The organism is Kitasatospora sp. NPDC051170 (genome assembly GCF_044455705.1).
Lineage (GTDB): Bacteria > Actinomycetota > Actinomycetes > Streptomycetales > Streptomycetaceae > Kitasatospora.
In genome coordinates this window covers 56,142-102,356 of the sequence record NZ_JBITFA010000023.1, presented here as the reverse complement: position 1 = coordinate 102,356, position 46,215 = coordinate 56,142, and the positions used below count along the sequence as shown (strand labels likewise).

Here is a 46,215-nt window from a genome sequence, read left to right as displayed (position 1 = left end):
AGCTTCCTGCGCCCCTGAGCCGTCCGGTCCTTGCGGATCTCGAAGTCCATCCCACCCCTTGAGCTGGGGTGTTGCAACGACTCCTAGAACCCAGGATCAGGTTCCGGGCCCTTCCTCGTATCCGGTTACGCCCCGCCGGTGTGGACGCTGAAGGCCGAGCGGCGGGCCGCCCTGGCCACGCCCGGGTCCGGGTGCACCCCGGAGACCGCCGTCAGCACCGAGGCCGCGCGCGGGTGCCCGGACTGGCGGGCGCGGGCGAACAGCCGGACGGGGTCGCCCGCCGAGGCGCCCTCGACGTGGCCGACCAGCAGCTCCGTCTCGCCGTGGTCCAGCACCGCCGCCGCCGTGTCCACCCAGAGCCAGGCCGCGTCCTCCGCGCCCAGCACGTCCGCCGGGGAGACGCCCTCGTCGGCGCGCTCCGCCAGCCACAGCAGGGCGTACGGGCGCAGCACCGGCTCGTCCACCGCCGCGCGCACCGCCTGCTCGGCCGGGCCGCCGGCCACCCGCAGGGCCTCGAAGGCCAGGCCCCGCACCAGCGCGTCGTCGCCCTGGGCGGCGTCCAGCAGCTCGGCCACCGCGCGGTCGGCGGGGCGGGCGGCCACCCAGGCGCGGAACTCGGCGCGGGCCGGGCCCGGCGAGTAGTCGGCGCAGGCGTTCAGCAGCTCGAAGGCGCTCTGCTCGATGTGCCCGGCCGCTGTCTGGGCGACCGTGCAGATCTCCTCCAGCTTGGCGCGCACGGCCCAGTGGCCCAGCGGGGACAGCTCGGCGGCCTCGTCCCGGCGCACCACGGCGCCGACGGCCGCCAGGCCGTCCAGCATCCAGTCCAGGACGGCGGCCACGTCCGAGGGCGCGGCCGGGGTGTCGATCTGCGGCTCGCGGCAGGTGCCGCGCACGGCCGAGACGGCGGAGGCGGCGTGCGGCACGGGCGAGAGGCCCGGTCCGGCGGCTCCGCCCACGCGGCGCTCGTCCAGGCCGCGGCGCAGCAGTTCCAGCAGCTCGCTGTCCGGGACGGGCCCGGCGACCAGGTGCAGGAAGGACAGCAGCTGCGGGGCCTGGTCCACGGCCTGGCCGGCCAGGACGGCGAAGACGCCGCGCAGGGCGGCGGGCGGCACGGGGGCCAGCAGCGTCCAGGCGTCGAACATCGCGGACCAGCCGCGCACCACGGCCTCGTCGTCGTGCTCCCAGGCGTGCAGGCGCCAGCCGGGGCCGGCGCCGGCGTCCCGGGCCTCCACCAGGCCGACCAGCAGCGCCTGACCCCACGCCTTGGCCGCCGCGCCGACCGTCATGGCCAGGGCGCGGCCCGCGGCGCGGGCGTCGTCGGGGAGCAGCTCGCCGCGCTTGTCGACCTCGTCCAGCTCGCCGGCCCAGCGGGCGACGCGGACGGCGTCCACGAGCATCCGGCGGGCCAGGGGCGCCAGCTCGGCCGGTGCGGGGAAGCCCTCGGGCACCGGAACCCGGCCTCGCCCGGGGGCCGGGGCGGGCCCTCGCCGACGGGGTACGGCGGCCCGGCCCGGCCTGCCGTCGGTGGGCCGCTGGGCCGTACCGGGGAGACGGGTCACCGTCGCACCGGTACCGATCGTCGGTTGGAGCGGGGCATCACGGTCGCGCGGGTTCCGAGACGTCACGTCGAGCAGTCTTCCCCTTGCACGGGCCTTCTGTCACATCCGGTTGTCCGTACGACCGACCACGCGCTTACAGCACCTCCGCAAGATCGGGCAACAGAGGCAAACCGCCTGGCCGGAAACGTGTGGCGGGGACATGCCGGGTTGTCGCGGTGGCCGTACGGACGGTCACTTCGAGTGACCGAAGGCGCTCTACAGGAGGGGGGTGAACCAGCGGCGGAGGAGCTCGGTGTAGTGCTCGGGGGCGGAGTTCCACAGGGCCGCGTGGTCGGCGCCGGGGAAGAGCTTGAGGCTCACCACGTCCCGGCGGACGGTGGCGAGGTGCTCGGCGGGGCCGAGGGGGGCGACGGTGTCGTCCGGGCTCTGGAGCAGCAGGGTGGGCACCCGCAGGTCGGTGCCCTCGGCGATGCGGGCGAAGTCGGCGAGGTCGACCCCCGTACGGCCTTCGGCGGCGAGCGCGCCGAGTTCGGCCGCGGTGCTCGAGAGGCCGGCCCGGCGGGCGTCGCGGCGGGCGGAGCCGGGGAGGTCGAGCACCGGGGAGTCCAGGACCAGGCCCCGGATGGCGTGGGGCCAGGCGGAGCGGGCGGCGGCCTGAAGGACCATGGTCGCGCCGACCGACCAGCCGTAGAGGATCACCTTGCCGGCGCCGTTGTCGAGGGCCAGGCGGATCGCGGCCTCGACGTCGCGCCACTCGGTCTCGCCGAAGTGGCTGAGCCCGTCCGGGGAGGCGGGGGCGCCCTCGTCGCCCCGGTAGGTGATCGCGAGGGCGGGCAGGCCCAGGTGGTCGAGGACGGGGAGCACGGGCAGCGCCTGGCCGCGGTCGGCGCCGGGGCCGTGGACGAGGATCACCCAGGTGCCGCGCTTGCCGCCGAGGTACCAGGCGGGCAGGGCGCCGAGTTCTCCCTCGGCGGCGGTCTCGGTGAAGGGCAGGCCCAGGGCCTCGGTCGGGTCGCCGAGCAGTACGCGCGGGGTGAAGCGGACCTCGGTGCCGGGGGCGAGGGTGCCGCGGTCGGCGCGGACCAGGCGGCGGGTGACGCCCTCCTCGTCGCCGTGGAGGACCTCCCCGACCACGGCGTGCCCGCCGTCCGCCCACTCCACGGCCCAGCGGCCGGGCATCAGGGTCTCGGGGCGCCGGGTGAAGGTGGCCCGGCCGGCGCCGAGGCTCTTGACGTGGACCGGGCCGGACTCCAGGACGACCGTCTCCGGGCGGACCATCCGCTCCGAGGCCCGGCGGCCGATCACCAGCACGGCGGCGGCCCCGGCACCCACGGCGGCGGCCGCCACGACGGCCGCGGTTCCCCAACGCATATCCACTCCCCGCTCTGCTGCTCCCGATGTGAGTCGAGCACCAGTTCACCCGGCCGCCGGTGGGGGCGGCCACCGGGCCGGGCCGATCGTGTGACCAAACCCTCCGTGACCTCGGTTGACTCCCCGTCGGAGGGCGTGGTGGGATTTCGGGGCCAATCGGAGGCATGGAGAGGAAGCCGGTGCGAATCCGGCGCGGTCCCGCCACTGTCACCGGGGAGCACGCCCGGAATTTCGCCACGGCGGGCCGTCAGAAGCCGCTGGAAGGCCCGGGCGCGCGTCCGACCCGGAAGCCAGGAGACTCTCGCCGCCGTTACGTCGAGCCAGGGCGCGGACCCTGAGTGAGGACACCCACGCGATGCAGGCTGCCCGAACCTTCAGGCCCTCTCCGGTCGTATGCGCCCGCTGACCCGCGCCGCCGCGTTCGCGCTGGGCGCCGTCGCGGGCTACGCCGCCGACTCCCGCTTCGCCGACCCCCGCCGGGGCCACCCCGTCGCGCTGTTCGGCAGCGCCGCGGGCCGCCTCGAGCGGCGGCTGTGGCGCGACGACCGGGCGGCGGGCGCCGCGTACACGGCACTGTGCGTGGGCACCGTCGCGGCGGGCGCGCTGGCCCTGGACCGTACGGTGGGCCGCCGGCCGCTGGGCCGGGCCGCGCTGGCCGCCGCCGCCACCTGGACGGTGCTCGGCGGCACCTCGCTGACCCGGGAGGCGCGCACCATCGGCCGCTCGCTCGCCGCCGGGGACCTCGCCGCCGCCCGGGAGCGGCTGCCGCACCTGTGCGGGCGGGACCCGAGCGCGCTCGACGGGCAGCAGATCGCCCGCGCGGTGGTCGAGTCCGTGGCCGAGAACACCGCCGACGCCGTCGTCAACGCGCTGACCTGGGGCGCCATCGCCGGGACGCCCGGACTGCTGGCCTTCCGCGCTGTCAACACCCTGGACGCCATGGTCGGCCACCGCTCCCCCCGCTACGCCCGCTTCGGCTGGGCCTCCGCCCGCCTCGACGACGTGGCGGGCTGGCCGGGCGCCCGGCTCACCGCGCTGCTGACGGTGGCCGCCGCGCCCGAGCCCCGTACGGCCTGGCGCGTCTGGCGGCGCGACGGCTCCTCGCACCCGAGCCCCAACGCGGGCCAGGCGGAGTCGGCCTTCGCGGGCGCCGTGGGCGTGCGCCTGGGCGGGACGCTGCAGTACGGCACCCGGGTGGAGCACCGGCCCGTCCTGGGCGAGGAGCTGCGGCCGGTGACGGTCGACGACATCGAACGGGCCTGCACGCTGTCGCGGCGGGTGGGCGCGCTGGCGCTGGGTACGTCCGTCGCGGGGCACCTGGCCCTGCGGCTGTGGAGGGGTAGGTAGATGAGCAACGCGCTGCTGGTCGCGGGGACGACCTCGGACGCCGGCAAGAGCGTGGTCACGGCCGGGATCTGCCGCTGGCTGGTCCGTCAGGGCGTGCGGGTCGCGCCGTTCAAGGCCCAGAACATGTCGCTGAACTCCTTCGTCACCCTGGACGGCGCCGAGATCGGCCGTGCCCAGGCGATGCAGGCGCAGGCCGCCCGCGTCGAGCCGGAGGCGGCGATGAACCCGGTGCTGCTCAAGCCCGGCGCGGACGGGCGCAGCCAGGTGGTGCTGCTCGGCAGGCCCGTCGCCGAGGTCGGCGCGCTGGACTACCGGGAGCGCAAGCCCGTCCTGCTGGAGCGCTCCCTGGAGTGCCTGGCGGACCTGCGGGCGCGCTTCGACGTGGTCGTCTGCGAGGGCGCAGGCTCGCCCGCCGAGATCAACCTGCGCGACCGGGACATCGCCAACATGGGCCTGGCCACGGCCGCCGCCCTGCCCGTCGTGGTCGTCGGGGACATCGACCGCGGCGGGGTGTTCGCCGCGATGTACGGGACGCTGGCGCTGCTGTCGGCCGAGGACCAGCGGCACGTGGCCGGCTGGTTCGTCAACAAGTTCCGGGGCGACGCCCGGCTGCTGGCGCCCGGGCTGGAGATGCTGCGCGAGCTGACCGGCCGTCCGGTGCTCGGCACGCTGCCGATGCTGCCCGGGCTGTGGCTGGACGCCGAGGACTCGCTGGACCTGTCGACGGTGGTGGACCGGAGCGCCTCCGACGGGCGCGGGCCGCTGGGTGCCGACGTGCTGCGGGTGGCCGTGGTGCGCTTCCCCCGGCTGTCCAACTTCACCGACCTGGACGCGCTCGCCCAGGAGCCGGGCGTGCTGGTGCGCTGGGCCACGCGGCCGGAGGAGCTGGCCGACGCGGACCTGGTCGTGCTGCCCGGCACCCGGGCCACCGTGGCGGACCTCGCCTGGCTGCGGGAGCGGGGGCTGGAGCCGGCGCTCAAGGCGCGGGCGGCGGCCGGGCTGCCGGTCCTCGGCGTCTGCGGCGGCTACCAGATGCTGGCGGGCTCGATCGTGGACGAGGTGGAGTCCGGGGCGGGCGCCGTGGACGGGCTCGGGCTGCTGCCGACGCGGGTGCGGTTCGGCGTGGAGAAGGTGCTCGCGCGGCCGGTGGGCTCCGCGTACGGGCAGCGGGTGGAGGGGTACGAGATCCACCACGGGGTGGTGTCGGTCGATGGTGGTTCGCCGTTCTTGGACGGCTGCCGGGTCGGCTCGGTGTGGGGCACCACCTGGCACGGGGCGCTGGAGAACGACGGGTTCCGCCGTGAACTCCTTCGGGAGGTCGCCGAGTTGGCGGGGCGTGCGTTCATCCCCGCGCCGGACACCTGTTTCGCGGCGGCCCGGGAATCGCGGCTCGACCGCCTCGGCGACCTGATCGAGGAGCACGCGGACACCGACGCGCTGTGGAAGCTGATCGAGGGCGGGGTGCCGGCGGCCGGATCGCTGCCGTTCCTGCCGCCGGGGGCGCCTTCGCCCGTGGCCATGGGAACGACAACGGCAACGACTGGGAGTGACGCATGAGTGACGTCCGCTATCCGTTCACCGCGATCGTCGGCATGGCCGACCTGCGGCTCGGCCTGCTGCTGAACGCGGTCTCCCCGGCCGTGGGCGGCGTGCTGGTGCGGGGCGAGAAGGGCACCGCCAAGTCCACCATGGTGCGGGCGCTGGCCGGGCTGCTGCCGTCCATCACCGTCGTGGACGACTGCCGCTTCGCCTGCGAGCCGGGGTCCGTCGACCCGCAGTGCCCGGACGGGCCGCACGACTCCTTCGATGTTCGCGAACGGCCGTCCCAGCTCGTCGAGTTGCCGGTCGGCGTGGCCGAGGACCGGATCGTCGGCTCGCTGGACCTCGAGCGGGCGCTGGCCGAGGGCGTCAAGGCGTACGAGCCCGGGCTGCTCGCCAAGGCGCACCGGGGCGTGCTCTACATCGACGAGGTCAACCTGCTCCAGGACCACGTCGTCGACCTGCTGCTGGACGCGGCCGCGATGGGCCGCTCGTACGTCGAGCGCGAGGGCGTGTCGGTGCGGCACGCGGCGCGGTTCCTGCTCGTCGGCACGATGAACCCGGAGGAGGGCGAGCTGCGGCCGCAGCTGCTCGACCGGTTCGGGCTCACCGTCGAGATCGCCGCCACCCGGGAGCCCTCGGAGCGCGCCGAGGTCGTGCGGCGGCGGCTCGCGTACGACGCGGACCCGGCCGGTTTCGCGGCGCGGTTCGCGGCGCAGGAGCGGGAGCTCGCCGAACACATCACCACCGCGCGGGAGTTGCTGCCGTCCGTCGAGCTGACGGATGTGGCGCTGCGTCAGATCACCGCCGTGTGCGCCGCGTTCGAGGTGGACGGGCTGCGCGCGGACATCGTGATGGCGCGCACCGCCGTCGCGCTGGCCGCCTGGGCGGGGCGTACGGAGGTGCTGGAGGAGGACGTCCGCAAGGCCGCGCAGCTGGCGCTGCCGCACCGGCGGCGGCGCAACCCGTTCGACGCGCCGGGGTTGGACGAGGAGCAGCTGGACCGGACGCTGGAGGAGCACGCCGCGGACGGGGACGACGAACCGGACCCGGAGCCCGAGGGCGACGGGCCCGGGGAAGGCCCCGACGGCGGCGGGCCGGAGGGCGGCGGGCCGGACGGGGGCGGGCCGGACGGGGGCGGCGGCGCCCCGGAGCCCGTCGAAGGCGGCGGACCGGAGGCGTCCGACTCCTCCCCGGAGGTCGACGTCCCCGCGATGCCCGCCCAACACCCCGCCCCCGCGCGGGAGTCGGCGCCCGTGGCGGCCAACGACCCGTACCGTACGCGGCTGTTCACCGTGAAGGGCACCGGCCACGGCGCCCAGGGCCGCCGCTCCCCCGCCGAGACCACCGGCGGGCACACCATCCGCGCCCGCCGCCCCCAGGGCACGCTCAGCCGGCTGCACCTGACCGCCACCCTCCAGGCCGCCGCGCCGCACCAGGTGGCGCGCGGGCGCGACGGGCGGGCGCTCGTCCTGCACAAGGACGACTTCCGCGAACAGGTGCGCCAGGGGCGGGAGTCCAACCTGGTGCTGTTCGTCGTGGACGCCTCCGGCTCGATGGCCGCGCGCCAGCGCATGAGCGCCGTCAAGGGTGCGGTGCTGTCCCTCCTGATGGACGCCTACCAGCGGCGCGACAAGATCGGCATGATCACCTTCCGGGGCGCCGGCGCCGAGCTGGCCCTGCCGCCCACCTCCTCCGTGGAGGTCGGCGCGGCCCGGCTGGAGTCCCTGCCCACCGGCGGGCGCACCCCGCTGGCCGCCGGGCTGCTGCGCGCCCACGACGTGCTGCGGGTCGAGCGGCTGCGCGACCCGAACCGGCGCCCGCTGCTCGTCCTCGTCACCGACGGCCGGGCCACCGGCGGGCGCGACGCGCTGGCCCAGTCCCGGCGCGCCGCCTCGCTGTTCGCGGCGCAGGGCACGGCCAGCGTGGTGCTGGACTGCGAGTCCGGGCCGGTGCGCCTGGGCCTCGCCCGCACCCTGGCCGGGGTGCTCGGCGGCACCGCCGTCAGCCTGGACGAGCTGCGCGCCGAGGGCGTGGCCTCGCTCGTCCGCGAGAACCGTTCCGTTTCCACCGTGCGAAAGGCGGCCTGAGCCGACATGCCCAAGGGTGTCCCCGAGAGCGTCCCCGACGACGGCCTGACGACCCGTCAGCGCCGTACGCAGCCGATCACCGCCGTGCACACCGGACCGGGCAAGGGCAAGTCCACCGCCGCGTTCGGCATGGCGCTGCGGGCCTGGAACCAGGGCTGGTCCGTCGGGGTGTTCCAGTTCGTGAAGTCCGCCAAGTGGAAGGTGGGCGAGGAGAACGCGCTGCGCGTGCTCGGCGCCTCCGGCGAGGGCGGCAGCGTCGACTGGCACAAGATGGGCTCCGGCTGGTCCTGGATCCAGCGCTCCGCCGAGCAGGAGATGACCAGCGAGGAGGCGGCCAAGGAGGGCTGGGAGCAGGTCAAGCGCGACCTCGCCGCCGAGACCTACCGCTTCTACGTGCTCGACGAGTTCACCTACCCCATGCACTGGGGGTGGATCGACCCGGAGGAGGTCGCGGCGGTCCTCAAGGACCGTCCGGGCAGCCAGCACGTCGTCATCACCGGCCGGTACGCGCCCGAGGCGCTGACCGAACTCGCCGACCTGGTCACCGAGATGACCAAGGTCAAGCACCCCATGGACGCGGGCCGCAAGGGCCAGCGCGGTATCGAGTGGTGACCCCGTCTTGAGCGACATCCCCCGCCTCGTCATCGCCGCACCCTCCTCGGGCGCGGGCAAGACCACCGTCGCCACCGGCCTGATCGCGGCGCTCGCCGCGCGCGGGCTGGCGGTGTCGCCGCACAAGGTCGGCCCCGACTACATCGACCCCGGCTACCACGCGCTCGCCGCCGGGCGGCCCGGGCGCAACCTGGACGCCTTCCTGTGCGGGCCCGAGCGGATCGCCCCGCTCTTCCTGCACGGCGCGGCGGGGGCGGACGTCGCGATCGTCGAGGGCGTGATGGGCCTCTTCGACGGGGCCTCCGGGCGCGGGGAGCTGGCGTCCACCGCGCACGTCGCCAAGCTGCTGCGGGCGCCGGTGGTGCTGGTCGTGGACGGCTCCTCGCAGTCCCGGTCGGTGGCGGCGCTGGTGCACGGCTTCGCCTCCTGGGACCCGGAGGTGCGCCTCGCCGGGGTGATCCTCAACCGGGTCGCCTCCGACCGGCACGAGCACCTGCTGCGGGAGGCGCTGGAGGAGGGCTCCGGAGTGCCCGTCCTCGGCGCGCTGCGCCGCTCGACGGCCGTCGCCACGCCCTCGCGGCACCTCGGGCTGATCCCGGCGGTGGAGCGCTCGGCGGAGGCGCTCAAGGCGGTCGCGGACATGGGGCAGATGGTCGCCTCCTCCGTCGATCTGGATGCGCTGCTCGAACTCGCGCGCACGGCACCCGCGTTGGACGCCTCACCTTGGGACGCCTCGGCGGAGGTCTCCGTCGTGGGCGGGCGTCCGCGCGTCGCCGTGGCGGGCGGGGCCGCGTTCTCCTTCTCGTACGCCGAGAACGCCGAACTGCTCGGCGCGGCGGGCGCGGAGGTCGTCCCCTTCGACCCGCTGCACGCCACCTCCCTGCCGCCGGACACCGCCGGCCTGGTCATCGGCGGCGGCTTCCCGGAGCTGTACGTACGGGAGTTGAGCGGGAACGCCCCGCTCCGGGGCTCCATCGCCGAGTTCGCCCGCCTCGGCGGCCCGATCGCCGCCGAATGCGCCGGGCTCCTCTACCTGGGGCAGGAGTTGGACGGCCTGCCGATGTGCGGAGTCCTGGGCACCGCCTCCCGCATGACCGAACGCCTCACCCTCGGCTACCGCGAGGCCGTCGCCCTCCACGACTCCCCGCTCGCCCCGGCCGGCACCCGGCTGCGCGGGCACGAGTTCCACCGCACCGTCTGCGAACCCGGCGAGGGCGAACACCCCGCCTGGGGCTGGCACTTGCCCACCGGCCCGCGCCGGGAAGGCTTCGCGGGCGGCAACGTCCACGCCTCCTACCTGCACCTGCACTGGGCGGGGGCGCCGTCCCTGGCCTCCTCCTTCGCGGCGGCGGCGGCGAAATTCTCGGCCGCCCTTCCGTAAGCGTCCTTGGGCGTGTCTGACACGCCCTAGGCTGCCCCGCATGGACGTGATCATCCTCAACGGGGGATCCAGCTCTGGCAAGTCGAGCATCGCGCGGTGCTTGCAGGAGTTGCTCCCCGACCCCTGGCTCCACCTCGGCGCGGACACCCTCGTCGCCGCCCTGCCACCCCGGCTGGTCGGCGGCGCCGAGGGCATCGCCGGGGTGGACGACGGGGACGGCAGCGTCTCGGTCGGCCCCGCCTTCGCCGCGCTCGACGCCGCCTGGACCCTCGGCGTCGCCGCCATGGCCCGCGCCGGCGCCCGGATCCTCGTCGACGAGGTCTTCCTCGGCACCACCGCCTCCCAGACCCGCTGGCGCGACGCTCTGGCGGGCCTCTCCGTCCTCTGGGTCGGCGTCCACTGCGACCCTTCCACCGCCGCCACCCGCGAAGCCGCCCGAGGCGATCGCGTCACCGGCATGGCCGCCGCCCAGGCCCACGCGGTCCACGAGGGCGTCACCTACGACCTCACCGTCGACACCTCCCATACCACCCCCCAGAACTGCGCCCGCACCGTCCTCGCCCACCTCTGACCACCACCCCCGGCGGACCGCAGACAACCCGAGTCAGGCGTCCGTGTCCTTCGGATGCCGTGGCGACACCTCGTGCTCCCACTGCGGCAGCTCTGCATCCCCGAAGACGCGCGTCGCCAGACGCCCACGAAGCCGATGCTTTCGATCCGGGTCGTCCGTGGACGGCGGAGGCGGCCGCTCAGTCGTGCAGCGGCTCGGTGTCGCCGTGGGCGATGAGCAACTTCTTGAGCAGGGCCTTGAGTTGGGCGCGCTCCTCGGCGTCGAGGGCGGAGAGGATGCGCTCCTCGTTGTCGACGTGGCCCTGCATCGCGCCGTCGATGAGGTCCTTGCCCGCCGGGGTGAGCCGGACGAGAACGGCCCGACGGTCGTTCGGGCAGGGGTTGCGCTCGACGAGGCCCTTCGCGGAGAGGCGGTCGACGCGGTTGGTGATGGCGCCGGAGGTGACCATCGCGGCCTTGAGCAGGGCGCGGGCATTGAGCTCGTACGGTTCGCCGGAGCGGCGCAGGGTGGCGAGGACGTCGAACTCGGAGGAGTCCAGGCCGCAGGTGGTGAAGTACGCGCGCAGGGCGTTGTCGACGCGGACGTTGAGGCGGCGCAGCCGGCCGATCACGGCGATGGCGTCGGTGTCGAGCTCGGGGCGGGCCCTGTTCCACTGCTCGACGATCTCGTCGATGGTGTCGCGCTGCTGCATGGTCCTCCGCCTTCCGTGGCTGCCGATGGCAGATATCTTAACATTCACATACTTGACGTTCGCCGACCTCCGGGCGTAGAAATATCTCAACGTTCAGATAATCAACGTTCAGGGGGACCTCATGGACCGCAAGCGCTTCGGCATCGCCGCCACCGCCGCCCTCGCCCCGGCGATGTGGGGCACCACCTACCTCGTCACCACCCAGCTGCTCCCCGAGGGCCGCCCGCTCCTGCTCGCCGCGCTGCGCGCCCTCCCCGCCGGGCTGCTCCTGCTGCTCCTCGGACGCAAGCTCCCCAAGGGCCGCTGGTGGGGGCGCGCCGCGATCCTCGGGATGCTCAACATCGGGATCTTCTTCCCGCTCACCTTCGTCGCCGCCTACCGCCTGCCCGGCGGCGTCGCCGCCACCATCGGGGCGATCCAGCCACTGCTCGTCGCCGGGTTCTCCATCGGCGTCCTCGGCGTACGGCCCGGACGACGGGCCGTGTTCGCCGGACTCGTCGGCGTCGGCGGGGTCGCCCTGCTCGTCCTCAACGGCCACGCCCGCCTCGACGCCCTCGGCATCGCCGCGATGGTCGGCGCGATCGCGCTGATGGCCATGGGCACCGTCCTGATCCGCCGCTGGGGCCGCCCCGAAGGCGCCACCCTCCTGGACCTGACCGCCTGGCAGCTCCTCGCCGGCTCCGTCGTCCTCGTCCCGCTCGCCGCCTTCGTCGAGGGCGCCCCGCCCGCGCTGAGCGCCGCCAACCTCTCCGGCTTCGCCTACCTCAGCCTCTTCAGCACCGCGATCGGCTACGTCCTCTGGTTCCGCGGCATCGAGCGCCTCGGCGCGGGCCCGGCCTCCTTCCTCGGCCTGATCAACCCCGTCATCGCCACCCTCGGCGGCCTCGTCGTCCTCCACCAGACCCTCACCCCCTGGCAGCTCCTGGGCCTCACCCTCGCCCTCGGCGCCCTCCTCCTCGGCCAGTCCCCCACCCGCCGGCCCACCCCGACCCCCACCACACCCCCCACCCCGGCAACCCCGACCCCCACCCCCACCCCACTCGCAGCCCGCTGACCCCCACCGCCCACCCGCACCCCGCCCCCGGCGGGGTGCGGGCGTTTGCACGCGAGGGCGCGGGCGGGGTCAGCCGGTGGCGCGGATGTAGATGTCGGCGGCGTCCGGGGGGTCGCCGGGGATGGGGGATACGTAGATGTGGCGGGCGGTGGGGGTGGTGGAAGGGGTGGGGGCGGAGGGGGCGGAGGGGGCGGGGAGTTCGGGGGCGGCGGGGAGTTCGGGGGCGGCGGTGGGGGAGTCGGTGCCGAGGGCGGCGGTGAGGTCGGGTGGGAGGGGGGAGGTGGGGCCGGGGGCGGGGAGGTCGTAGGTGTGGAGGAACTCGCCGATGCCGGGGACGCGGTAGTGGAGGTAGGCGATGGGGGCGCCGTCGGGGGTGCGGGTGTAGACGGCGCCGAGGGGGACGTAGTAGTGGCCGGCGCCGGGGTGCTGGGAGGGGTGGAGGCCGGCGAGGCGTTCGGCGCGTTCGCGGTCGGCCTGGGGGCCGGGGCCGGCGAGAGTGAGGGCGTTGACGCCGCGCACGACCAGGGCGGCGGCGACGGTGACGAACAGGACGAGCCCGACCGCGACGGTGCGCCGCAGGACGGGCCGTCCGTGGAGGGCCGGCCAGGAGTCGGTCACCGTGCGCTCGGGCGGTAGGGCTTCCGGGATGCCGTCCATGGCTGCTCGCTCCCCCGTTCGATCAGGACGTCACACCTGCTCGACGTAGGGGAGCGAGGCAGAGTTCCTCATCCCGGCCTCACCCCAGGAGCGCCGGGGCGACGGCCGCCGTGGTGACGCGCCGCGCGCTTCCGGTGCCGTCCGCGGGGACGGTCCACAGGTCGGCGCCGTAGTCGCCGGGCAGGGCGTACAGCAGGGTGCCGGAGGAGGTCCACAGGGCCTGGTCGTCGATGTTGCGCTGTTCGGCCGTGGCGGTCTCGACTCCCGTCTCGAGGTCGAGGACGTACAGCCGCCAGGGCGAGTCGGCGGAGGCCCCGGGGATGCGCTTCTTGTACGCGATGCGGGTGCCGTCCGGGGAGAGGGAGGGGCACTCGACGTTGTCGTGGAGGGTGGTGAGGGTGCGGGCGTTCAGGTCGCCGCGGACGAGGTGGGTCTGCCCGGCGCTGGCGACGGTGGCGTAGAAGGTGGTGTCGTCGGCGAAGGTGACGCCCCAGATGTTGATGTCGTGCGCCTGGTAGGGGGCGCCGTCCTTGACGACGGTGAAGTCCTCGAGGTTCTCGCGCAGGTTCCAGTCCCGGACGTCGACGATCGACGTGCGGGTGGAGAAGTTGGTGCCCGCGTACGAGTCTCCGCTGACGAAGACCGTCCAGGCGGCGAGGTGCCCGGACGGGGAGACCCGGGAGCGGGTCGGGATGCCGGCGGCGGGGAAGGTGCGCAGCTCGTGCAGGTGGTCGTCGAGGATGACGGTGCGGTAGGTGTCCTCGAGGGCGCCGTGGACGGCCTGGAGGCAGATGCCGGTGCCGGAGGCGGCGTGGAAGCGCAGGCACTGGACGCCGGAGGCGGTGCGCGGGCCGTCGGGCGTGCCGGCGGGGACGGTGGTGATCTCGTCGCGGTGCGGGCCCCAGGCCATGTTGCGGAAGAGCAGCTGCCCGCCCTTGCCGAGGCTCACCTCGCCGGGGTGGACGGCGGGCCCGCCGGGCTGGGCCTGGTCGCGTTCGGCGCTGCGGTCGGCGGCGTACAGGACGGCGCCGGTGCCGACGCCGCCGAGCAGCAGCACGGCGACCAGCAGGACGAGCACCCTGGTGCGGGTCTTGAGGTTCATTCGGTCTCCTCGTCGGCGGTCGGTCGCAGCACCAGGGCCGCGGCGGCCACGCACAGCGCCAGCGCACCCGCCGACCAGGCGAGCGCGCCCGTGCCGCCGGCCGCGCCCCACAGCGCGCCGAACAGCAGCGAGCAGGCGAACCGGGCGAGCGCCTGCCCGGTGCCGACGAGGGCGAGCCCGGCGCCGCGCTGTTCGGCGGGCACGGCGTCGGCGGCCGCGGCGGCGAGCACGCCGTCGGTGGCCGCGTAGAAGGAGCCGTGCAGGATCAGCACGCACAGCACCACCGGCAGCCCCTGCAGCGGCGAGAGCAGCAGCCCGTACGCGAGCAGCAGCAGCCCGTGCCCGGCGAGGAAGAGCAGGCGGCGCCCGATCCGGTCGGCGAGCAGGCCGAAGGGGACGGCGAGCAGCAGGAAGGCGGCGGCCGTGCCGAGCGGCAGCAGCGGGAACAGGGTGACGGAGAGGCCGAGGCGACGCTGGATCAGCAGGTAGAGGAAGGAGTCGCTGACGGTGGTGAGCCCGAGCAGCACGGCGCAGACGGTGAGCCGCCGCAGGCCCGGAAGGCGCAGCAGGGTGAGACTGTCGCGCAGCGAGGGCGCGGGAGTTGACGGATCGTCACCTGCCTGGCGGTTGGGCACGAACAGCAGCAGGATCAGCACGCCGAGCGCCGCGACGCACGCGCTGACGGTGAACACCGCGTCGTAGCCGTGCTGTTCGCCGCCGTCGGCGAGCAGCGGACCGCCGGCGAGGCGCAGGACGAGGAAGGCGCTGAGCGGGCCGAGCAGCGCGCCGACGGTGTCCATGGCGCGGTGCACGCCGAACGCCCGTCCGCGGTGGGCGGGTTCGGTGGCGAGGGAGATCATCGCGTCCCGGGGCGCGGTGCGCAGGCCCTTGCCGGTGCGGTCGACGGCGATGACGGCGCCGATCAGCGGCACGGTGTGGGCGAGCAGCAGCAGGGGCTTGCAGAGCGCGGACAGCCCGTACCCGACCGCGGCGACGGCCTTGTGGCGGGAGGCCCCGTCCCGGCCGCGGCGGTCCGCGAGGTGGCCGCCGGCGAGGCGGACGAGGGCGCTGAACCCGTTCTGGAGGCCGTCCAGCAGGCCGAAGCCGAGCGGGGACAGGCCGAGGCCCGTGAGGAGGTAGAGGGGGAGCACGGCGGTGACCATCTCGGAGGAGACGTCGGTCACCAGGCTGACGGCGCCGAGGGCGATCACCGCACCCGGCACGGCGCGAAGGGCGGCGCCCCGCCGCCCCGGCCCGTTGGACGGGTCGGGCGCGACGGGGGCCTTGGCGCTGCGGGAGTCCGCGACGTACACGGGCGTCAGTTCCAGATGCCGGTGATGTCGGTGGCGGTGGCGGAGTTGCCGGCGTGGGCGTTGACGCCGGCCAGGTCCTCCAGGGTGTGCAGCAGGTCGTAGTGGTTGTAGTGGGTGGAGGTGCTGCTGCCGGGGGCGACGTGGGCGCCGAAGACGAGGGTCGGGATGCGGTTGCCGGCCAGGCGGTTGTCCTCGTCGAAGGTCAGGACGAGGAGGCTGTTGTGGGTCTTGGCCCACTGCGCGTAGCCGTCGAGGTTGGCCTGCACCCAGGAGTCGCCGGTGCCGACGGAACAGTCGTGCATGTCGTTGCACAGGTCCGGGACGACGAAGGAGACCTTCGGCAGGGTGCTGTAGTCCGTCGGGAAGGCGTCCGTCCCGTACGCGGTGGAGGTGGGGACGTTGCCGAAGCCGAACCACGGGTTGTGCTTCTGCGCGTAGTCGCCCGAGCGGCAGTCGGTGGCGCCGACGCCGGGCAGGCCCTCGTTGTAGCTGGCCCAGCTCTGGCCGGAGTCGGCCAGCTCGGAGGCCAGGTTCGGGCCCTGGAGCGCGCCGACGTCCACGCAGCTGTCGTCGACGACGCCCTGGGAGCTGCCGGAGAACAGCATGTAGTAGTTCGGCTGGCTCGGGTGGGTGAGCGCGTAGGACTGGCTCAGGGTGCCACCGCCGGCCACCAGCGTGCCGTTGATGTACGGGGCGCTGGAGCTGCCGATGACCTGCTTGTACGCGTGGTTCTCCATCACGACGACCACGATGTGGTCCGGGGCCGGGAGCGCCGCGGCGGTGTCGGCGGCGGCGCTGCCGCCCGTGGCCCACAGGCCGAGGGAGCCGGCGACCAGGCCGAGGCCCGCGGCCAGGGCGGTGAGCGGGCGGAGCCTGCGGGGGGTTCCGGGGGTGCGGAGTCGTGCGAACGCCATGAGGTCCTCCGGTGTCGGGGGGCTGCCGGGACGGGTGGCTGCCGGGACGGGGCCGTGCTGGGCGCCCAGAAGAGTAGGAGGGGCGCGGTGGCGTGTACCGCACAAGACGGGTGAAGAACAGGCGAACAGCTCCCGCTCGTCGGCGCGTGGGTCACAGGGATCTCGATTGACCCCTTCCGTACGCGCGTGGTGGGATCGCACGGGCCTGGAGCGGAACGGGGTGGGTACGGATGATCGGGATAGTCTCCCTCGGCAGGACCGGTCGCGCGGTCGCCGAGGAGCTGCACATGGCTTGGCCGGAGGGCAGCGAGGTCCGGCACGCCTCGGTCGGCAACTGCTTCCAGGCTCCGGACGCGGTCGACTTCGTGGTGAGCCGGTACAAGCAGGCGATCGTCGTCGGGCCCGTCCCGTACACCGTCTCGACGCTGGTGAGCCACGCCGGCCTTCCACGCGACGTCGACCTGCTCTGCGTGGACCCGCAGGCCCGCTGGGTGGTACCGCTCGCCGGCGGGGAGCGCGCCGCCGCGCTGGCCCTGGAGGTCCAGGCCGTGGTCGGCGCCACGCCCGTGCTCGACGAACGGAAGCCGCGCCCCGCGGACCCGCTGGACGTCCTCGCCTCGCACGCCGTCCGCCTCCACCGGGCCGGCTCGGACGCCACCGTGCGCGCGGCGGCCGCCGGCGAGCCCGTACGGCTGGTCTCGGACGTGGCGTACCCGCTGCCCCCTCTGCCGCCGCACATCTCCCCGGACGCTCCCGCCGACGCCCCCGTGCTGCGCGTCACCGACCAGGAGGACCCGGACGGCAGCGACCTGCTGGTCGTCCCCCGCACCCTGGTCGTCGGCATCGGCGCGAGCGACGGGGCCGACGCGGCCGAGGCGATGCAGCTGCTGATGGCCGTGCTCAAGGAGACCGGCTACCTCCGCAACGCGATCGCCCGCATCGCCACCGTCGAGGGCAAGGGCGGGCACCCGGCGGTCGGTTGGGCCGCGCGCTGCCTCAACGTCCCGGTGGAGGAGCACCCGGCCGAGCTGCTGGCGGGAGTCGGCGTGCCCAACCCCTCCGAGGTGGTCGGTACGGCCGTGGGCACCCCGAGCGTGGCCGAGGCGGCGGCGCTGGCGAGCTCCGGCGGCGGCGAACTCCTCGTCCCCAAGCGGAAGTCGGCGAAGTCGACCATCGCCATCGCCCGGGCGGCGGTGCGCGGACGGCTGGCGACGATCGGCCTCGGGCCGGGCGAGCACGACCTGCTGGTGCCGCGCGCGCTGGCCGAACTGCGGCGCGCCTCCGCCGTGGTGGGGCGGCCGGAGGCCGTCGAGGCGGTGGCCTCCCTGCTGTGGCCGGGCACCAGGCGCATCGCCCTGCCGGAGCCCGGAAGCGTACGGAACACGCGCGGGGAGGTCCTGGACTGGCCGGGCGTGGCCACCGACCACGCCGGAACCGTCCTCGACCCCGCCGGGGCCGCCGCCACCCTCGCCACCCACGGGCACGCCGTCGCGCTGGTCGCCCTCGGCGACGGCTCCGGGCTGGCCGTACCGCCCGGGCCGTACGATCTCCACCACGTACCGGGCCTGCCTTCCGTCTGACCCAGGAGCACCACATGACCGCCCCCGAACCCGATCTGCGCCACCACGGCGACGCCGAGGTCCGCGCCGACGGGCTCGGCCTGGTCGACCTCGCCGTCAACGTGCGCACCGGCACCCCGCCGCAGTGGCTGCGCGAACGGCTCGCCGCCACCCTCGGCGACCTCGCCGCCTACCCCGACCAGCGGGACGCCCGCGCCGCGGTGGCCGCCCGGCACGGCAGGCCCGTGGAGGAGGTGCTGCTCACCTCGGGGGCGGCGGAAGCCTTCGTGCTGCTCGCGCGCGTACTGACGCCACGTCACATCGCCGTCGTGCACCCGCAGTTCACCGAGCCGGAGGCGGCCCTGCGCGACGCCGGGCACGAGGTCCACCGAGTGCTGCTCTCCCCCGCGGACGGCTTCCGGCTCGGCGCCGTCCCCGACGAGGCCGACCTGGTGGTGCTCGGCAACCCGACCAACCCCACCTCCGTCCTCCACCCCGCCGCCACCGTCGCCGCCCTCGCCCGCCCCGGCCGCACCCTGGTGGTCGACGAGGCGTTCATGGACACCGTCCCCGGCGAACGCGAGTCCCTCGCCTCCGCACGCGACCTGCCCGGCCGGGTCGTCGTCCTGCGCAGCCTCACCAAGACCTGGGGCCTGGCCGGCCTGCGGATCGGCTACGTCCTCGCCCCCGCACCCCTGATCGCCGAACTCGGCTCCGCCCAGCCCCTGTGGCCCGTCTCCACCCCCGCCCTCGCCGCCGCCGAGGCGTGCAGCACCCCGCAGGCCCTCGCCGAGGCCGAGGAGGCGGCGGCCGAACTCACCCTCCGCCGCGACTACCTGCTGAAGGGCCTCTCCGCCTTCCCCACCGTCCGGGTCCACGGCGAACCCGCCGCCTCCTTCGTCCTGATCCACCTCCCCGGCGCCTCCACCGTCCGCGAACGCCTCCGCACCCACGGCTTCGCCGTCCGCCGCGGCGACACCTTCCCCGGCCTCGGCGCCGACTGGCTCCGCATCGCCGTCCGCGACGAACCCACCACCGACCACTTCCTCGACACCCTCGCCACCGTGCTCAGTCGAGCAGCGTGACCTCGTCGCCCAGGGTGATGTGACCGGGGGTGAGGACGGTGGCGTAGACGCCCGCGCAGGGGAGGGCGGGCATGCCGGGGAGGGGGACGAGGCGGTTGTGGGTGGCGGGGGTGCGGAGGGCGTCGGGGTGGTGGGGGAGCGGGCCGTGGGGAAGGGTGGGGACGGCGCAGCGGGGGCTGGGGGCGACGATGCGCAGTCTCAGCGCCGGGCCGACGGCCAGCTCCCGGCCGACCCAGGCGTTCTCGACGTAGCCTTCGCCGGCGGTGTGGATCACCAGGTTGGGGCGGTAGCGCTCGGCCTCGGCGCCGGTGGCGTGGAGGGTGGAGGTGGTGATCAGGTGGAGGGGGGCGAAGTCGAAGAAGCCGCCGTCGGGGGCGGCGCGGCCCAACTCGGTGACGGTGTGGTCGACTTCGGCGTCGATGCCGTGGGCCAGCACCTCCTCGGGGACGGACCGTTCGACGGAGGCGCCGGGCGCGCGTTCGGCGATCAGGGCGACCTTGCGGCCGAGCGCCTCGGACAGGTCCGTCTCGTCGACGGCGCGCCCGTCGGGGCCGGTGATGCTGACGCCGCCGTCGACCGTGACGGCCGTGTAGCGGAGCAGGCCCGCCCACAGCCGGGGGTGCTTGGCGCTGGCGATCCGGCCGGTGGTGACGTCGAGCAGGGCCCGCGCGCGGTCGCCGGCCAGGCCCCGCCCGTCGACCGCCGACTCCCGTACGTCCTCCCCCAGCAGCGACTTCACCGGGTGGCGCCGGAGCCGCTCGACGGTACCGAGAACCGTGCCGGGAGCTGTGCCGAGAGCTGTGCCGGGCGCTGCGCCGAGAGCCGTCACTCCCCCTCCGCCCACTCGCGCAGCGCCTCGAAGTGCAGGTCGCCCAGGCCCGTACGGGGGTCGATCCACAGGGCCAGCGCCGGGCCGGGGTGGTTGGCCTCGATCCACTCGATGTCGAGCGGGCCGAGTTCGTCGTCGAGCCAGACGAACGGGCGCCCGTCCGCCCAGGCGACCAGCTCCCGGGTCTTCCAGTGCAGCCCGTCCGGGTCGTCACCGAAGAGGTTGGTGAAGACGATGTACGGGAGTTCGGGCAGCCCGATGCGCGGACCTATGTGCTCGTTGGCGTCCTCCATCCAGGTGGTCGCCCAGGCCAGTTCGTACGGCAGGGCGAGCAACTCCGGCCCGTGCGCGGGGTTCAGCCACACCCTCAGGGGCTTCACCCGGTCGCGCGGCGTCGGCGCGTTGCGCGTGACCCAGCCCTCGGGGAGCAGCCGATGGGTCTCGTACCCCTCGGGACGGCGCTCGTTCGGCGCGGCGTAGGGGTTGAGGGGTCCGTCCACGTCGATGAGGAGAAGCGGCTGACTCGGCTGACTCATGCCGTGAATTGTCCGGCGGGCATGGGGAATCCGCCAGCGTTTTATCCCATCACGGCCGGTTCCACATGCCCCGGGCGGCGAGCAGCGGGAGCACTCCCTCGCCGAACCAGTACGCCTCCTCCAAATGCGGCATCCCGCTGAGCACGAACTCGTCGATCCCCACCTCGTGGTACTCGAGGATCAGGTCGGCGACCTCCCGGTGGCTGCCCACCAGGGCCGTCCCCGCGCCGCCGCGCAGCAGGCCGATGCCGGCCCAGAGCCCGGGGTACACCTCCAGCCGCTCCGCGGAGCCGCCGTGCAGGGCGAGCATCCGGCGCTGGCCCTCCGACTCGCTCTCGCCGAGGGCCCGTTGGGTCTGCGCCACGCGCGCCGGGTCCATTCCGGCGAGCAGCCGTTCCGTCTCGGCCCACGCCTGGGCGGCGGTGTCCCGGGTGATCACGTGCAGCCGGATGCCGAACCGGGGCTTGCGCCCGTGCGCGGCGGCCAGTTCGCGGATCCGGCGCACCTTCTCCCGTACCTGGTCCGGCGGTTCGCCCCAGGTGAGGTAGACGTCGGCGTGCCGGGCGGCCACCTCCGCGGCTGCCGGGGAGGACCCGCCGAAGTACACGGTCGGCACCGGATCGGGCAGCCGGTTCAACTTCGCACCCTCGACGCGCAGATGGGGACCGTGGTGGTCGACCGTCTCCCCCGCCCACAGCCGCCCGACGACGTCCAGGAACTCGCCGGTCCGCGCGTACCGGGCGTCCTTGTCGAGAAAGTCCCCGTACGCCCGCTGCTCGGCGGACTCCCCGCCCGTCACCACGTTGAGCAACAGCCGCCCGCCGGACTGCCGTTGGTAGCTGGCGGCCATCTGCGCCGCGAGCGTCGGCGAGATCTGCCCGGGCCGGAACGCCACCAGGTACTTCAGCCGCTCGGTCACCTGCGTCAGCATCGCCGTGGTCAGCCAGGCGTCCTCGCACCACGCCCCGGTCGGCGTGAGCACGCCCTCGAAGCCCAACTGCTCGGCGCTGCGCGCGACCTGGCCCAGGTACGCCAGCTCCGGCGGCCGGTCGGCCCCCGCCGTGCCCGGCGTGGAGCCGTGCCCGCCGCCGACGATCCACCGGCTGTCGCCGTTGGTCGGAAGGAACCAGTGGAAGACCAGGGACATGGGCACACTCCTGCGGCCGGTGGTGCCTGCGGTCGGGTACCCGATTATCCGTTCGCCCTCCACCCGTCCTCAAGGGCAACGGCCCAGCTGACAAACGCCCGTAACAATGGGCCGGGGCAAGGGGTCGGGCAGGGGGCCGGGACAGAAGGCCGGGGCAAGGGGCCGAAAAGCCCGCAGGCCCCTTCCCTGGACGGGAGGGGCCTGCGGGTGGTGCCGGAGGGCGGGGGCGGATCAGACCTGGCCGGCCTTCTCCAGGGCCTCGCAGCAGGTGTTGATCAGCAGGCGGGTGACGACGTACGGGTCGATGTTCGCGTTCGGGCGACGGTCCTCGATGTAGCCCTTCTGATCCACCTCGACCTGCCACGGGATGCGCACGGAGGCACCGCGGTTGGAGACGCCGTAGCTGTAGACGTTCCACGGGGCGGTCTCGTGCTTGCCGGTGAGGCGGGACTGGATGTCGTCACCGTAGTTGTTGACGTGCTCCAGGACGATCTCCTGGGAGGCGCCGAGCGACTCGCAGGCGGTGATGATGGCCTCGTAGCCCTCGCGCATCGCCTTGGTGGAGAAGTTGGTGTGCGCACCCGCACCGTTCCAGTCGCCGCGGGCCGGCTTGGCGTCGAGGGTGGCGTCGATGCCGAACTCCTCGGCGGTGCGGTAGAGCAGGTAGCGGGCGATCCACAGGTCGTCGGAGACGGTCAGGGCGTCGACCGGGCCGATCTGGAACTCCCACTGGCCGGGCATGACCTCGGCGTTGATGCCGCAGATCGCCAGGCCGGCGTCGATGCAGCGGTCGAGGTGCAGCTCGACGATCTCGCGGCCGAAGACCTCCTCGGCGCCGACGCCGCAGTAGTAGCCGCCCTGCGGGGCCGGGAAACCGCCCTCGGGGAAGCCGAGCGGGCGGGAGCCCTTGAAGAAGGTGTACTCCTGCTCGATGCCGAAGATCGACTCCTGAGCGGTGTACTTGGACTCCACCTCGCGCAGCAGGGCACGGGTGTTGGACTCGTGCGGGGTGCCGTTCGTCTCGAGGACCTCGCAGAGCACCAGGATGTTCTCGCCACCGCGGATCGGGTCCTTGACGACCTTCACCGGCTCCAGCACGCGGTCCGAGGCGTGGCCCTCGGCCTGGTTGGTCGAGGAACCGTCAAAGCCCCAGGTCGGGATCTTGTCGGCGTTGGGCAGGACGCGAGTCTTGGAACGGAGCTTCGCGGTCGGCTTGGTGCCGTCGATCCAGATGTACTCGGCCTTGATTGCCACGGCGTGTCCCTCGCATTGCTGGGTGGTGGGTGCCCGCGTAGCGTCGCAAGCCGCCGTTTCCCGGTTGTTCCTCTCATGTAACGCGCATGTGAACCAACCATCCGCATTGGCACCGTCACGGTGAGGCAGTGCCGCTCCCGGCACTCCCCCGCCGCGCAGTGCCTCACGGCCCTAGTGACGGCGGGCGCGGCGCCGCCGGGTGGCCCACAGGGCGGCCGCGCCGCCCGCCACGAGCGCCGCGGCCCCGGCGGCCAGAGGGCCGGTGGCGCCGCTGCCGCCGGTGGCGGCGAGGTGGCCAGGGGCCCCCGACGCCGTGGCGCGCGGCGCCGTGGTGACGTCGGCCGCCGGCTGCGCGCTCGGGGTCGCACCAGGTGTGGTGCTCGCGGAAGCGGACGGCCCGGCGGGCTTCTCACAGCTCACCGAGGCGACGGTGACCGTCCCGGTAACCTTGGCGACGTTCAGGTTCAGCGGGTTCACCTCCACCCGCACCTCCAGGGCGGAGGCGGCGGCCGTGGTCGTGGTCACGGTCTTCTTCGAGAACTCCACCGACACGCTGCCGACCGCCGGAACGTCCACCTTGGTCGGCCCGTACAGGCCCAGGGTGACGGACTTGCCCAGCACGGTCAGCTTGGCGGGCGCGACGACGTTCGCGGTGGGCTGCCCGTCCACCGGGCAGGTGGCCTCGGCGCTCATCGCCTCCACGCCGAGCAGGGCGGTGGCGAGGCCGGGCGCGTTGACGTCGGCGTTGACGAGCTTGACGGAGGCGACCGCGCCCTTGTCGTCGACCCGGGTGACGGACCTGCCGACCTCGGCCTTGACGAGGGTGACCGGCCGCCGCTGGTCGACGCCGTCCACCGCGGCCGTCAGCACGGCTCCGTCGCGCTGCTCGGGCGTCTCCACCTTGTTGAGCGCGAGGTTCACCGGGACGTCCACGGCGTTGTTCAACAGCTTGACGTCCAGGGCGACCTCGGCGGTGACGGCCCGCGCCTTGCCCGCGGAAGGAGCGGCGGGCGCGGCCTGGACGGGCGGAGCGGTGAGCAGCGCACACACCACCGCGGCGGCGGATGCGGAAACGATTCGGCGAGAAGACATGGCGGTACCCCCACACACGACAGCTGAAACGATGAGCCGCCAGTCTTCTCAAACGATCCGTCACATGAGTCACACAGAACGTCATTTCACCCGTTGGGGTGAGATTGACGTTTCGCGGTGACGACGATCTGCTACGGAGCCACTACGGCAGCCGCCAGTCCACCGGCTGCGCCCCCTGCCCCACCAGCAGCTCGTTCGCCCGGCTGAACGGCCGCGAGCCGAAGAACCCGCTGCTCGCCGAGTACGGGCTCGGGTGCGAGGACTCGATCGCCGGCACCTGCCCCAGCAGCGGCCGCAGGTTGCGGGCGTCGCGCCCCCACAGGATCGCCACCAGCGGCCCCCCGCGCGCCACCAGCGCCCGGATCGCCTGCTCGGTGACCTCCTCCCAGCCCTTGCCCTTGTGCGCGTTGGAGTTGCGCGGCGCGGTGGTCAGGGACCGGTTGAGCAGCAGCACTCCCTGCTTCGTCCACGGGGTGAGGTCCCCGTTGGACGGCTGCGGCAGGCCCAGGTCGTTGCCGTACTCCTGGAAGATGTTGATCAGGCTCGCCGGGATCGGCCGCACCTCGGGGGCGACCGAGAAGCTCAGCCCCACGGCGTGGCCGGGGGTCGGGTACGGGTCCTGCCCGACGATCAGCACCCGCACGTCGGCGAGGGGCTGCTGGAACGCCCGCAGGACGTTCGGGCCGGACGGCAGGTAGGTGCGGCCGGCGGCCAGTTCGGCGCGCAGGAAGTCGCCCATCGCGGCGATCCGCCCGGCGACGGGCTCCAGGGCGGTGGCCCAACCGGGCTCGACGATCTCATTCAGTGGACGCGGTGCCATGGTTCTCACCCTATCGGCCTACGCCGACAGGGCGTTCAGCGGCTGATCACGCGGGCGAAGGACCGCTCACTCGACGACGCGCCCCCGCAGCACCACCAGCTCCGGAGCCGCCAGCACCCGTACGTCCGCCCGCGGGTCCTGCCCGTACACCACGAAGTCCGCCGGAGCGCCCTCCTCCAGCCCCGGCCGCCCCAGCCACGCCCGCGCGCCCCAGCTCGCCGCCGACAGGGCCTCGGCCGGGCTCAGCCCCGCCTTCACCAGCTCCGCCACCTCGTCCGCGACCAGCCCGTGCGCGAGCGAGCCGCCCGCGTCCGTCCCGACGAAGATCGGCACCCCGGCCTCGTGGGCGGCGCCCACCGTGTCGTACCGGCGCTCGTGCAGGCGCCGCATGTGCGCCGACCAGGCCGGGAACTTGGCCTCGCCGCCCGCCGCGAGCGAGGGGAAGGTGGCGATGTTGACGAGCGTCGGCACGATGGCGACCCCGCGCTCGGCGAAGACGGGGATCAGCTCCTCGGTCAGCCCGGTGGCGTGCTCCACGCAGTCGATCCCGGCGGCCAGCAGGTCCGGCAGCGACTCGGCCGCGAAGCAGTGCGCGGTGACCCGCGCGCCCTCCTCGTGCGCCGCCGCGATCGCCTCGGCCAGCGCGTCGCCGGGCCAGCAGGCGGCGAGGTCGCCGCGCTCGCGGTCGATCCAGTCGCCGACGAGCTTGACCCAGCCGTCCCCGCGCCGGGCCTCGGCCCGGACGTACGCGGCGAGGTCGCCGGGCTCGATCTCGTGCGCGTAGTTGCGGATGTAGCGGCGGGTGCGGGCGATGTGCCGGCCGGCGCGGATGATCCGGGGCAGGTCCTCGCGCTCGTCGATCCAGCGGGTGTCGGCGGCGGAGCCGGCGTCGCGGATCAGCAGGGTGCCGGCGTCACGGTCGGTGAGCGCCTGCTTCTCGCTGGTGGCGGCGTCGACGGCCCCATGCGCGTCCAGGCCCACGTGGCAGTGCGCGTCGACCAGGCCGGGCAGCACCCAGCCGCTCACCGTACGGACGTCCGCGGCGGTGGGCGGGCGCGTGAAGCTCACCCGGCCGTCCACGACCCACAGTTCGTCCCGGACGTCCTCCGGGCCGACCAGGACCCGACCCCGCACGTGCAGCACCGCATCGCTCATGGCCGCACTCTAGGGCTTGCCCGCCGTTCCCGGTAAGCACCGAACATGCGGCAGACTCGTTTCCGGCAGCCCCCAACCCCCAAGCCCCGACCCGACGAACCAGCCGACGAACCAGCCCGACGTACCAGCCGACGAACCAGCCCGCCGAACAGCCCGGCGAACCAGCCCGACGAAAGGCCGACCCCCCGTGAGCCCCTTCCTCGACCTCCCCCCGCTCAGCGCCGCCGAGTTCGCGGCGATCGAGGACAAGGTCGCCGCGCTGCTGCACACCGAGGCCGACGTCATCGTCACCCAGGGCGAGGCGCTGCTGCCGCTGGAGGCCGCGATCCGCGGCGCCGCGCACCCGGGCTCCACCGCGCTCAACATCGTCACCGGCCCGTACGGGCAGACCTTCGGCACCTGGCTGCGCACCTGCGGCGCGAACGTCGTCGACCTCGCGGTGCCCTTCGAGGGCGCGGTCACCGCCGGGCAGGTCGCCGAGGCCCTCGACGCGAACCCGGACATCGACTTCGTCTCCCTCGTCCACGCCGAGGCCGCCACCGGCAACACCAACCCCGTCGCGGAGATCGGCGCCGTCGTCCGCGAGCACGGCGCGCTGCTGATGCTCGACGCCGTCGCCTCCGTCGCCGCCGAGCCGCTGCTCACCGACGCCTGGGGCGTCGACCTGTGCGTCATCGGCGGCCAGAAGGCGATGGGCGGCCCGGCCGGCGTCTCCGCGGTCTCCGTCTCGCAGCGCGCCTGGGAGCGGATCGCCGCCAACCCGGCCGCCCCGCGCCGCTCCTACCTCTCCCTCCTCGACTGGAAGGAGCGCTGGACGGACGCCGGCCGCGCCGTACTCCCGCACGCCCCGGCCCAGTTGGAGATGCTCGCCCTCGGCGCCTGCCTGGACCGCATCGCCGCGGACGGCCTGCCGGCCGTGATCGCCCGCCACCGCGCCGCCTCCGCCGCGACCCGCTCGGGTGTCCGCACCCTCGGCACGCTCAGCCCGTACGTCCACGTGGACGCCCACGCCGCGCCCGTCGCCACCACCCTGCGCACCCCGGACGGCGTCGACGCCACCGCCCTCGCCGCCCGCCTCGACCCGGCCCTGCCCGTCCAGCCCGGCGGCGGCGCCCTCGCCACCACGATGCTCCGCGTCAACCACTACGGCCCCGAGGCCACCCTCGCCACCGTCCGCGCCTGCCTCAGCGCCCTCGCCGCGGCGACGGACGCCGACGCCGCGCCCGCCCTGGCCGCGGCCGACGCCGCCTGGGACGCCGCCCTCGCGTGAGTGACCCCGCCCGGCGGGCGCAGCACCGGACATCCCGCCCCATACCGCCCGCCGGGCCCTCCGCACGCAACCCTTCTCCACACTTGTGACGTCGACATGATGTGGAATCACATAACCCGCCCATAGCGAACCCCGCCGACGACGAGGCCCCCCGCCGGCCCCCGAGCGGGCCACTGCGCCTGGCCCGCTTCGGCATGATCTTCCTGAGCGCGAGCGTCGTGTCCGGAGTGCTGCTGGCCGGCCTCACCCTGCCGCTGGTCGGCGGCGTGGGGCTGACGGCCCAGCGCACGGCGGAGAGCTTCGAGGACATCCCGGTCGACTTCAAGACCCCGCCGCTGACCCAGGCCACGCTGATCTTCGACGCCAAGGGCGGGCAGATCGCCAAGGTCTTCGCCCGGGACCGCACCATCCTCACGGCCGAGCAGATGTCGCCGCTGATGCGGCACGCCCAGGTCGACATCGAGGACGCCCGCTTCTACGAGCACGGCGCCGTCGACCTCAAGGGCATCGCCCGCGCGCTCGGCAAGAACGCCGAGAGCGGCACCAATTCGCAGGGCGCCTCGACGCTGACCCAGCAGTACGTGAAGAACGTCAACGTGGAGATCGCCGGGGACGACAAGGACGCCGTCGCGGAGGCCCAGCGCAAGACCCTGGGCCGCAAGATCCAGGAACTCAAGATCGCGATCAAGCTGGACAAGGAGATGCCCAAGGATCAGATCCTCACCAACTACCTGAACATCACCTACTACGGGAGCGGCGCCTACGGCGTGGAGGCCGCCTCCCAGCGCTACTTCGGCAAGTCCAACAAGGACCTGACCGTCGCCGAGGCCGCCACCCTGGCCGGGATCGTGCAGAACCCGTCCCAGTACGACCCGGTGCGCTACCCCGAGACCACGACCAAGCGCCGCAACGTCGTGGTCGACAAGATGCTCGAGAACAAGCACATCACCGCCGACCAGGCGAAGGAGGCCAAGGCCGCCCCGCTGGGCCTCAACTACCACGCCCCGCGCAACGGTTGCATCACCGCCCAGGCCGGCATGGGCTTCTACTGCGACTACGTCAAGCACGTGGTCAAGCAGGACCCGGCCTTCGGCAAGAGCGCCGAGGAGCGCGCGAAGCTCTGGAACACCGGCGGCCTGAAGATCTACACCACGCTGGACCCGGACAAGCAGGCCGCCGCGCAGAGCGCCGTGAGCGACAGCGTGCGGGTCACCGACAGCGTCTCGGCCGCCGCGACCATGATCGAGCCCGGCACCGGCAAGATCCTCGCGATGGCCCAGACCCGCCCGTACGGCCTGGAGAAGGCCAAGAACCAGACCACCGTCAACTTCAACGTGGACGCGGCGATGGGCGGCGGCACCGGCTTCCAGCCCGGCTCGACCTTCAAGCCGATCGTCGCGGCCGCGGCCCTGGAGGCGGGCCTGCCGACGACGCAGGAGTACCCGTCGCCGAACAGGATCGACTACCCGAACATGAAGACCTGCGACGGCACCTGGCGCAACGACACCCGGCCCAAGACGACGGTGCCCAACGAGTCCCCGAACGAGAAGGGCCCGTACCAGCTCAAGGAGGCCATGGCCCGCTCGATCAACACCTACTTCGTGCAGATGGAGCAGGAGATCGGGCTCTGCGCGGTGAAGCAGATGGCCAACAAGTTCGGCATCACCACCATGGCCAGCGGCAAGCCCCTCAAGGAGGTGCCCGCCATGGGCCTGGGCGTCGAGGAGATGAGCCCGCTGACCATGGCGAACGTCTACGCGACCTTCGCCGCCGGGGGCAACCACTGCACGCCCCTCGCCATCGACAAGATCACCACCGTGGACGGCAGGGACGTGCCCGTCCCGGCCGGCCACTGCGAGAAGGTGATCTCCGACGAGACCTCGCAGGCCGTCAACACCATCCTGAACGGCGTGACCGTGGACGGCACCGGCTCGGCGCTCAAGCTGGACGGCAACCGGCAGATCGCCGGAAAGACCGGCACCTCCGACCACAAGAAGGCCGCCTGGTTCAGCGGCTACACCCCGCAGCTCGCCACCTCCGTCTGGCTCGGGGGGCCCGACGGCGGTGTCGAGATGCGCGACATCACCATCAACGGGCACCACTACGACGAGGTCTTCGGCGCCGACGGCCCCGGCCCGATCTGGCGCGACGCCATGAACCGGGCGCTCAAGGACGCCCCCAAGCAGACCCTGCCGATGGCCGACATCCCCGACCCGGCCCCCCGACAGGACCCGAACGCCACCGGCACCGGCACGACCGCCCCGCCCACCACCCCGCCCACCCGCAAGCCGTGAACATCCTTGCCCCGCCGAGCAGTTGACGCCCGGCGGGGCGAAGCTCCTTTCGGGGCCGGTCAGTGCCCGCCCGCGTCGAGCACCTCGACGCCGCGGATGTTGCGCTCGATCTCCTCCGCCGGCAGCGCCACCGCCAGCGCCCAGTAGTAGACGACCAGCGAGAACACCACCACGACGCCGATGTCGTACCAGAGCCCCAGGTTCCCCTGGGCGCCCACCCCGAAGGTGCCCTGCCAGGAGATCAGGCCCATGCCGACGAGGTAGACCGGCAGCCACTGCCCGGCCTTGAAGTCCATCCGCGGCGCGTTCGGCACGCCCTTCGAGGCCGCGTACAGCGAGTACCCGCCGAGCAGCACGTACCCGATGACGATCGCCAGGCCCAGGCGCCAGAGGGTGTCCCAGCCCGCCCAGTAGATGACCAGACTCGCCACCGCGAAGGCCAGCGGGGAGATCACCGAGCCGCCGCGCAGGTGGTACGAGCGCTCCATCGCCGGCAGCCGCTTGCGCAGCACCCCGAAGGCCAGCGGCGCGCCCGCGTACATCAGGACCACCGCCGAGGTGATGAAGCCGACCAGCCGCTGCCAGCTCGGGAACGGCAGGAAGCAGATCACCCCGGCGGCCCAGGCGATGAGCAGACCGAGCCAGGGCACCGAGCGCCTGTCGGTGTACTGCAGGGCCTGCGGCGCGTAGCCGTTGCGGCTGAGACCGTACGTGACGCGCGAGCTGGAGGTGATGTAGACCAGGCCGGTGCCGGCCGGGGAGATCACCGCGTCGATGAAGAGGACGGTCGCCAGCCAGCCGAGGCCGATCAGCGTCGCGAGGCCCGCGAAGGGGCCGCTGATGCCGGGGTAGTCGAGCTTGTCCCAGCCGCCCGCGAAGGTCTCCGGCGGGAGGGCGCCGATGAACACCACCTGCAGCATGACGTAGACGATCGTGCCGATCACCACCGAGCCGAGCACGGCCCGGGGGATGTCCCGCTTGGGGTTGCGGCTCTCGCCCGCCCACTGGATGGCCTGCTCGAAGCCGAGCAGGGCGAAGATCACGCCGCTGGTGCTGATCGCGGCGAGCACGCCCTTGGCTCCGTCCGGCGCGAAGCCGTGGGCGCTGAAGTTCGAGCCGTGGAACTCGGTGATCCCCAGCGCGAAGATCGCCAGGATCGGGATGAGGACCTTCCAGACGGTGGCCACGCTGTTGGTGTGGGCCAGGAGCCTCACCCCCAGGAAGTTGATCGCGACGAACACCCCGAGCAGCACGGCGGCGACCACGAAGCCCGTCCCGGTCAGCGTCAGGTCCTTGTTCAGGAAGCCGTCCGCCCAGGACCAGTGCCGGGCGTAGTTGATCATCGCCTGCACCTCGATCGGCGCGATCGTCGCCGCCTGCAGCCAGGTGAACCAGCCGAAGGACATCCCGGCGAACCCGCCGAACGCGTAGTGCGGGTACCGGGCCGTCCCGCCCGCCACCGGGAACAGGCCGCCCAGCTCGGCGTGGATCAGCGCCAGCAGGATGATCGCCACCGCACCGATCCCCCAGGACAGCAACGCCGCCGGCCCCGCCGCCACCGCCGCCTTCTGCGCCCCGAACAGCCACCCCGACCCGATGATCGCCCCCACCGAGGCCCACAACAGCCCGGCGACACCGACCTCCCGCTTCAGCCCGGTATGGCCCTCGGCCGCCGGTCTCGTGTTCGTGCCGTGAGCCATGACCCGGCCACCTCTCGCATCGGGGGAGAAAATCCCCCCCGACAGTGCCGCAGCCCCCACACCCCGCCCTCCCCCGAAACACCCTCCGCCCCACCCCTCACCCGAACGGCCGCCCCCGGCACCTCCTCCTCCGCCGTCCTCCGCCGCCTCGGCGCCCAATAACCACGCTCGCCCGCCCTCACTGGAAACGGGCGGTTCCGGCGGCCCCGGCTAGGGCCGGCCGGGGCCGGCCGGGGCCGCCGGAACTCAAGCGCTGCACAGGAAGTCGGCCAGGTCGACTTCCTGTGCAGCGGTATGTGACGTGGCTGTTCCCGCTGCCCGCCGGAAGGTTCCGCCGGGCAGCGGGAACAGGAGCCTGCGGTGTATCAGGGTCGATCGGTTCGGGAGGAGTTCCTCACTGCTTGCAGATCGCCGACGTGAACAGGAGCGGGTGGCCGGTGGTCTCGTTCACGGCGCTGGCCAGCCAGCCGTTGCCCCAGGGGCTGGACTCGTAGAGCGCGCCGCCGATGACGCCGCCGCCTCCGCCGGTCACCGTGCCGGACGGGCAGGACTCCAGGTGGTTGGCCGTCCCGTGGTCAGCCGGCAGCGGTGCTCTGTCGGACCAGTACTGGTTGTGGGGCGACGGCGAGCAGACCACGAACGACTCCACGTAGTGGGTCATCTCGGTGGGATTGACGATGTAGTAGATCCAGCTGGAGATCGTCCGGTCACCGCCGGCGAAGGACTCCTGGAGGATGATCGCCCCGGGGTCGACGCGCCCGCCGCCTCCGGTGGCGTACTGGCCGGACGGGCACTTCGCCTCGGCGCTCCCCTCGCTCCGGGCCGCCACCGCGTGCGGCCCTTCGAACACCTGGGTGTGCGGCTCCGTGGAGCAGATGGCCGTCGCCCACAAGGTCCCGTCGTACGGGGTGCCGCCCGTCGCCGTGACGATCCAGGTGCGGCCGTCGGCGTAGGAGCTGATCGTCGTCAGCGGGTTGTAGGAGGGGGAGACCTTGGGCCCGCCGCCGGTCGGGGTCTGGCCGAGCGGGCAGTCCACCCTCGCCTCGTAGAACGCGATGCCGCTGCCCGCGGGCACGGACACCGGATCGCCGATGACCTGCGTGAGCGTCTCCGCCGGAGTGGCGGCCGGGCTCGCCGACGGCGGGCCGCCGTCGCGGGCGGCCGCGGGTGGTGCCGCGAGGGAGAGGACCAGGGCGATCAGCAGGATCAGGGCGCGCGTCGTTCTCAACGCTTCCTCCGTGGGGACGGAAATGAGCAGGGGTGCCTCCCGGTATCCCCTCCGCCCGCGCCCGCGGTCGCCCCACGCTCCCGCCTCACCCGGATGATCCGAACAGATCATCCCACCGCCCTGCCCGCCCCCGGCCCACCATCATCAGCCGGCCGGCACACGAAGATCGGCGTGCACCGTCTTGCCGAACTCGTCGGCCGTGACACCCCACTGCCCACGCAGCGGTGGCAGAGTGTTGCCAGCAATCGACTCTGCGCAGGGGGCGTTGTGGCTGCTCGAAGGCTGGCCGATCTCCGGAAGGCCGCCGGTTACACCCAGGAATCCTTCGTCGATGCCTTCGCGTCGATGGCCAACAGCTTGGCCATCGACGCGGCCGTGAGCGTTCGCCAGCTCCGCCGCTGGGAGTCGCCGAATCCTCCCTTGCCTCACCCTGGTCAACAAGCGGTGATCGAAGCCCTGTTGGGTGTCCCGCTCACCGAACTCGGATTCACCGTCCCACCGGAGCGGGCGCGCCACGGTCCGGCCGGCAAGCATGGTCAGGACGTGGACCACCGACACTTCGACGTAGATGTGGGCGCGATCGTCGGCGCCTCTGTGCTCCCTGTTGCCCAGGACCTACGCATCGTCACGTTCCTTCGATCAAGGGTCTCCGACCTGTACACGATCGACCATTCCCAGGGCGGCAAGGTCGCACAGCGGGCCGCCGTGCAGGTGTTGCGGCAGGTCGAGATAGCGGTGACGGACGGCTCGTACCTGGAGCGGATCGGGCGCAGCCTGCACCTCCTGTCCGGCACTCTGCACTCCCATCTCGGCTGGATCGAGTTCGACGCAGGGGCGCGGTGCTCGCTCACCTGGCACGACCGGGCGGACAAGGCCACCGAAGCGCCTCGGTGGACGGCGTTCGCCGGTCAGGTCGAGATCGACTACGCCACGGCCGCGTGGCACGTACAGACCGGGCGTCCCGCCCATGCGATCCCCTTCCTCCGATCGGCCCTGAAACAGCTCGGGCCGACGTACAGCCGGAACGCGGCCCTGTACCGGGCGCGCCTGGCCGAGGTCCTCCTGGAGGCCGGCGAGGTGGAGGAGGCCTGTGCGGAGGCGCTGGCGAGCGCCTCCGCAGCTCAGGGCATGGCCTCGGCCCGGCTGGTGGACCGATTGGGCGCAGTGGCATCGTCAGCCGAGCGGATCGGTACGGCACCGGCGCGGGACTTCGTGGCGCGGGTTCGGGCGTTCGGTGTCCGGGTGGAGAGCGGGAGGCGGGCGTGACGGTCGTGGTCGAGGTGTTGGACGGCGGGCACACTGCCGTCCTGGAGAGGCAGTTGCGGGCCGTGTTCGCCGAGGCGTTCGCGGAGCCGCCGTACGAGGCGGGTCCGCGCGATGTCGAGCGGGCGTTCCGCCGTTTCCGGTCGCAGGTGCGGCGGAGGGGGTTCCGGGCGGCGGTGGCGTTCGACGACGGAACGGCGGTGGGGATGGCGTACAGCTATCCGCTGTCCGCGACCACCGGCTGGTGGGACACGCTCACCGAGCCGGTGCCCGAGGAGATGCGGCGCGAGGACGGCGCACGGACCTTCGGGCTGTTCGAGCTGGCCGTACGCCCCGCCTGGCGCGGGCGGGGCGTCGCCACCGCGCTGCACCGCGCCCTGGTGGAGGGGCTGGACAACCGGCGCGTGATGCTCAACAGCCGCCCGGAGGCTTCCGCCGCGCAGGCCGCGTACCGGGCGTGGGGATACCGGCGGGTCGGTGCGGCCGTGCCGTGGGAGGGCGCGGCGGTGCACGAGGTGCTGGTGCTGGAACTGTGAATCAGGACGGGACTTCGGCCTGGTGGCGGAAGTCGCGGGCGTGGGCGGCCGCCGTGTCGGGGTCGGTGTCGGTCTCGTTGTAGGTGCCCCACATGCTGCCGTCGGCCCAGTCGCAGACGGCCAGGCGGTGGCCCTCGTACTCGGTGCTGCCGCACTTCATGACGCCCTCGCGGTCGCCCGCGTCGACCTTGTGGAGGTCGGCCGGGGCCATGCCGTTGGAGCGCTGGCGGGCGATCAGGTCGTCGAGTTCGGAGGCGGGCGTGAAGATGTGCTTCTCGTAGACGGTCACGAAGACCGTCCGCTCCTGGTCCGCGCTCAGGTAGGTGGTCGCGGAGACGCCCGAGTCGGAGGCGACGCTCACCGTCCGCTTGGCCCTGGACGCCTGCGGGTCGAGCGGCAGCCCGTCGAAGGTCCTCGGGGGCTCGTAGCGGTACGCGCCGAGGTTGGCGAAGTTGTCCGCGAAGTCGACGCCGAACCAGACGGCCCCGAGGGCGGCGGCGGTCGCGACGGTGCGCCAGAGCCGGGCGCGGGAGCGGGGGCGCGGGGCGGCGGGGGTGACGTCGACGAGGAGGTCGGCCTCGGGCTGCGGGTGATCGTTTTCTGGCACGGGCCAGATCAGACCAGGTCCGGACCATCCGGGGCAACGGTTTTCGGCCACCGCCCCCGCCACAGTTCCCGGAGCGTTCACCTCCCCGGCACCGGGAACTCACCGCCGCCCGGCAGGCTCCGAACAGAGGGGGCGAAGTTGGCTATACAACTCCCCCGCCATTCCGTCGAGCGGAGGAGACGTCCATGACCCCCCTGTCCCCGTACTGGCTGCGCGACAACTGCCCCTGCGCCGAGTGCCGCGCGCCCGGCAACGGCCAGAAGCTGTTCCAGATCAACGACCTGCCCGAGGGCCTCGCGATCGCCGCGAGCGCCGAGGTCGCGGGCAACCTCGAGGTGCTCTGGTCCGACGGCCACCGCTCCCGCTACCCGCTGGCCTGGCTGGACGAGGAGCGGGAGGGCGACGGCCGTACGGAGGAGGGCAAGCCCCTGTGGACCGCCGCCGACTTCGCGCGGGGCCTGCCCGAGGCCGAGTGGGCCGCCTACCTCGCCGACCCCGCCGAGCAGGCGTCCGTCCTGGCCGCCGTGCGCCGCAGCGGCTTCGCCCTGCTGCGCGGGGTGCCGACCACCGACCGCCGAGTCCTCACCGTGGCCCAGAGCTTCGGGTACGTGCGCGTCACCAACTACGGCGAGCTCTTCGACGTCCGCGTCGAGCCGGACCCGAACAACCTCGCCTTCACCAGCGCGGCCATCGCCCCGCACACCGACAACCCCTACCGCGATCCCGTCCCCACCCTGCAGCTCCTGCACTGCCTGGAGAACTCCGCGACCGGCGGCGACTCCGGCCTGGTCGACGGCTTCAAGGCCGCCGCGCTGCTGCGCGAGGAGGCCCCCGAGGACTTCGCCGTCCTCACCCGCACCCCCGTCCCGTTCGTCTTCCGCGACCGCCGCACCGAACTGCGCGCCGACCGTCCGCTGATCGACGTGGACGCCCTGGGCCGCATCCGCGAGGTCCGGTTCAACAACCGCTCCATCGGGACGCTCAGGGGCGACGGACTCGACGCGTTCTACGCCGCCTACCGCCGCTTCGCCGCCATCACCCTGCGCCCCGAGCTGCAGCTGACCTTCCGCCTCGACCCTGGCGACTGCCTGATCTTCGACAACACCCGTCTGCTGCACGCCCGTACGGCCTTCGAGCAGGACGGCCGCCGTCACCTCCAGGGCTGCTACGCCGACCTCGACTCCCTCGCCTCCACCCTCGCCGTGCTGCACCGCCGCACGGCCGCGCTGGACGCGATCGCCGAGCTGTTCGCGGGCGAGGGCGCCGGGGAGTACCTGGGCGAGGAGGTGACGATGGCCGAGCACATGCTCCAGGCCGCCGCTGCCGCCGAGGCGGCCGGGGCCGCGCCGCACCTCATCGCCGCCGCACTGCTGCACGACGTGGGGCACTTCCAGGGGGCGCTGCACGGAAGGGACTTGATGAAGGGTCAGGACAACCGCCACAGCGACACCGGCGCCGACTGGCTGGCCCGCTGGTTCGGCCCAGAGGTCACCGAGCCCGTACGGCTGCACGTGGCCGCCAAGCGCTACCTGTGCGCCGTCGAGCCGGGCTACCGCGAGCGGCTCTCCGAGGCGTCCGAGTACACCCTCCAGGTGCAGGGCGGGCCGATGGGCCCGGAGGAGGCCGCCGCGTTCGCCGAACTCCCGGGCGCCGCCGACGCGGTGGCCGTCCGCCGCTGGGACGAGCAGGCCAAGACGGCCGGGGCCGAGACCCCCGGCTTCGACCACTACCGCCCGCTGCTCACCGCGCTCATGTACTGAGACGCGACATGCGCTGAGCCGCGACACGCGCCGAGGAACACCCGTAACGGGACGGGGACGATCAGTCCCCGTCCCGCGCGTGCCGCGAAAGCGCCGACGTGGCCAGCGAGTTGTGCACGCTGAACGCCACCGTCCCCGGCAGGTACCGGTCCTGGGACCACTCCACCGGCGTGCCCGTCGGGTCCGTCGTGCGCCGCCGCTCGCGCAGCAGCGGCCCGCCCCGGCGGCAGCCGAGCAGCCGGGCGTCCACCGCGTTGGCGGTGACCACGTCGATGGTGTGGTCGGCGTCGGTGAACAGGATGCCGTGCTCGCGCAGGACTTCGGTGTGCGAGACGACGTCGGCCGGCAGCTCGGCGACGATCTCGCCGACGCGCGGCGGGTAGATCGTCCGCTCGACCATCACCGGCACCCCCGAGAGGGTGCGCAGCCGGACGGTCACGTACACCTCCGCGCCCGGCTCCAGGCGCAGTTGCTCGCACTCGGCGGCGTCGGCCGGGCGGCGCACCAGGGAGTCGAGGATGCCGCCGGGCTCCTCGCCCCGGGAGTACGCCCAGTGCGTGAAGCTGAGGAGTTCGGAGAAGCTCTGCACCCGGGCGCCGCCCAGGACGACCCGTCGGGTGCCGCGCCGCGAGGTGACCAGCCCGTCGGAGCGCAGCACGGCCAGGGCCTGGCGCACGGTGCCGCGCGAGACGCCGTACCGCTCCGCGAGGGCGCCCTCGGCGGGCAGTCGGCCGGCCTCGCCGTACGCCCCGGTGGTGATGGCCTCGCGCAGGTCGGCGGCGACCTTCCGGTACAGCGCCCCGCCGCGCTCCTCGGCCGCCTTGGCCGGGCGCTCGGACTCAAGTGCCACGTCAGTCAATGTCCCTCCTGGGGCGGTGTCCTGCGCAGCCGTACCGGCGCGGACTGCCCGACCATATCCCGCTGCGCTCCCGAAGCATCGCACCGAACGGATCGCGCTCCGATGGCCGGATTCCACCGTTCCCACAGCTGACCCCGGTTCTGGGCCGTCCGTTCACCTTCCCGTCACCGGACTCCGGGTTACTTACCCCCGTCAGCGAAGTTGGCTAGTCAACTCGGACGGCTCCGAACCGCCGCCACTCGCAGTGATCCCCCGATCAGACACCCGCTCCCAGTTCCCCCTTCTCAGGAGACTGAACCCGTGTCCGTGCACCGCGCCCGTACCGCCGCCCTCGCGGCCGTCCTGACCGCCGCCGCACTCTCGCTCACCGCCTGCGGCTCCGCCGGCTCCTCCAAGGCCAGTGGCAACGACGTCTCGGGCGGCAAGAACCCGAAGACCGCCACCTCCCTCGCCGACTTCGGCGGCATGGACGGCCTCGTCGCCGCCGCCAAGAAGGAGGGCAAGCTCCACGTCATCACGCTGCCGCGCGACTGGGCCAACTACGGCAAGCTGATGGACGACTTCAAGGCCAAGTACGGCATCGAGATCGAGGACGAGAACCCCGACGGTTCGAGCCAGGACGAGATCAACGCGATCACCTCCCGCAAGGGCCAGGACCGCGCCCCCGACGTCGTCGACCTGGGCGCCGCGTTCGCCACCTCCGGCGCCAAGCAGGGCCTCTTCGCCCCGTACAAGGTCAAGGACTTCGACAAGATCCCGGCCACCATGAAGGACGCCGACGGTCTGCGCTACAACGACTACGGCGGCTACATCTCCATCGCCTGCGACGCCAAGAAGGTCGGCACCTGCCCGAAGACCTTCGCCGACCTGCTCAAGCCCGAGTACAAGGGCATGGTCGCGCTCAACGGCAACCCGACCAAGGCGAACGCCGCGTACAGCGCCGTCATGGCCGCCGCCCTGGCCAACAGCGGCTCGCTGGACAACATCCAGCCCGGCATCGACTTCTTCGGCAAGCTGAAGCAGACCGGCAACTTCAACCCGGTCGAGGTCACTCCGGCGACCATCGAGAAGGGCGAGACCCCGATCACCATCGACTGGTCCTACCTGAACGCCGGCTACGCCGCGAAGTTCAAGGACAAGGGCATCGACTGGCAGGTCTCCATCCCGTCCGACGGCATCTACGCCAACTTCTACAACCAGGCCATCAACAAGGACGCGCCGCACCCGGCCGCCGCCCGCCTGTGGGAGGAGTACCTCTACAGCGCGGAGGGCCAGAACGGCTTCCTGGGCGGCTACGCCTCCCCGGCCCTGTTCGACGCCATGAAGGCCGCCGGCACCCTGGACACCGCCGCCGCCGCGAAGCTCCCGGCCGTCGAGAAGCCCTTCACCACCTTCCCGACCGACGACCAGACCACGGCGGCCAAGAAGGTCGTCACCGAGAACTGGGCCAAGGCGATCGCGGGCTGACCTGAGATGACCACGGCTCCCACCCCGGTGCCGGCCAGCACCCCCGCCGCCCAGAGCGGCGGGGGTGCCCCCGGCCCCGTCTCCCCCGCATCGGCCTCGGCCCGCACCGCCAAGGCCCCCCGTCCCGGCCGACGCCGCTCCGGCGGCAGCCGCGCCTGGCTCGCCGCCCTCCCCCTGCTGCTGTTCTTCGTGATCGGCTTCGGGCTGCCCGCCGTCGCGATCGCCATCGGCGCGTTCACGACGTCCACCGACGCCCCCGACGGCGGCGGCACCTTCACCACCGACAACCTCACCGGCTCCCTCCAGGGCGCCTACGCGACGGCCCTGTGGGGCAGCGTGAAGCTGTCGCTGCTGACGGCGCTGATCGCCGTGATCGTCGGCCTGCCGCTGGCCCAGGCCGTCGCGACCTCCCGCTTCCGGATGTTCCGCGAGGCCGTCATGTCCGCCTCCGGCGTGCTCGCCAACTTCGGCGGCGTCCCGCTGGCGTTCATGTTCGTGGCCACCCTCGGCAACGCCGGCGAGGTCACCAAGCAGCTCGGCCTCACCAAGCACGGCTGGAGCCTCTACACCTTCTCCGGCCTCTCGGTGGTCTACCTCTACTTCCTGGTGCCGCTGATGGTCATCACCATCACCCCCGCGCTGGAGGGCCTCAAGACCCAGTGGCGCGAGGCCGCCTCCAACAACGGCGCCACCGCGCTGCAGTACTGGCGCCACGTCGCGCTGCCCGTCCTGCTGCCCTCGCTGCTCGGCGGCTTCGTGCTGCTGTTCGGCGCCTCCTTCGCCGCGTACGCCACCGCCGAGGCCATGGTGGGCAGTTCGGTGCCGCTGATCTCGATGCAGATCGGCGACGCGCTGTCCGGCAACGTCCTGGTCGGCCAGGGCAACCTCGCCCTCGCGCTCGGCCTCGACATGATCGTGGTCGCCTGCCTGGTGATGGCCCTGTACCTGCCCCTTCAGCGCCGGAGTGCCAAGTGGCTCGCCTGATCGATCGCATCCGTTTCGGCCGCGCGGCCGTCCTGCTGATCTGCGGGATCTACTTCGCGGTGCCGATGGCCGCCTCGCTGTGGTTCAGCATCGACGACAACAAGGGCGGCACCACGTTCCGCGCCTACACCGAGCTGCTGAACGCCCCCGGCTTCACCGACAGCCTGGTGCTCAGCCTCGAACTGGCCGCCGTCACCGTCGCCGTGCTGCTGCTCCTGCTGGTCCCGGCGGTGCTCGCCGCCCGGCTCGGCGCTCCCAAGCTGCGCCCGGTGATCGAGGTGATGTGCTCGATGCCGCTGGTCGTCCCCGTCGTCGCGCTCACCACCGGCATCATCGGCGTGCTGCGCTGGGGCCCGGACTACCTGCAGGACACCCCGTTCTTCCAGACCATCGTCGCCATCCAGGACCCGGACTTCCCGATCGTCCTGATCATCGCGTACGTGCTGATGGCCCTGCCCTTCGCCTACCGGGCGATCGACTCGGGCCTGCGCGGCGTGGACGTGGTCACCCTGGTCGAGGCGGCCCGCAACTGCGGCGCCGGCTGGATGCGGGCGGTGTTCACCGTCGTGCTGCCGAACCTGCGCAGTGCACTGCTCAACGCGGCCGTGCTCACCGTCGCCCTGGTGCTCGGCGAGTTCACCACCGCCTCCATCCTCGGCTTCGCCCCCTTCTCGGTGTGGATCAACTCCAACGGCAAGAGCGACGGCCAGATGTCCGTCGCGGTCTCGATGCTCAGCCTGCTGATCGTCTGGGTCGTCCTGCTGCTGATGTCCGCCGTCGGCCGTGGCCGCAAGGGCGCCCGGTCCTGACCCACCCACCGCTTTCCAGGAGTTCCCAGTCATGACCACGGCCACCGCCCTCGCCAACGGCGTCGCGCTCGCCCCCGGCAGCGCCACCGTCGAGTTCCGCGACCTGCGCCGCAGCTTCGGCGCCACCACCGCCCTCGACGGCCTGGACCTCACCGTCCACCCCGGCGAACTGCTCGCCCTGCTCGGCCCGTCCGGCTGCGGCAAGACCACCGCGCTGCGCATCCTCGCCGGCTTCGAGACGCACGACTCCGGCGAGGTGCTCGTCGACGGCAAGGACATCACCTCCATCCCGGCGCACAAGCGTGACGCGGGCATGGTGTTCCAGTCCTACAGCCTCTTCCCGCACCTGACGGCCCTCGACAACGTCGCCTTCGGCCTGCGGATGCGCGGCACCGGCAAGGCCGACCGCCGCAAGCGCGCCATGGAGCTGCTGGAGCTGGTCGGCCTGCCGCACCGCGCCGAGCACTACCCGCACCAGATGTCCGGCGGCCAGCAGCAGCGCATCGCGCTCGCCCGCGCCCTCGCCCTGCAGCCGCGCGTGCTGCTCCTGGACGAGCCGCTGTCCGCGCTGGACGCCAAGGTCCGCCTCCAGCTGCGCGAGGAGATCCGCCGCCTCCAGCAGGAGCTGGGCATCACCACCCTGTTCGTCACCCACGACCAGGAGGAGGCGCTGTCCATGGCCGACCGCGTCGCGGTGCTGCGCGCGGGCAGGCTCGAGCAGTGCGCCACCCCGTCCGAGCTGTACGGGCGCCCGGCCACCGCGTTCGTCGCCGAGTTCGTCGGCACCATGAGCCGCATCCCGTGCACCCGCACCTCCGAGGGCGTCGAGGTGCTCGGCCGCCGCCACGCGGTGGACGGCGAGATCCCGGCCGACGGCGAGCTCCACGTGCTCGTCCGCCCGGAGAACGTCGACCTCACCCCGGCCGAGGACGGCCCGGCGCTCGTCGTCAACGCGTCCTTCCTGGGCGCCGTCACCCGCCTCACCGTCCGCCTGGACGACGGCACCGAGGTCAAGTCGGACCTGCCGACCGAGGCCACCGCCGCCCTCCCCGTCGGCTCGCGCGCCGCCCTCACCCTGCCGGAGCGCCCGGTGCTGGTGGACCGCCGCCCAAGCACTGTGTGATCCTTAACCCTCCCTTGAACCACCCGAAGGTACCGCCATGCCTGAATCCCCCCGTCCCGACGACCTGACCCCGATGACCGCACTGCCCGCCGCCGTCCTCTTCGACATGGACGGCACGCTGGTCGACACCGAGCAGCTCTGGTGGCAGGCCGCCGCCGAGCTCGCCCAGGAGCTGGGCCACCCGCTCACCGACGCCGACGCCCCCGAGGTCCTCGGCCAGGCCGTCGAGCACACCGCCGCGCACCTGCACCGGGCCAGCGGCACCGACCTGCCCGAAGCCGAACTCGCCCACCGCCTGGGCGAGTCCTTCGCCGGCAAGGTCGCCGCCGAGACCGTCCCGCGCCCCGGCGCCCTCGCGCTGCTCACCGCCCTGCGCGAGGCCGGGGTGCCCACCGCGCTGGTCTCCGCCTCCCCGCGCCGGGTCGTCGACCTGGTGCTCTCCTCGCTGGGCCGCGACTGGTTCGCCGTCACCCTGGCCGCCGAGGACACCGTACGGACCAAGCCCGCGCCCGACCCGTACCTCGCCGCCGCCGAGCACCTGGGCCTCGCGCCCGCCGTCTGCCTCGCCGTCGAGGACACCCCGACCGGCGTCACCTCCGCCGTCGCGGCCGGCTGCGCGGTGCTCGCCGTACCGTCCATGCCCGTCCCGATGCCCTCCGGCGACCGGGTCACGCTCCTCGCCAGCCTGGAACAGGCCGACCTCGCGCTGCTCGGGAAGCTCAGCGCCGCCCCGGTGGGCTGATCCCGGCATGCCGTACGTCCTGCTCGCCCTCGCCATCATCAGCGAGGTCTGCGCCACCAGCTGCCTCAAGCTCACCGAAGGCTTCACCCGCCTCTGGCCCAGCCTCGGAGTCGGCATCGGCTACGCGCTGTCCTTCCTCCTGCTCGGCCGCGCCCTCAAGCACATCCCGGTCTCCGTCGCCTACGCCGTCTGGTCCGGCGCCGGCACCGCGGCCGTCGCCGGCATCGGCGTCGTCGCCTTCGGCGAACACCTGGGCCGTCTGCAGTACCTCGGCCTCGCCCTGGTGATCGTCGGCGTCGTCGTCCTCAACCTCAAGGGCAGCCACTGAGCCGAGAAGCGGAAGGGGGCGACCGGAGTTTCCGGTCCGCCCCCTTCCGCTTCTCGGCGCCCTCCGGACAGGCCGAACGGGCGGCCCCTCGGGGCCGCCCGTTCGCATTGCATGACCGAACTAGCCGAGCAGGCCCGGCAGTTCGGCGATGGAGGCGAGCACGTGGGTGGCGCCGTCCGCGCGCAGCCGGGCCTCGTCGTGGGCGCCGGTGAGGACGCCGGCGACGATCGAGGCGCCGGCGCGGGTGCCGGTGAGCATGTCGTAGCCGGTGTCGCCGGCGACGGCGATCTGGCGGACGGAGTCCGTCCCCGTGCGCAGCAGGGCCGTCAGCGCGAGGTCGGGGTACGGACGGCCGCGGCCGGCCTCGGCGGGGCAGAGGGTGAGGTCGGCGATGTCCTGCCAGCCGAGGGCGGCGAGGATGCGGTCCTGGGTGGCGCGGGAGAAGCCCGTGGTCAGGACCACCTTCCGTCCGCTGCCGCGGAGTTCGGCGATGGCCTCGGCCGCGCCGGGGAGGGCCTCGCAGTGGCCGGCGTCGACGAGGTCGTGGTAGGCGGCCTCGAAGGCGACGTTGGCGCGCTGCGCCTTCTCCTCCTCGCCGAACAGGTGCCGGAAGACGGAGATCTTGGACTCGCCCATGGTGGCGCGCACGTGCGCGAGCATCGGGTCGAACTCCGGGCTCCCGGCCTCGACGCCGAGCGCGGAGGCGGCGGCGGTGAAGGCGCGCTCGACGAGCCCGTCGTCGGCCACCGTCGTGCCGGCCATGTCGAGCACGACCAGTCGGATGTCGTCAGTCATCTCAATTACCCTTACGGATTCACAGGTTGGCGAGCTGGGCGGTCGTCTCGGCGATGGCCGGCGAGCAGGTCATGCCGCGCCCGCCGGGGCCGGTGACCAGCCAGACGGCGTCCCGCACCTTCTCGCGGTGCACGACCCGGGTGGTGTCCACGCACTGCGCGTACACCCCGGCCCAGCGGCGGCGGATGCGCGGCAGCGGGCGGCCGAGCAGGGCCTCCGCCACCTCCTTGACGTGGTCGTACGGGTCCTCGACGACGTCGAAGCCGAACGGCTGGTCGTACTCGTGGGTGTCCCCGATGGTGAGGCCCCCGTCGCGGCGCTGGACCATCAGCAGCTGCATCTTGTGCTCGGCGGCGATCGCGGTCTGCGGCTGGGTGTCGCGGAGGCGGTCGAGGGCGGTGCCGGCGAAGGCGGGGTAGTACCGGAAGCTGTCGCCGTCGGCGACCGAGGTGGTGAGGGTCTCGCCCAGCGGGTCGGTCTGCATCATCTGCAGCCGGACGCGGCGCACGGGCAGCTGGGGGGCGAGTTCGCGGACGAGGCCGCCGAGCCAGGCGCCGGTGCACAGGATGACCAGGTCGCCGGTGTGGACGTCGCCGTGGTCGTCGCGGACGGCGTTCTCGCCGACGACCTCGCGGACCTCGCGCCCGGGCAGGAAGGTGTAGCGGCCGGTGGCCGTCAGATGAGCCCGCAGTGCGGGCTGGGCGGTGCGGGGCTCGACGGCGGCGTCGCGCTCGCACCACAGGGAGCCGAGCAGTTCGCCGCGCAGGGCGGGGTTGGCGGCGCGGGTCTCGTCGGCGTCGAGCAGTTTGTAGCCGCGGGCGGCGGCGTCGGGCAGGGTCAGGGCCTGCTCGGCGACGGCGAGTTCGGCCTCGGTGCGGATGGCGGTGAGGGAGCCGTTGGCCCGGAAGCCGAGGTCGGGCACCTCGGCGCCGATCTCCTGCCACAGTTCGCGGGCGCGCAGCGCGGTGTCCAGTTCCTCGCCCTGCGCGCGCCCGCTGACCCAGACCAGGCCGAAGTTGCGGACGGAGGCGCCGCGCGCCTCGCTCTCGCGCTCCAGGTGGACGACCTCGTGACCGCGCTCGACGGCCTGCCAGGCGTGCATGCTGCCGAGCACGCCTGCTCCTACGACGATGACTCTCATGGCGGCCAGGCTGGTGCGTCCAGGTGTCCGAGGGGCATCGGAACGCCGTACCTCAGATGAATCACCTGAAAAGTTGTACATACAACACGGCCATCAGCCCTGCCCCCGCACCACCCGGGCCCGCAGATAGTTGCGCCGCCCGAAGTTCGGCTCGTCCACCGCCGTCAGCTCCTCCACCTGGAACCGGTACAGCGCCGCCGCCCCGCCCCCGGTGAGGTACTGCCGCCGCGTCTCCGCGTCCTGCGCGAAGGACGGGTACCTGCCCTGGTACGCCGCCAGCGCCGCCTCCGCCTGGTGCCCCCACGCCTCGCCCGCGCTGCCGGTCAGCTGCAGCCCGCGCAGCTGCTCGCCGAAGGCCGGCGGCGGCAGGAACACGGTGGCGGCCGCCCGGGCCTCCTCCGCGAGGTGGTGGCTGTGCCGGGTGGAGCGCTCGCTGACGAAGCACAGGACGAGGTCGTCGTCGTACGCGAAGAACGCCAGGTTGGCGTGCGGCCCGTGCTCGTGGCCGGCCGTGGCGAGGGTGAGCACCATGGCTTCGGCGAGCAGGCCCTCGACGCCCTTGTGCAGCAGGTCGGCCGGCCAGTCCCCCTGCGTGATGTCCAGTCGGTACGGCATGTGGCACTCCCTCCCCGGCAGGCGCCTTCGCGCCCCGAGCACGACTGAGCCGGGCGGCGCCCCCGCGAACGGGGGCCGCACGCCCGGCTCACATGCTCCACCCACCGTCCGAAATCGGACAAGGGGTGGGTCGGACTCCGCCGCTCAGTACCGCCGCGCCCCGGCGCCGGCGTACCCCTGCGCCACCACCGGCTGCGCACCCGGCCCGAGCAGCGGACGCAGCGCGCCCGCCCGCATCCGGTCCACCAGCGGCCCGCACCGCCGGGCCAGCGGCGCCAGCAGCAGCGCGATCACCACGCCGACCACCGCGCCGACCGCCACGTCGTGCGGGTAGTGCACGCCGACCCAGACCCGGGAGGCGCCCATCAGCACCGCGAGGACCAGGGCGATCTTCCCGAGCCGCCGGTTCGCGAACCACAGCGCGGCCGCGGCGGCGAAGGCGATCACCGTGTGGTTGCTGGGGAACGACCAGTCCCCGCTTCCCGGGCAGGTCTCCAGCGAGACGCTCCCGGGGATCTGCGCGCAGGGCCTGGTCTCCTCGATCACGCTCTTCAGCACCGAGTTGGCCAGGTACGCGAGGACGACGATCACCGGGGAGGCCAGCACCCTGGCCATCACCACCGAGTCCAGGCCCCGTGCCCGCCACCACGCGTACAGCATGAAGACGGCGAAGACCCCGAGGCCCAGCGCCGACCAGACCTTGATCAGCTCGTCCAGCCAGTGCGGCGCGGCCTGCGCCCACCGGTTCACCTGGCTGTAGAGACCGCCGTCGATACCACTTCCGTCGAACGCGGCCAGCGGCGTCACACGTCACCTCCGTGACTGCGCGCCTTACGGGCGCGGAACATTTCGAGAACAAGAGGGAGCACGGGACAACTACTACCAGACCGATGATCGGCAGCGGATATCCGTCGATACCGGGAACGGACGGCCCGGGACGCCCCGACACGGCCCGAGAGCGGTGGACCTCCCGTACGTTGGAGGGCGACCCGGAGACGGGCCCGCCCCGGCCGTCT

The 46,215-nt window shown here is 73.3% G+C and carries 43 protein-coding genes and 1 riboswitch; of the genes, 21 read left to right on the top strand and 22 right to left on the bottom strand.

What is annotated here, in order from left to right; all coding sequences use genetic code 11:
* Positions 1–125: 125 nt before the first annotated feature.
* Positions 126–1,448, bottom strand: a complete 1,323-nt coding sequence (locus tag ACIBCA_RS34420; protein ID WP_396287035.1) for a hypothetical protein — start codon at positions 1,446–1,448, stop codon at positions 126–128.
* 366 nt (positions 1,449–1,814) lie between these two features.
* A complete protein-coding gene (locus tag ACIBCA_RS34415) occupies positions 1,815–2,930 on the bottom strand; it encodes an alpha/beta hydrolase family protein (RefSeq protein ID WP_396287034.1) in 1,116 nt (371 codons plus the stop codon).
* A gap of 168 nt (positions 2,931–3,098) precedes the next feature.
* Positions 3,099–3,231, top strand: a riboswitch (cobalamin riboswitch).
* Positions 3,232–3,323: 92 nt separating this feature from the next.
* On the opposite strand from ACIBCA_RS34415, the gene ACIBCA_RS34410 reads away from it, so the two are divergent.
* From ACIBCA_RS34410 to cpt, 6 genes are read left to right on the top strand one after another with little or no spacing between them, the layout of a single operon-like run.
* Positions 3,324–4,277, top strand: a complete 954-nt coding sequence (locus ACIBCA_RS34410; protein ID WP_396287033.1) for a cobalamin biosynthesis protein — start codon at positions 3,324–3,326, stop codon at positions 4,275–4,277.
* Positions 4,278–5,834, top strand: coding sequence for a cobyric acid synthase (locus tag ACIBCA_RS34405; RefSeq protein ID WP_396287032.1), 1,557 nt, complete (start codon positions 4,278–4,280; stop codon positions 5,832–5,834).
* Positions 5,831–7,906 carry a putative cobaltochelatase gene (locus tag ACIBCA_RS34400; protein WP_396287031.1) on the top strand — a complete coding sequence of 692 codons (2,076 nt, stop codon included), beginning with the start codon at positions 5,831–5,833 and terminating at the stop codon, positions 7,904–7,906. Before ACIBCA_RS34405 ends, ACIBCA_RS34400 begins: the two co-directional genes overlap by 4 nt.
* Positions 7,907–7,912: 6 nt before the next feature.
* A complete protein-coding gene (gene cobO, locus ACIBCA_RS34395) occupies positions 7,913–8,518 on the top strand; it encodes a cob(I)yrinic acid a,c-diamide adenosyltransferase (protein WP_396287030.1) in 606 nt (201 codons plus the stop codon).
* A 7-nt stretch (positions 8,519–8,525) separates the two neighbouring features.
* Positions 8,526–9,899, top strand: a complete 1,374-nt coding sequence (locus ACIBCA_RS34390) for a cobyrinate a,c-diamide synthase (RefSeq protein WP_396287029.1) — start codon at positions 8,526–8,528, stop codon at positions 9,897–9,899.
* 40 nt (positions 9,900–9,939) lie between these two features.
* Positions 9,940–10,470 (top strand): chloramphenicol phosphotransferase CPT, encoded by a 531-nt coding sequence (cpt, locus tag ACIBCA_RS34385; RefSeq protein WP_396287028.1) that lies wholly within the window; start codon positions 9,940–9,942, stop codon positions 10,468–10,470.
* A 178-nt stretch (positions 10,471–10,648) separates the two neighbouring features.
* Here cpt and ACIBCA_RS34380 read toward each other — a convergent pair whose 3' ends face one another.
* Positions 10,649–11,161 (bottom strand): MarR family winged helix-turn-helix transcriptional regulator, encoded by a 513-nt coding sequence (locus tag ACIBCA_RS34380; RefSeq protein WP_396287027.1) that lies wholly within the window; start codon positions 11,159–11,161, stop codon positions 10,649–10,651.
* Between the two features lie 121 nt (positions 11,162–11,282).
* Here ACIBCA_RS34380 and ACIBCA_RS34375 point away from each other — a divergent pair, with 121 nt between their 5' ends.
* Positions 11,283–12,215 (top strand): EamA family transporter, encoded by a 933-nt coding sequence (locus ACIBCA_RS34375; RefSeq protein WP_396287026.1) that lies wholly within the window; start codon positions 11,283–11,285, stop codon positions 12,213–12,215.
* A gap of 69 nt (positions 12,216–12,284) precedes the next feature.
* Here ACIBCA_RS34375 and ACIBCA_RS34370 read toward each other — a convergent pair whose 3' ends face one another.
* The 4 genes from ACIBCA_RS34370 to ACIBCA_RS34355 form a co-directional block, all read right to left on the bottom strand.
* Positions 12,285–12,872 carry a hypothetical protein gene (locus ACIBCA_RS34370; protein ID WP_396287025.1) on the bottom strand — a complete coding sequence of 196 codons (588 nt, stop codon included), beginning with the start codon at positions 12,870–12,872 and terminating at the stop codon, positions 12,285–12,287.
* Positions 12,873–12,951: 79 nt separating this feature from the next.
* Positions 12,952–13,974 carry a TolB family protein gene (locus tag ACIBCA_RS34365; RefSeq protein WP_396287024.1) on the bottom strand — a complete coding sequence of 341 codons (1,023 nt, stop codon included), beginning with the start codon at positions 13,972–13,974 and terminating at the stop codon, positions 12,952–12,954.
* Entirely contained in the window at positions 13,971–15,287 is a 1,317-nt protein-coding gene (locus ACIBCA_RS34360) for an MFS transporter (protein ID WP_396287023.1), read from the bottom strand. The genes ACIBCA_RS34365 and ACIBCA_RS34360 overlap by 4 nt, the downstream gene beginning before the upstream one ends.
* A gap of 5 nt (positions 15,288–15,292) precedes the next feature.
* A complete protein-coding gene (locus ACIBCA_RS34355; protein ID WP_396287022.1) occupies positions 15,293–16,201 on the bottom strand; it encodes an alkaline phosphatase family protein in 909 nt (302 codons plus the stop codon).
* A 230-nt stretch (positions 16,202–16,431) separates the two neighbouring features.
* Between ACIBCA_RS34355 and ACIBCA_RS34350 the strand changes: the two genes are divergently transcribed.
* Positions 16,432–17,781 (top strand): cobalamin biosynthesis protein, encoded by a 1,350-nt coding sequence (locus ACIBCA_RS34350; protein WP_396287021.1) that lies wholly within the window; start codon positions 16,432–16,434, stop codon positions 17,779–17,781.
* Positions 17,782–17,795: 14 nt separating this feature from the next.
* On the top strand, positions 17,796–18,845 hold the full coding sequence (gene cobC, locus ACIBCA_RS34345) for an Rv2231c family pyridoxal phosphate-dependent protein CobC (RefSeq protein ID WP_396287020.1): 1,050 nt from the start codon (positions 17,796–17,798) through the stop codon (positions 18,843–18,845).
* On the opposite strand, the gene ACIBCA_RS34340 is transcribed toward cobC, so the two are convergent.
* The 7 genes from ACIBCA_RS34340 to ACIBCA_RS34310 all read right to left on the bottom strand — a co-directional run bounded on the left by ACIBCA_RS34340 (position 18,829) and on the right by ACIBCA_RS34310 (position 25,678).
* A complete protein-coding gene (locus tag ACIBCA_RS34340) occupies positions 18,829–19,674 on the bottom strand; it encodes an MOSC domain-containing protein (protein ID WP_396287019.1) in 846 nt (281 codons plus the stop codon). The two genes, cobC and ACIBCA_RS34340, sit on opposite strands and share 17 nt — an antisense overlap.
* On the bottom strand, positions 19,671–20,210 hold the full coding sequence (locus ACIBCA_RS34335; protein ID WP_396287018.1) for a hypothetical protein: 540 nt from the start codon (positions 20,208–20,210) through the stop codon (positions 19,671–19,673). The genes ACIBCA_RS34340 and ACIBCA_RS34335 overlap by 4 nt, the downstream gene beginning before the upstream one ends.
* A 49-nt stretch (positions 20,211–20,259) precedes the next feature.
* Positions 20,260–21,357 (bottom strand): LLM class flavin-dependent oxidoreductase, encoded by a 1,098-nt coding sequence (locus ACIBCA_RS34330; RefSeq protein ID WP_396287017.1) that lies wholly within the window; start codon positions 21,355–21,357, stop codon positions 20,260–20,262.
* A 231-nt stretch (positions 21,358–21,588) separates the two neighbouring features.
* Entirely contained in the window at positions 21,589–22,611 is a 1,023-nt protein-coding gene (glnII, locus tag ACIBCA_RS34325; RefSeq protein WP_396287016.1) for a glutamine synthetase GlnII, read from the bottom strand.
* A 171-nt stretch (positions 22,612–22,782) separates the two neighbouring features.
* The gene (locus tag ACIBCA_RS34320; protein WP_396287015.1) at positions 22,783–23,703 is read right to left on the bottom strand and encodes an SCO1860 family LAETG-anchored protein; all 921 of its coding nucleotides are present in this window, start codon (positions 23,701–23,703) and stop codon (positions 22,783–22,785) included.
* A 142-nt stretch (positions 23,704–23,845) separates the two neighbouring features.
* Positions 23,846–24,523, bottom strand: a complete 678-nt coding sequence (locus tag ACIBCA_RS34315) for a uracil-DNA glycosylase (protein ID WP_396287013.1) — start codon at positions 24,521–24,523, stop codon at positions 23,846–23,848.
* Positions 24,524–24,589: 66 nt separating this feature from the next.
* Complete coding sequence (locus ACIBCA_RS34310) at positions 24,590–25,678, bottom strand: amidohydrolase family protein (protein ID WP_396287012.1); 1,089 nt, start codon at positions 25,676–25,678, stop codon at positions 24,590–24,592.
* A gap of 187 nt (positions 25,679–25,865) precedes the next feature.
* Between ACIBCA_RS34310 and ACIBCA_RS34305 the strand changes: the two genes are divergently transcribed.
* Positions 25,866–26,948, top strand: a complete 1,083-nt coding sequence (locus ACIBCA_RS34305; RefSeq protein WP_396287011.1) for a pyridoxal-phosphate-dependent aminotransferase family protein — start codon at positions 25,866–25,868, stop codon at positions 26,946–26,948.
* Between the two features lie 194 nt (positions 26,949–27,142).
* Positions 27,143–29,242: a transglycosylase domain-containing protein gene (locus ACIBCA_RS34300; protein ID WP_396287010.1), complete on the top strand. Its 2,100-nt coding sequence runs from the start codon at positions 27,143–27,145 to the stop codon at positions 29,240–29,242.
* 59 nt (positions 29,243–29,301) lie between these two features.
* On the opposite strand, the gene ACIBCA_RS34295 is transcribed toward ACIBCA_RS34300, so the two are convergent.
* Positions 29,302–30,825: an APC family permease gene (locus ACIBCA_RS34295; RefSeq protein WP_396287045.1), complete on the bottom strand. Its 1,524-nt coding sequence runs from the start codon at positions 30,823–30,825 to the stop codon at positions 29,302–29,304.
* On the opposite strand from ACIBCA_RS34295, the gene ACIBCA_RS34290 reads away from it, so the two are divergent.
* On the top strand, positions 30,746–30,937 hold the full coding sequence (locus ACIBCA_RS34290; protein ID WP_396287046.1) for a hypothetical protein: 192 nt from the start codon (positions 30,746–30,748) through the stop codon (positions 30,935–30,937). The two genes, ACIBCA_RS34295 and ACIBCA_RS34290, sit on opposite strands and share 80 nt — an antisense overlap.
* Before the next feature lie 399 nt (positions 30,938–31,336).
* Here the strand turns inward: ACIBCA_RS34290 and ACIBCA_RS34285 are convergent, their stop codons facing one another.
* Complete coding sequence (locus tag ACIBCA_RS34285; RefSeq protein WP_396287009.1) at positions 31,337–32,170, bottom strand: hypothetical protein; 834 nt, start codon at positions 32,168–32,170, stop codon at positions 31,337–31,339.
* Between the two features lie 171 nt (positions 32,171–32,341).
* On the opposite strand from ACIBCA_RS34285, the gene ACIBCA_RS34280 reads away from it, so the two are divergent.
* Positions 32,342–33,436: a hypothetical protein gene (locus ACIBCA_RS34280; RefSeq protein WP_396287008.1), complete on the top strand. Its 1,095-nt coding sequence runs from the start codon at positions 32,342–32,344 to the stop codon at positions 33,434–33,436.
* Positions 33,433–33,969 carry a GNAT family N-acetyltransferase gene (locus ACIBCA_RS34275; RefSeq protein ID WP_396287007.1) on the top strand — a complete coding sequence of 179 codons (537 nt, stop codon included), beginning with the start codon at positions 33,433–33,435 and terminating at the stop codon, positions 33,967–33,969. Before ACIBCA_RS34280 ends, ACIBCA_RS34275 begins: the two co-directional genes overlap by 4 nt.
* A gap of 1 nt (position 33,970) precedes the next feature.
* On the opposite strand, the gene ACIBCA_RS34270 is transcribed toward ACIBCA_RS34275, so the two are convergent.
* Positions 33,971–34,576: a hypothetical protein gene (locus ACIBCA_RS34270; RefSeq protein WP_396287006.1), complete on the bottom strand. Its 606-nt coding sequence runs from the start codon at positions 34,574–34,576 to the stop codon at positions 33,971–33,973.
* 185 nt (positions 34,577–34,761) lie between these two features.
* On the opposite strand from ACIBCA_RS34270, the gene ACIBCA_RS34265 reads away from it, so the two are divergent.
* The gene (locus ACIBCA_RS34265; protein WP_396287005.1) at positions 34,762–36,336 is read left to right on the top strand and encodes a phosphonate degradation HD-domain oxygenase; all 1,575 of its coding nucleotides are present in this window, start codon (positions 34,762–34,764) and stop codon (positions 36,334–36,336) included.
* Positions 36,337–36,397: 61 nt separating this feature from the next.
* Here the strand turns inward: ACIBCA_RS34265 and ACIBCA_RS34260 are convergent, their stop codons facing one another.
* Positions 36,398–37,186, bottom strand: a complete 789-nt coding sequence (locus tag ACIBCA_RS34260; protein ID WP_396287004.1) for a GntR family transcriptional regulator — start codon at positions 37,184–37,186, stop codon at positions 36,398–36,400.
* A 309-nt stretch (positions 37,187–37,495) separates the two neighbouring features.
* On the opposite strand from ACIBCA_RS34260, the gene ACIBCA_RS34255 reads away from it, so the two are divergent.
* From ACIBCA_RS34255 to ACIBCA_RS34230, 6 genes are read left to right on the top strand one after another with little or no spacing between them, the layout of a single operon-like run.
* On the top strand, positions 37,496–38,662 hold the full coding sequence (locus ACIBCA_RS34255) for an ABC transporter substrate-binding protein (protein WP_396287003.1): 1,167 nt from the start codon (positions 37,496–37,498) through the stop codon (positions 38,660–38,662).
* Positions 38,663–38,668: 6 nt separating this feature from the next.
* Positions 38,669–39,646, top strand: coding sequence for an ABC transporter permease subunit (locus ACIBCA_RS34250; protein ID WP_396287002.1), 978 nt, complete (start codon positions 38,669–38,671; stop codon positions 39,644–39,646).
* Entirely contained in the window at positions 39,646–40,455 is an 810-nt protein-coding gene (locus ACIBCA_RS34245; RefSeq protein ID WP_396287044.1) for an ABC transporter permease, read from the top strand. Before ACIBCA_RS34250 ends, ACIBCA_RS34245 begins: the two co-directional genes overlap by 1 nt.
* A gap of 31 nt (positions 40,456–40,486) precedes the next feature.
* Positions 40,487–41,578, top strand: a complete 1,092-nt coding sequence (locus ACIBCA_RS34240; protein WP_396287000.1) for an ABC transporter ATP-binding protein — start codon at positions 40,487–40,489, stop codon at positions 41,576–41,578.
* Positions 41,579–41,615: 37 nt separating this feature from the next.
* Entirely contained in the window at positions 41,616–42,320 is a 705-nt protein-coding gene (locus tag ACIBCA_RS34235; RefSeq protein ID WP_396286999.1) for an HAD family hydrolase, read from the top strand.
* Between the two features lie 7 nt (positions 42,321–42,327).
* Positions 42,328–42,648 carry a multidrug efflux SMR transporter gene (locus tag ACIBCA_RS34230; RefSeq protein WP_031078299.1) on the top strand — a complete coding sequence of 107 codons (321 nt, stop codon included), beginning with the start codon at positions 42,328–42,330 and terminating at the stop codon, positions 42,646–42,648.
* Between the two features lie 120 nt (positions 42,649–42,768).
* Here ACIBCA_RS34230 and ACIBCA_RS34225 read toward each other — a convergent pair whose 3' ends face one another.
* The 4 genes from ACIBCA_RS34225 to ACIBCA_RS34210 form a co-directional block, all read right to left on the bottom strand.
* The gene (locus tag ACIBCA_RS34225; protein WP_396286998.1) at positions 42,769–43,443 is read right to left on the bottom strand and encodes a phosphonatase-like hydrolase; all 675 of its coding nucleotides are present in this window, start codon (positions 43,441–43,443) and stop codon (positions 42,769–42,771) included.
* Between the two features lie 19 nt (positions 43,444–43,462).
* The gene (locus ACIBCA_RS34220; protein WP_396286997.1) at positions 43,463–44,584 is read right to left on the bottom strand and encodes a TIGR03364 family FAD-dependent oxidoreductase; all 1,122 of its coding nucleotides are present in this window, start codon (positions 44,582–44,584) and stop codon (positions 43,463–43,465) included.
* A 93-nt stretch (positions 44,585–44,677) separates the two neighbouring features.
* On the bottom strand, positions 44,678–45,199 hold the full coding sequence (locus ACIBCA_RS34215) for a pyridoxamine 5'-phosphate oxidase family protein (protein WP_396286996.1): 522 nt from the start codon (positions 45,197–45,199) through the stop codon (positions 44,678–44,680).
* Between the two features lie 144 nt (positions 45,200–45,343).
* Positions 45,344–46,006, bottom strand: coding sequence for a phosphatase PAP2 family protein (locus ACIBCA_RS34210; RefSeq protein WP_396286995.1), 663 nt, complete (start codon positions 46,004–46,006; stop codon positions 45,344–45,346).
* Positions 46,007–46,215: the final 209 nt, after the last annotated feature.

Coding starts and splice junctions, on each gene's coding strand:
- ACIBCA_RS34250 (WP_396287002.1), top strand. CDS start 38,669: ATGACCACGGCTCCCACCCCGGTGCCGGCCAGCACCCCCGCCGCCCAG.
- ACIBCA_RS34375 (WP_396287026.1), top strand. CDS start 11,283: ATGGACCGCAAGCGCTTCGGCATCGCCGCCACCGCCGCCCTCGCCCCG.
- ACIBCA_RS34290 (WP_396287046.1), top strand. CDS start 30,746: ATGATCGCCACCGCACCGATCCCCCAGGACAGCAACGCCGCCGGCCCC.
- ACIBCA_RS34410 (WP_396287033.1), top strand. CDS start 3,324: ATGCGCCCGCTGACCCGCGCCGCCGCGTTCGCGCTGGGCGCCGTCGCG.
- ACIBCA_RS34230 (WP_031078299.1), top strand. CDS start 42,328: ATGCCGTACGTCCTGCTCGCCCTCGCCATCATCAGCGAGGTCTGCGCC.
- ACIBCA_RS34400 (WP_396287031.1), top strand. CDS start 5,831: ATGAGTGACGTCCGCTATCCGTTCACCGCGATCGTCGGCATGGCCGAC.
- ACIBCA_RS34225 (WP_396286998.1), bottom strand. CDS start 43,443: ATGACTGACGACATCCGACTGGTCGTGCTCGACATGGCCGGCACGACG.
- ACIBCA_RS34310 (WP_396287012.1), bottom strand. CDS start 25,678: ATGAGCGATGCGGTGCTGCACGTGCGGGGTCGGGTCCTGGTCGGCCCG.
- cpt (WP_396287028.1), top strand. CDS start 9,940: ATGGACGTGATCATCCTCAACGGGGGATCCAGCTCTGGCAAGTCGAGC.
- ACIBCA_RS34335 (WP_396287018.1), bottom strand. CDS start 20,210: ATGAGTCAGCCGAGTCAGCCGCTTCTCCTCATCGACGTGGACGGACCC.
- ACIBCA_RS34235 (WP_396286999.1), top strand. CDS start 41,616: ATGCCTGAATCCCCCCGTCCCGACGACCTGACCCCGATGACCGCACTG.
- ACIBCA_RS34365 (WP_396287024.1), bottom strand. CDS start 13,974: ATGAACCTCAAGACCCGCACCAGGGTGCTCGTCCTGCTGGTCGCCGTG.
- cobC (WP_396287020.1), top strand. CDS start 17,796: ATGACCGCCCCCGAACCCGATCTGCGCCACCACGGCGACGCCGAGGTC.
- ACIBCA_RS34350 (WP_396287021.1), top strand. CDS start 16,432: ATGATCGGGATAGTCTCCCTCGGCAGGACCGGTCGCGCGGTCGCCGAG.
- ACIBCA_RS34370 (WP_396287025.1), bottom strand. CDS start 12,872: ATGGACGGCATCCCGGAAGCCCTACCGCCCGAGCGCACGGTGACCGAC.
- ACIBCA_RS34415 (WP_396287034.1), bottom strand. CDS start 2,930: ATGCGTTGGGGAACCGCGGCCGTCGTGGCGGCCGCCGCCGTGGGTGCC.
- ACIBCA_RS34300 (WP_396287010.1), top strand. CDS start 27,143: ATGATCTTCCTGAGCGCGAGCGTCGTGTCCGGAGTGCTGCTGGCCGGC.
- ACIBCA_RS34220 (WP_396286997.1), bottom strand. CDS start 44,584: ATGAGAGTCATCGTCGTAGGAGCAGGCGTGCTCGGCAGCATGCACGCC.
- cobO (WP_396287030.1), top strand. CDS start 7,913: ATGCCCAAGGGTGTCCCCGAGAGCGTCCCCGACGACGGCCTGACGACC.
- ACIBCA_RS34315 (WP_396287013.1), bottom strand. CDS start 24,523: ATGGCACCGCGTCCACTGAATGAGATCGTCGAGCCCGGTTGGGCCACC.
- ACIBCA_RS34320 (WP_396287015.1), bottom strand. CDS start 23,703: ATGTCTTCTCGCCGAATCGTTTCCGCATCCGCCGCCGCGGTGGTGTGT.
- ACIBCA_RS34380 (WP_396287027.1), bottom strand. CDS start 11,161: ATGCAGCAGCGCGACACCATCGACGAGATCGTCGAGCAGTGGAACAGG.
- ACIBCA_RS34240 (WP_396287000.1), top strand. CDS start 40,487: ATGACCACGGCCACCGCCCTCGCCAACGGCGTCGCGCTCGCCCCCGGC.
- ACIBCA_RS34215 (WP_396286996.1), bottom strand. CDS start 45,199: ATGCCGTACCGACTGGACATCACGCAGGGGGACTGGCCGGCCGACCTG.
- ACIBCA_RS34405 (WP_396287032.1), top strand. CDS start 4,278: ATGAGCAACGCGCTGCTGGTCGCGGGGACGACCTCGGACGCCGGCAAG.
- ACIBCA_RS34265 (WP_396287005.1), top strand. CDS start 34,762: ATGACCCCCCTGTCCCCGTACTGGCTGCGCGACAACTGCCCCTGCGCC.
- ACIBCA_RS34355 (WP_396287022.1), bottom strand. CDS start 16,201: ATGGCGTTCGCACGACTCCGCACCCCCGGAACCCCCCGCAGGCTCCGC.
- ACIBCA_RS34330 (WP_396287017.1), bottom strand. CDS start 21,357: ATGTCCCTGGTCTTCCACTGGTTCCTTCCGACCAACGGCGACAGCCGG.